At 41.8% G+C, this 57,671-nt stretch carries 56 protein-coding genes; 41 read left to right on the forward strand and 15 right to left on the reverse strand.

Going from position 1 to position 57,671, the window contains the following annotated elements; genetic code table 11:
- Window positions 1-68: 68 nt before the first annotated feature.
- The 6 genes from AB6C75_RS01680 to AB6C75_RS01705 are packed head-to-tail and all read left to right on the forward strand — an operon-like array spanning window position 69 to window position 4,890.
- Window positions 69-911: a type II secretion system F family protein gene (locus AB6C75_RS01680; protein ID WP_372106579.1), complete on the forward strand. Its 843-nt coding sequence runs from the start codon at window positions 69-71 to the stop codon at window positions 909-911.
- An 11-nt stretch (window positions 912-922) separates the two neighbouring features.
- Complete coding sequence (locus AB6C75_RS01685) at window positions 923-1,663, forward strand: tetratricopeptide repeat protein (RefSeq protein WP_372106581.1); 741 nt, start codon at window positions 923-925, stop codon at window positions 1,661-1,663.
- A complete protein-coding gene (locus AB6C75_RS01690; RefSeq protein WP_372106681.1) occupies window positions 1,647-2,129 on the forward strand; it encodes a TadE/TadG family type IV pilus assembly protein in 483 nt (160 codons plus the stop codon). The genes AB6C75_RS01685 and AB6C75_RS01690 overlap by 17 nt, the downstream gene beginning before the upstream one ends.
- Entirely contained in the window at window positions 2,119-2,676 is a 558-nt protein-coding gene (tadF, locus tag AB6C75_RS01695) for a tight adherence pilus pseudopilin TadF (protein WP_372106683.1), read from the forward strand. Before AB6C75_RS01690 ends, tadF begins: the two co-directional genes overlap by 11 nt.
- Before the next feature lie 10 nt (window positions 2,677-2,686).
- On the forward strand, window positions 2,687-4,243 hold the full coding sequence (locus AB6C75_RS01700) for a TadE/TadG family type IV pilus assembly protein (RefSeq protein ID WP_372106685.1): 1,557 nt from the start codon (window positions 2,687-2,689) through the stop codon (window positions 4,241-4,243).
- 8 nt (window positions 4,244-4,251) lie between these two features.
- Window positions 4,252-4,890, forward strand: coding sequence for an OmpA family protein (locus AB6C75_RS01705; protein ID WP_371695070.1), 639 nt, complete (start codon window positions 4,252-4,254; stop codon window positions 4,888-4,890).
- A gap of 160 nt (window positions 4,891-5,050) precedes the next feature.
- Here the strand turns inward: AB6C75_RS01705 and rsmF are convergent, their stop codons facing one another.
- The 4 genes from rsmF to AB6C75_RS01725 form a co-directional block, all read right to left on the reverse strand.
- Complete coding sequence (gene rsmF / locus AB6C75_RS01710) at window positions 5,051-6,472, reverse strand: 16S rRNA (cytosine(1407)-C(5))-methyltransferase RsmF (protein WP_372106583.1); 1,422 nt, start codon at window positions 6,470-6,472, stop codon at window positions 5,051-5,053.
- Between the two features lie 171 nt (window positions 6,473-6,643).
- Entirely contained in the window at window positions 6,644-9,301 is a 2,658-nt protein-coding gene (locus tag AB6C75_RS01715; RefSeq protein ID WP_372106585.1) for an MlaD family protein, read from the reverse strand.
- Window positions 9,288-10,589: a PqiA/YebS family transporter subunit gene (locus tag AB6C75_RS01720; RefSeq protein WP_372106587.1), complete on the reverse strand. Its 1,302-nt coding sequence runs from the start codon at window positions 10,587-10,589 to the stop codon at window positions 9,288-9,290. Before AB6C75_RS01720 ends, AB6C75_RS01715 begins: the two co-directional genes overlap by 14 nt.
- Before the next feature lie 78 nt (window positions 10,590-10,667).
- Window positions 10,668-12,464 (reverse strand): ABC transporter ATP-binding protein, encoded by a 1,797-nt coding sequence (locus AB6C75_RS01725; RefSeq protein WP_371995643.1) that lies wholly within the window; start codon window positions 12,462-12,464, stop codon window positions 10,668-10,670.
- An 89-nt stretch (window positions 12,465-12,553) separates the two neighbouring features.
- On the opposite strand from AB6C75_RS01725, the gene AB6C75_RS01730 reads away from it, so the two are divergent.
- The 14 genes from AB6C75_RS01730 to rmf all read left to right on the forward strand — a co-directional run bounded on the left by AB6C75_RS01730 (window position 12,554) and on the right by rmf (window position 34,108).
- Window positions 12,554-13,045, forward strand: coding sequence for a GAF domain-containing protein (locus AB6C75_RS01730; RefSeq protein WP_009846653.1), 492 nt, complete (start codon window positions 12,554-12,556; stop codon window positions 13,043-13,045).
- A 97-nt stretch (window positions 13,046-13,142) separates the two neighbouring features.
- Window positions 13,143-13,766, forward strand: a complete 624-nt coding sequence (proQ, locus tag AB6C75_RS01735) for an RNA chaperone ProQ (RefSeq protein ID WP_009846654.1) — start codon at window positions 13,143-13,145, stop codon at window positions 13,764-13,766.
- Window positions 13,767-13,783: 17 nt separating this feature from the next.
- The gene (prc, locus tag AB6C75_RS01740) at window positions 13,784-15,778 is read left to right on the forward strand and encodes a carboxy terminal-processing peptidase (protein ID WP_372106590.1); all 1,995 of its coding nucleotides are present in this window, start codon (window positions 13,784-13,786) and stop codon (window positions 15,776-15,778) included.
- Between the two features lie 275 nt (window positions 15,779-16,053).
- Window positions 16,054-16,692, forward strand: coding sequence for a hypothetical protein (locus AB6C75_RS01745; RefSeq protein ID WP_372106592.1), 639 nt, complete (start codon window positions 16,054-16,056; stop codon window positions 16,690-16,692).
- Between the two features lie 263 nt (window positions 16,693-16,955).
- Entirely contained in the window at window positions 16,956-19,562 is a 2,607-nt protein-coding gene (gene pepN, locus AB6C75_RS01750) for an aminopeptidase N (protein WP_372106594.1), read from the forward strand.
- Window positions 19,563-19,783: 221 nt separating this feature from the next.
- Window positions 19,784-20,002: a DUF2835 domain-containing protein gene (locus AB6C75_RS01755; RefSeq protein WP_004733645.1), complete on the forward strand. Its 219-nt coding sequence runs from the start codon at window positions 19,784-19,786 to the stop codon at window positions 20,000-20,002.
- 228 nt (window positions 20,003-20,230) lie between these two features.
- A complete protein-coding gene (locus tag AB6C75_RS01760) occupies window positions 20,231-25,072 on the forward strand; it encodes an NAD-glutamate dehydrogenase (protein ID WP_372106596.1) in 4,842 nt (1,613 codons plus the stop codon).
- 328 nt (window positions 25,073-25,400) lie between these two features.
- The gene (pyrD, locus tag AB6C75_RS01765) at window positions 25,401-26,411 is read left to right on the forward strand and encodes a quinone-dependent dihydroorotate dehydrogenase (protein WP_017099304.1); all 1,011 of its coding nucleotides are present in this window, start codon (window positions 25,401-25,403) and stop codon (window positions 26,409-26,411) included.
- A gap of 256 nt (window positions 26,412-26,667) precedes the next feature.
- Window positions 26,668-27,222, forward strand: a complete 555-nt coding sequence (locus AB6C75_RS01770) for a cell division protein ZapC (RefSeq protein ID WP_017099303.1) — start codon at window positions 26,668-26,670, stop codon at window positions 27,220-27,222.
- Between the two features lie 509 nt (window positions 27,223-27,731).
- A complete protein-coding gene (gene rlmKL, locus AB6C75_RS01775; protein WP_372106599.1) occupies window positions 27,732-29,852 on the forward strand; it encodes a bifunctional 23S rRNA (guanine(2069)-N(7))-methyltransferase RlmK/23S rRNA (guanine(2445)-N(2))-methyltransferase RlmL in 2,121 nt (706 codons plus the stop codon).
- Window positions 29,853-29,877: 25 nt separating this feature from the next.
- The gene (locus AB6C75_RS01780) at window positions 29,878-30,138 is read left to right on the forward strand and encodes a glutaredoxin family protein (protein WP_012603885.1); all 261 of its coding nucleotides are present in this window, start codon (window positions 29,878-29,880) and stop codon (window positions 30,136-30,138) included.
- Window positions 30,116-32,032, forward strand: coding sequence for an ABC transporter ATP-binding protein (locus AB6C75_RS01785; protein WP_009846664.1), 1,917 nt, complete (start codon window positions 30,116-30,118; stop codon window positions 32,030-32,032). Before AB6C75_RS01780 ends, AB6C75_RS01785 begins: the two co-directional genes overlap by 23 nt.
- A gap of 9 nt (window positions 32,033-32,041) precedes the next feature.
- Complete coding sequence (locus tag AB6C75_RS01790) at window positions 32,042-33,772, forward strand: DUF3466 family protein (RefSeq protein WP_372106601.1); 1,731 nt, start codon at window positions 32,042-32,044, stop codon at window positions 33,770-33,772.
- 162 nt (window positions 33,773-33,934) lie between these two features.
- Complete coding sequence (gene rmf, locus AB6C75_RS01795) at window positions 33,935-34,108, forward strand: ribosome modulation factor (protein ID WP_009846667.1); 174 nt, start codon at window positions 33,935-33,937, stop codon at window positions 34,106-34,108.
- Between the two features lie 310 nt (window positions 34,109-34,418).
- Here rmf and fabA read toward each other — a convergent pair whose 3' ends face one another.
- Both fabA and AB6C75_RS01805 read right to left on the reverse strand, forming a co-directional pair.
- On the reverse strand, window positions 34,419-34,934 hold the full coding sequence (fabA, locus tag AB6C75_RS01800) for a bifunctional 3-hydroxydecanoyl-ACP dehydratase/trans-2-decenoyl-ACP isomerase (RefSeq protein WP_010440782.1): 516 nt from the start codon (window positions 34,932-34,934) through the stop codon (window positions 34,419-34,421).
- 70 nt (window positions 34,935-35,004) lie between these two features.
- Complete coding sequence (locus AB6C75_RS01805; RefSeq protein WP_017099300.1) at window positions 35,005-36,657, reverse strand: Lon protease family protein; 1,653 nt, start codon at window positions 36,655-36,657, stop codon at window positions 35,005-35,007.
- Between the two features lie 189 nt (window positions 36,658-36,846).
- Between AB6C75_RS01805 and matP the strand changes: the two genes are divergently transcribed.
- The 3 genes from matP (at window position 36,847) to AB6C75_RS01820 (ending at window position 38,050) form a co-directional block, all read left to right on the forward strand.
- Window positions 36,847-37,302: a macrodomain Ter protein MatP gene (matP, locus tag AB6C75_RS01810; protein ID WP_009846670.1), complete on the forward strand. Its 456-nt coding sequence runs from the start codon at window positions 36,847-36,849 to the stop codon at window positions 37,300-37,302.
- Window positions 37,303-37,325: 23 nt separating this feature from the next.
- Entirely contained in the window at window positions 37,326-37,634 is a 309-nt protein-coding gene (locus tag AB6C75_RS01815) for a DUF3634 family protein (RefSeq protein WP_012603889.1), read from the forward strand.
- 104 nt (window positions 37,635-37,738) lie between these two features.
- Complete coding sequence (locus tag AB6C75_RS01820) at window positions 37,739-38,050, forward strand: hypothetical protein (protein ID WP_372106604.1); 312 nt, start codon at window positions 37,739-37,741, stop codon at window positions 38,048-38,050.
- A 160-nt stretch (window positions 38,051-38,210) separates the two neighbouring features.
- Here the strand turns inward: AB6C75_RS01820 and AB6C75_RS01825 are convergent, their stop codons facing one another.
- Together AB6C75_RS01825 and AB6C75_RS01830 are read right to left on the reverse strand one after the other, a co-directional pair.
- A complete protein-coding gene (locus AB6C75_RS01825) occupies window positions 38,211-38,813 on the reverse strand; it encodes a DUF2971 domain-containing protein (RefSeq protein ID WP_122047515.1) in 603 nt (200 codons plus the stop codon).
- A gap of 354 nt (window positions 38,814-39,167) precedes the next feature.
- Window positions 39,168-39,767, reverse strand: coding sequence for an outer membrane beta-barrel protein (locus AB6C75_RS01830; protein ID WP_372106607.1), 600 nt, complete (start codon window positions 39,765-39,767; stop codon window positions 39,168-39,170).
- 220 nt (window positions 39,768-39,987) lie between these two features.
- Between AB6C75_RS01830 and AB6C75_RS01835 the strand changes: the two genes are divergently transcribed.
- From AB6C75_RS01835 to AB6C75_RS01855, 5 genes are all read left to right on the forward strand, one after another.
- Complete coding sequence (locus AB6C75_RS01835) at window positions 39,988-40,347, forward strand: hypothetical protein (RefSeq protein WP_372100756.1); 360 nt, start codon at window positions 39,988-39,990, stop codon at window positions 40,345-40,347.
- Window positions 40,332-40,502 (forward strand): hypothetical protein, encoded by a 171-nt coding sequence (locus AB6C75_RS01840; protein ID WP_157936079.1) that lies wholly within the window; start codon window positions 40,332-40,334, stop codon window positions 40,500-40,502. The genes AB6C75_RS01835 and AB6C75_RS01840 overlap by 16 nt, the downstream gene beginning before the upstream one ends.
- Before the next feature lie 338 nt (window positions 40,503-40,840).
- Window positions 40,841-41,674 (forward strand): hypothetical protein, encoded by an 834-nt coding sequence (locus tag AB6C75_RS01845; protein ID WP_372100722.1) that lies wholly within the window; start codon window positions 40,841-40,843, stop codon window positions 41,672-41,674.
- Window positions 41,675-41,825: 151 nt separating this feature from the next.
- On the forward strand, window positions 41,826-43,004 hold the full coding sequence (locus tag AB6C75_RS01850; protein ID WP_372106609.1) for a DUF2971 domain-containing protein: 1,179 nt from the start codon (window positions 41,826-41,828) through the stop codon (window positions 43,002-43,004).
- Window positions 43,005-43,341: 337 nt separating this feature from the next.
- A complete protein-coding gene (locus tag AB6C75_RS01855; protein ID WP_372106611.1) occupies window positions 43,342-44,265 on the forward strand; it encodes a chromosome partitioning protein ParA in 924 nt (307 codons plus the stop codon).
- A gap of 144 nt (window positions 44,266-44,409) precedes the next feature.
- Here the strand turns inward: AB6C75_RS01855 and AB6C75_RS01860 are convergent, their stop codons facing one another.
- Both AB6C75_RS01860 and AB6C75_RS01865 read right to left on the reverse strand, forming a co-directional pair.
- Window positions 44,410-44,811 carry a phage protein gene (locus AB6C75_RS01860; RefSeq protein WP_372106613.1) on the reverse strand — a complete coding sequence of 134 codons (402 nt, stop codon included), beginning with the start codon at window positions 44,809-44,811 and terminating at the stop codon, window positions 44,410-44,412.
- An 824-nt stretch (window positions 44,812-45,635) separates the two neighbouring features.
- A complete protein-coding gene (locus tag AB6C75_RS01865; RefSeq protein ID WP_372106614.1) occupies window positions 45,636-46,025 on the reverse strand; it encodes a helix-turn-helix transcriptional regulator in 390 nt (129 codons plus the stop codon).
- A 131-nt stretch (window positions 46,026-46,156) separates the two neighbouring features.
- On the opposite strand from AB6C75_RS01865, the gene AB6C75_RS01870 reads away from it, so the two are divergent.
- From AB6C75_RS01870 to AB6C75_RS01890, 5 genes are all read left to right on the forward strand, one after another.
- Window positions 46,157-47,461 (forward strand): phage/plasmid replication protein, II/X family, encoded by a 1,305-nt coding sequence (locus AB6C75_RS01870; protein ID WP_372106616.1) that lies wholly within the window; start codon window positions 46,157-46,159, stop codon window positions 47,459-47,461.
- Window positions 47,462-47,469: 8 nt separating this feature from the next.
- A complete protein-coding gene (locus tag AB6C75_RS01875) occupies window positions 47,470-47,745 on the forward strand; it encodes a single-stranded DNA-binding protein (protein WP_048661941.1) in 276 nt (91 codons plus the stop codon).
- Window positions 47,746-47,747: 2 nt separating this feature from the next.
- Window positions 47,748-48,101 carry a hypothetical protein gene (locus tag AB6C75_RS01880; protein ID WP_372106618.1) on the forward strand — a complete coding sequence of 118 codons (354 nt, stop codon included), beginning with the start codon at window positions 47,748-47,750 and terminating at the stop codon, window positions 48,099-48,101.
- A 67-nt stretch (window positions 48,102-48,168) separates the two neighbouring features.
- Window positions 48,169-48,402, forward strand: coding sequence for an RstC protein (locus AB6C75_RS01885; RefSeq protein WP_102381542.1), 234 nt, complete (start codon window positions 48,169-48,171; stop codon window positions 48,400-48,402).
- A 242-nt stretch (window positions 48,403-48,644) separates the two neighbouring features.
- The gene (locus tag AB6C75_RS01890; RefSeq protein WP_017098282.1) at window positions 48,645-48,815 is read left to right on the forward strand and encodes a YodC family protein; all 171 of its coding nucleotides are present in this window, start codon (window positions 48,645-48,647) and stop codon (window positions 48,813-48,815) included.
- Between the two features lie 459 nt (window positions 48,816-49,274).
- Here the strand turns inward: AB6C75_RS01890 and AB6C75_RS01895 are convergent, their stop codons facing one another.
- Window positions 49,275-49,688 carry a helix-turn-helix domain-containing protein gene (locus tag AB6C75_RS01895; RefSeq protein ID WP_372106620.1) on the reverse strand — a complete coding sequence of 138 codons (414 nt, stop codon included), beginning with the start codon at window positions 49,686-49,688 and terminating at the stop codon, window positions 49,275-49,277.
- 122 nt (window positions 49,689-49,810) lie between these two features.
- Between AB6C75_RS01895 and AB6C75_RS01900 the strand changes: the two genes are divergently transcribed.
- The 4 genes from AB6C75_RS01900 to AB6C75_RS01915 all read left to right on the forward strand — a co-directional run bounded on the left by AB6C75_RS01900 (window position 49,811) and on the right by AB6C75_RS01915 (window position 51,894).
- The gene (locus AB6C75_RS01900; protein WP_372106622.1) at window positions 49,811-50,953 is read left to right on the forward strand and encodes a phage/plasmid replication protein, II/X family; all 1,143 of its coding nucleotides are present in this window, start codon (window positions 49,811-49,813) and stop codon (window positions 50,951-50,953) included.
- Between the two features lie 9 nt (window positions 50,954-50,962).
- Window positions 50,963-51,244, forward strand: a complete 282-nt coding sequence (locus tag AB6C75_RS01905; protein WP_372106624.1) for a single-stranded DNA-binding protein — start codon at window positions 50,963-50,965, stop codon at window positions 51,242-51,244.
- Window positions 51,241-51,594, forward strand: a complete 354-nt coding sequence (locus AB6C75_RS01910; protein ID WP_372106626.1) for a hypothetical protein — start codon at window positions 51,241-51,243, stop codon at window positions 51,592-51,594. The genes AB6C75_RS01905 and AB6C75_RS01910 overlap by 4 nt, the downstream gene beginning before the upstream one ends.
- A 66-nt stretch (window positions 51,595-51,660) precedes the next feature.
- Complete coding sequence (locus tag AB6C75_RS01915) at window positions 51,661-51,894, forward strand: RstC protein (protein WP_372106628.1); 234 nt, start codon at window positions 51,661-51,663, stop codon at window positions 51,892-51,894.
- An 898-nt stretch (window positions 51,895-52,792) separates the two neighbouring features.
- On the opposite strand, the gene AB6C75_RS01920 is transcribed toward AB6C75_RS01915, so the two are convergent.
- A complete protein-coding gene (locus AB6C75_RS01920) occupies window positions 52,793-53,206 on the reverse strand; it encodes a helix-turn-helix domain-containing protein (RefSeq protein WP_372106620.1) in 414 nt (137 codons plus the stop codon).
- A 122-nt stretch (window positions 53,207-53,328) separates the two neighbouring features.
- Between AB6C75_RS01920 and AB6C75_RS01925 the strand changes: the two genes are divergently transcribed.
- The 4 genes from AB6C75_RS01925 (at window position 53,329) to AB6C75_RS01940 (ending at window position 55,412) form a co-directional block, all read left to right on the forward strand.
- The gene (locus tag AB6C75_RS01925) at window positions 53,329-54,471 is read left to right on the forward strand and encodes a phage/plasmid replication protein, II/X family (RefSeq protein WP_372106622.1); all 1,143 of its coding nucleotides are present in this window, start codon (window positions 53,329-53,331) and stop codon (window positions 54,469-54,471) included.
- A 9-nt stretch (window positions 54,472-54,480) separates the two neighbouring features.
- Entirely contained in the window at window positions 54,481-54,762 is a 282-nt protein-coding gene (locus tag AB6C75_RS01930; protein WP_372106624.1) for a single-stranded DNA-binding protein, read from the forward strand.
- Window positions 54,759-55,112 (forward strand): hypothetical protein, encoded by a 354-nt coding sequence (locus tag AB6C75_RS01935; RefSeq protein WP_372106626.1) that lies wholly within the window; start codon window positions 54,759-54,761, stop codon window positions 55,110-55,112. Before AB6C75_RS01930 ends, AB6C75_RS01935 begins: the two co-directional genes overlap by 4 nt.
- Window positions 55,113-55,178: 66 nt before the next feature.
- Complete coding sequence (locus tag AB6C75_RS01940) at window positions 55,179-55,412, forward strand: RstC protein (protein WP_372106628.1); 234 nt, start codon at window positions 55,179-55,181, stop codon at window positions 55,410-55,412.
- Window positions 55,413-55,605: 193 nt separating this feature from the next.
- Here the strand turns inward: AB6C75_RS01940 and yciH are convergent, their stop codons facing one another.
- From yciH to AB6C75_RS01955, 3 genes are all read right to left on the reverse strand, one after another.
- Entirely contained in the window at window positions 55,606-55,917 is a 312-nt protein-coding gene (gene yciH, locus AB6C75_RS01945) for a stress response translation initiation inhibitor YciH (RefSeq protein WP_012600635.1), read from the reverse strand.
- A gap of 4 nt (window positions 55,918-55,921) precedes the next feature.
- Entirely contained in the window at window positions 55,922-56,293 is a 372-nt protein-coding gene (locus AB6C75_RS01950) for a DUF3319 domain-containing protein (RefSeq protein WP_029222765.1), read from the reverse strand.
- 242 nt (window positions 56,294-56,535) lie between these two features.
- Window positions 56,536-57,531 carry a D-alanine--D-alanine ligase gene (locus AB6C75_RS01955; RefSeq protein ID WP_304570727.1) on the reverse strand — a complete coding sequence of 332 codons (996 nt, stop codon included), beginning with the start codon at window positions 57,529-57,531 and terminating at the stop codon, window positions 56,536-56,538.
- Window positions 57,532-57,671: the final 140 nt, after the last annotated feature.

Genomic DNA, 57,671 nt, shown 5'->3' on the forward strand with positions numbered 1-57,671 from the left:
TACCGATGTATTGTTGAACGCGAAATGTACAGCAAAGATCAACACGCCCTAGTCAGAGGGGTACGAGCATGATGTTATTAAGTTCTCTTATTGTGTTGTGTTTCGCAATACTCTTTTTGATCATCGATTCAATTCGTAAAGATCAACGACACAAGAAGGTGGCGATCTATATTGGAGATAGCTCTGCGCGTGAGCCTTCTCGCGTTTACCGTTTGTTCGTTCGCTTTGGTAAAGAATATCGCCACGAACTAGAGCAAAAAATGATAGAGGCAGGTTACTACAACACTGAGTGGGCAAAGTTCTATTTACCTGCCAAGTTGGCGGTATTAGGGTTGGTTTCTGGATTTGTGCTATTGGGAGATATGACATCAACAAACAAACTTATCGTGGTTGTTTTGTCGTTGATTGGCGTTATTGTCGTTCCAGATACCGTGCTGCAAATGCGACGTAAAATGTTGATCAGCAGAACTTCTGCCCAACTGCCGTATTTGCTAGATATGATGTCGGTATGCGTTCAAACCGGTATGACGATCGAGGCCGCGCTAGTTTATCTGGGCAAAGAACTTGCTGAATTTGATTCAGATCTTTGTTACCAAATCAAGCGCACTTCCGATTCTGCGAAAATACACGGATTGGAAAAGGCACTCAATGACCTGAGTGAACGCATCCCGACCCCTCCTGTAAGAAGCTTTGTACTGACTATCATCCAAAACTTGCAATACGGCACATCCGTGGCTCAAGTGTTAAGTGATCTTGCTGAAGATATGCGAAAAATTCAAATTCTTACGGTTGAGGAAAAGGTAGGTAAGCTTTCAGCGAAGATGAGTGTACCTTTGATACTCCTCATTATGTTTCCGATTGTTATCTTGATTCTCGCGCCGAGTATCATGCAAATGACATTAAGCATCTAGGGTAACTACGAGTGATTGAAAAACGTGCTTTCCTCATTTTGTTAGTGCTGAGCGTACTAGCTGGTTGTCAATCGGCACCGTCACAACAAGCCTTGCAGCTTGCCGACGTCACTAGTATGGAAAAAGTGAACAACTATGACGGTCTTATTCAATATTACAAATCTAAGTTAGAACAGGGCTCGGAAGACGCAAAGGTAAAAGAGAAACTGGCTTGGGCATATTTTTATAAAGGGGATATGGAGTCGGCAGACTTCTATGTTCAACATTTACAAAAAGAGGGAGTTACAAATTCCAACTTGTATCAGTTAGAAGGACAAGTGTTCGATGCAAAAAACGACGTTAAAAGTGCTATTTCTGCCTATATAGCTTCTATCGATGCAGGAAACAAAACAGGCCAAATTCACGTTTTGCTCGGCGTGTCATACACCAAAATGGGAAAATATGATGAAGCTTACCAAGAGCTAAATCGAGCTCGTTTACGCGGTTATGACGATGTCGTTGTTAAGAACAACATTGCGATGATTCAACTGGCCAATGGTCAGTATCAACAGGCGATCGAAACGTTAGCTCCTATTTTAAAAGAAGACCCAGCAAATAAGATCGTAAAAGCAAATCTAGCGATCGCATTGTTGAAAACCCAGCAAATAGACTCGGCCAAAAAGTTACTTAAAGGCGATTTCTCAACGGAGGAAATTCAGAGCATTACCGATGAATTAACTCAACTAGGAGTTAATGATGAAGCGTCTTTATAATCAAAAAGGAGCAACGGCAATTGAATTTGTGCTGGGTGCGCTCGTTCTGTTTTTCGCAACCTTTGCGATTTTCGAGTCGAGTTACCAAATCTACGTCGTGAACATGACCGAGTATTCGCTGAGAGAAACCATCAGGAATACCAAAATATATGAAGGCAAAGGGATCAACGAGCAGTACGAGAAAAAATTCAGGTTGTTAATTGAAAACGAAGATAATTTATGGAGTTTCTTAATAGATAGCTCACGATTTTCTATCGCTGGTCAGTACTTCAAAACCTACGACGATTTTATCGCGAACAAGGGGCATTCTGACCAAATGTTAAATTTCAATTATAATTTAGCCGAAATCACCGTGACTTACCGCTACACTCCGGTGATTAAATTGATTGGCGCTGCTGACAGGAATATTTCACGAACCATGGTTTTGAATTTGGAACATGAGGGGTGGAAAGATGATGCTCCTTAAGCAACGTGTGTTTTCTATAAAAAGCCAAAAAGGCTCATACACCATTGAGTTAGTTTTCGTTCTTGTCGCTCTGTGGGGCGTTTATCTGTTTGGGGCGGACTTGAGTCATCAGTTACTCGTACGTGCCAACTTGGATCGATCCAGTTTTGCTTTGGTCAATGTCATCAAAGAGCGTACTCGTTATTTTGAAGCCGATGTGTTGGCAGGAAAAAACTTAGCCGTGACCAACAGCGAGTTATTAGAGATGACGAAAGTAGCAAGCAGAATGCTTAATACACCAGTAGACAGTGTAGCAATCAAGATAGAGTCGTTGACTAATAAAGCTAACGTCACTGAGTTTTCGTCCAGCAAATATAGAAATTTAAATTGCCAAACAGATTCGATTATTGCCCATGCAGATCTAGCGCCGATAGAGAAGGGGGTTGTGTATCCACTGTACCGAATCAGTCTTTGTGAAGAGCAAAGTTCATGGTTTAAACCCTTCTTCAATGGTGGCACAAGTACTACGGTTAAGATTGGCTCTTCGTCAATAATGCCTGGGAGATAATGAAATGAAAATGCAGCACGAACGTCATATTAATCGCCAGCATATCAGTCTCCAACGACAACAGGGTGTTGCAGCGGTTTGGATGGGCTTATTGCTTGTCCCAATTATGGGAATGACCTTTTGGGCGGTTGAAGGCACACGTTATGTACAAGAGACCAGTCGATTGAGAGACTCTGCAGAGGCTGCCGCCATAGCGGTAACCATTGAAGATCAACCGGATCTGGCTCGCGGGTTAGCGACCAAATATGTTGAAAACTATGTACGCGACATTAAATCAACTAACCTCTCCACAAAGCGAGTTCATCAGCTTGAAAACGAGGCGGCAGGGGTTCTTGAATATATCCAATACACAGTGAATGCTAGGACCACACACGACTCTTGGTTCGCAAGCAGCTTTATCCCTTCATTTAACCAGCAACAAGATTTGGCGGGGCGTTCGTTAGCTCGAAAGTACCCAGTCTACCTTGGGGATAACAACATCGATATTGTTTTTGTCTCAGATTTTTCTGGTTCGATGAATGAAAAGTGGGGCTCAAATCGTAATAAGAAAATAGACGATTTGAAAACGGCCATCGATGGAATATCAAACAAAATCCTTTGCACATCGATTAAGCGAGTGCGTATAAATGGAGAGCTGAAAAACGTTTGTGATGAGCCTGGAGAAGATACAACCGGAGACAAGCTGCTTAATCGAGTTGGTTTTGTGCCTTTTAACGTTCGAACGAGGGAGATCGTCTCGGGAAATAAAGCACGGGCGACAAGTCAGTTGAGCTACAAAGACAACTATAGAACGCACGTATCACCTTATTCCTACAACGATGTTGATTGGGATTATTGGAGTACGTATTCGGAAGATGATGTACTTGATTGTACTGATGACAAGTCAAGTTGTCCAAGACCAAAAACAGATAATCGAAAGTACGCCAAGCGTATAAAGGATGTCATTGATTTAGATAACTATCGTGTTGCCGACGTATACAAATACGTTGATTTACCGACATCAGTGTCGACTATGTTTAATGATAAATCGGGATTAAAGTCCAATTTCTATCGTGTGAGTAGAACAGATCTATTTAACGCGCATGGATCTTCAAAGTCGTCGCAGTTTTCTAACATTCGATTATCGAACAAGCTTTCAGAGTTAGACCCGATTAAATCGATGTGGGCAGCCGGAGGCACTGCGGCTTTTCAAGGCATATTGAGAGGCGCTCAGATTCTTCATGACGGTGACCCGAACAGTTCGAATCAAGAAGAACAGCAAGTCTATAACAGGAAAATTAAGATGCTGTTGATTCTAAGTGATGGGCAGGAAAGCCCTAATAACGGTATTCTCAAAGGGCTAGTCAAGAAAGGCATGTGTAACAAAGCAAGAAATGAAATACCAGGCCTATACATAGGAGTTATTGGTATCGATTTTAAAGCATCTCAACAAAGTGGTTTTCAAGACTGTGTTGTCAATCCAAAGCAAGACATCATCGATGTATCTAACCTAGATGAATTGATTAAAAAGATAGAAGAACTCATCCGTAAAGGCTCAAAAACAAGCGGAATAACTAAGTTGTACTAGAGGAAAATATGAAAAAGTTAATGATTGGTTCAATCGTCATATCGACATTGCAATTTAGCCTGATCGCCAATGCGGAAGAAGGCATCAGTGTCTATTGCGATACTGCGTTCAGTGAATATAAACATAGTGTCACGGTGAACGATGTCGTTGGTATCGCGCAGCATAGACAGGGCTTATTACAAATAGAACAGAAGTCTGATAACCGCGAACTCAAACAAGCATTAGCAGGTCAGTATAATCTAGGTCTGAATCAATCTGAATGTAGGACTTGGATCAGCAACCAAGAACGTCACGGATTGCTAGCAAGTCTTCATTTTGGTTTTGACCAACACAACTTAACGCCGATGGGGAGCAAATCATTGAGTCAGCTAGCCGCTGAGTTAAAGAGTAACGGCAGTTTAATTACGGTGGGTGGACACACTGACAGCACAGGCGCAGAAGGTTATAACCAAGCATTGGGGCTTCAAAGAGCACTGGCGACGTCAGATGGTTTAATTTCGGATGGTGTCGAGAAAAATCGCCTTGTTATTCGCTCATTTGGTGAAAGTAAACCTATAGCCTCTAATACAACTCCAGAGGGTAGAGCTAAGAATCGACGCTCGGAAATTTGGGTTTCTAAGGACGATAGTGTCGAATTAGAAAATTAAATATAGAGTGTTTAGCACTGCGAACCTATCAGTTGAGAAAACTAGATTCCGGTTATTATTTCAAGCAACAAAAAGCCCAAACAATTAACATTGTTTGGGCTTTTTGTTTGTGCGATTCTTTAAGCCGTTAAGCCGTTAAGCCGTTAAGCACGAAAGCTATTTAGAATAGGTTCTTATCGCGCACGAGTTCGCGTGGTAAACCGTTCTTCACTCGATTGCCAACCCACTTACCAAGGCCGATGATTGCACCATTGTACTTCACTAGTACTTCACCTTTGCCTGACAAGCCTTCAGGGCGAACATCGCGTCCCATGAACCATTCACGAGCATCTTCAATGCTAAGGTCTACAATGTTGGCTTCATTGCCTGTTGCGAGCGTTGTCGCGACTTGGTGCTGCCAGCGGTAACCTTTTTTATGGGTTTCAGCGATCTTGATGCCCATGCGAGAGAAACGGAACTCACCGATCATAGGTTCTAGCGCTTCCGGGAATAGCCAAACGTCTTTGTCACGAATCCAAACTTGAGTATCACTTGGTAGTTCGATATCGAGTGCGCCCAGCAGTTGTTCAGCGACTTCTTGTTGAGCTTTCTTTGACGCTTTTTCAAATGGGAATTTGCCCAGACGTTTTTTCACTTCTGGTGGTGTCACAGACGCTAGTTTACGGATGCGTGCAACGAAGAAACCTTCTGAATCATACACTTGTGGGAAAATGTGTAGAAAGCCCTCTTCTGTCGTGGTTGCTTTAGCATTGTCGAATAGTGATTCAAGAGATTCGAACACTACCGCATCACCAAAGGTCTCTTTTAGATGGTGACACACTTGTTGGTTCTCTTCCGTGCTTAACGTACAGGTTGAGTAAACCAGCACGCCGTTAGGTTTGAGAGCATGAAAAGCACTTTCGATCAGATCTTTTTGAGTGTCAGCAATATCGACTACAGATTGATACGTCCAGTTCTTCATCGCATCAGCGTCTTTGCGAATCGTACCTTCACCAGAGCAGGGCGCGTCTAGCAGCACAGCATCAAACTGTTCTGGTAACCACCCACCGAAAACTCGACCGTCAAAGTTACTGAGTGCGGCATTACGAACGCCACAACGTTCGATGTTGGCATGAAGAACTTTCACGCGGCTTGCTGCGTATTCATTGGCAACCAATACGCCGCGATTATTCATTAGCGCCGCGATTTGCGTTGTTTTAGAACCGGGTGCAGCAGCAGTGTCTAATACGACTTGGTAGTCTGCCTCACCTTGGAAAAGTGCCGACGGTGGCATCATAGAACTGGCTTCTTGGATATAGAAAAGGCCAGACATGTGTTCTGCCGTATTACCTAGTGGCGCTTCACTTTCATCAGCTGTAATCCAAAACCCCGTTTCGCACCAAGGTACAGGTTCCAGTTCCCAGCCTTTCTCTTTTGCTCGTACTAAGAAGTCCTCAACACTGATTTTCAATGTGTTGACTCGAATACTTTTACGAAGTGGTTTTTGGCATGACGCGACAAAAGAAGCCATATCTAGATGACTAGGCATGATTGATTCGATGTGCGTTAGGAATTCTTGAGGAATATATACGTTAGCGTGCAAAAGAGTGTCTCGATTTATTGCATTAATGCGGGGGAGTTTAAAGCAAAATGAGGCCGTCCTAAACCATATTTATAGCAAACAACAAAAATGCAGCCGAATGGCTGCATTTTTGATGATGAATTATTCTTTGTTAAGCGGTATTAATTTGCATGGAGCTTCTGAGGGTTCACTCTATGGGCGAGGAATTGCGGTTCTCCATGATTTCCACTCATCTTCGGCTTTAGGATAGAGATAGAAAGACTGATCTTCGTTTGCCACTGGCTGAAGCTCATTGGTCGGTGGCGTTGAGAATGTAATACCACCTCTTAACAAGCTGTCTACCGTTCCAGCTTTGATGTTTGCACCAGAGAGACCGATAGAGACATCGACGCCCGACACGTTCCAGAACACAGTGTTTGCGCGGATTAGATATGCGTAATCAGGCTCTATTTGAATGGTAGAGATGATGCGGTCAGCAAACTCGCCTAACTGAACATCAATAACACTGCCGATTTCTAGCTCACGGAATAGGATAGGTGTGCCTTCAGATATCGAGCCTCGCGTTTCGCTTTGTAGCTGGAATATCTTGCCTTCAGGCTGTACTGGCCCCTTGCTAAGCTTAAATTTCGTATTTCTTTCACCATTGCCCGGGTCTACGTTGATGTGCTTAGAGAGCAGTGCAGAGACGTTTTTGATGCCATTAAGGCCGATTTCAGGTTCTGCTAACCAGAAGTGACTCTTCGCAACGGCAATCTTGTCTACGTACTCAGGTAAAATACGCGCAGTAATTTCAATACCGCCTTTATTGAAGTTAGGAATCACCAAGGTAACCTCACCGACGGTGACGCCTTGATATTTGATCGCCATGCCTTTGCTGACTTCTTGATCGCCTGAAGAGGTAATCGTAATCGCACGACCAAATTTTCGCGCAGATTTCGAATCTTTATAAAGTTTCCACACATCACCGAGTTTGTTGTCTATTCCCGGAAGAGAGTCAAAAGCAATACCGCCTTGAATAAGCGTTTTAACGGGGGCTGCTTTAATACTGATACCCGATAGCGACGCATCAATCTCAACGCCTGAGCGGTTCCAGAAAACAGTATGTTCATTGAGTAAGTGTGTGTAACGATTTTCGATCGTGACTTTGATTCTCACGCCACCATCGACAAGCTGAAAATCAGAAATGCTACCCACTTGTAGGTTGCGGTAGAGTAGTGGGCTTCCTTTAGAAATTGAAGGTAGCTCGCTCGCAAACAACGAAAGCGTCTTTGAGCCAGACTGATTAAACTTGGCGATTTCTGCTAACGATTTGCTTTGGAAAAGCTGATAGTCAGTTCGTGCTTTCGACTGACCTTCGCTAACAAAGCTAATTGAGCCAGTAAGAAGTTGTTTTGCTGGTGGGACCGTAACACTCAAGCCTGATTCGGTTAGCTCTGCAGTTGCACTGCCTGTCACAAAGAAACGGTTATGGCTTTTGATTAGGTGAGCATATTCGTTATCGATAAGTGCATCCATAAACACTTCGTACTTATCAGAGCCAGTACCCACACCATCGACTAAACCTACTTGGATGATAGATCCAACAGCAATGCCTTTGTAGAGTAGCTGTGTACCGACATCTAACCCGAATGAATTGTTCGACGTTAAGCGAATCGCAACGGATTTTTCTTGTTCCTGACTGAACTCATTTTTGCGAATCGCAGTAAATCGACGCGCTTTTTCACCTTCGCCTGGAACCAAGGTTAGAAAGTTGCCCGTGACTAAGTTGGCAATGTTTTTCATGCCAGTAAGTGATAGTTCAGCCTCTTCTAAAACGAATTGACTGCCGCTATTTAAAAAGTCACTGAATGCCGGTTGGATTGCAGCCGATGCAACGACGTTTTCACGCCCTTCGCTTAAAGATAGGTCAGTGATTTGACCGATTTCGATGCCTCGATACATGATCGGAGCGCCCGTTGCACTGATCTTGTTGTCGTCGGGTACGGCTATCTTGATCGAGATACCACGACCGGCTGTTTTCAAATCTGGGTAAAGTTTGAATTTGGTGTTCATCTCGACAGGCTGACCTTCTCCCGGAGAGTCGACCGCAATTGAACCGCCAAGCAGAGCACTGAGGCTTTCTAAGCGTACGTCGACACCAGAAAATCCGATACTGGCACCTAAGCCACTGACATTCCAAAAACGGCTTTGGTCGGTAATGATATGGCTGTATTCATCTTTAATCGCCGCTTGAATCGTCACGGATTTTGCGTTGTCATGTAGCTGGTAGTTGTAAACTTCACCAATTGGAATTTTACGATAAACGATTTGAGAGCCAACAGATACCCCCCCCAGGTCTTTGGTCGTCAATGAAATATTCAGGCCTTCCGAAGCCAATAAGTCAGGAGGGGATGATTCTAAGGCTTGGAAAACGGTTTCTGGTTCTTGCTTGGTTTCGCTAGGATGGATAGCGATATAGTTACCTGAAACAAGCGCATCTAACCCTGAGATACCAGATAAACTTGCCGTTGGTTTTACGAGCCAGAAACGCGTGCCTTTTGAGAGTAGCTTTTTCGCTTCTGGGTAGATGTCAGCATCGACATAGATGCTCGATAAATCTTTGGACAAGGTAATGTCGCGCACCATACCCACCTCTAAGCCTTGGTAGCGAATTGTCGTTCGACCTGCGACTAAACCTGCGGCATCTGAGAAATATATCTGCACACGTTGTCCTGCATCGTGTATCGATTTCATGACCAACCAACCCGCTAATGCGACGGTTAGTATCGGCAGGATCCACAAAGGGGAAATACCTTTGTTTTTCCTGACTTCTGGTGAATATGACGTTTGTGATTGGTTATCGTTGTTCATTCACTGACTCATCTTTAGAGGTGTAGTTATCCCAAATTAGCCTAGGATCTAAGCTTTCCGCCGCCAGCATCGTGAGAACAACCACGACGCCAAAAGCGACTGCACCATAACCTGGTGTAAAGTTTAAAATTTGTCCACGGTCGACCAAGGTCATCATGATCGAAATAACGAACAGATCCATTACCGACCACTTTCCCACCCATTTCACAATGAAATAGATGGTCATACGTTGTCTATGGTAAACCGCACGCTTCATTTTGATACAAATTAAGATATACGTTAGACCAAGTATTTTCGCGACAGGCACGACGATACTGGCAATAAAAATGATTGCTGCGATGCCATACATGTCGCTATTAATTAGCGAAGCGACACCGGAGATGATGGTGTCTTCTAGTCTTTGCCCGTTTGTTATCACGATAGAAATTGGAATGACGTTGGCCGGCACGATAGCCACTGAGGCGGCAAAAAGTAGAGCCCATGTCTTTTGTACAGAGTAGGGTTTGCGATGATATAAGTCATGGTGACAACGCACGCAAGTGTGCCCATCAGGCTGAGACAGGTGACAGTTATGACAGTGTACGTTCTTACTTTGATCGAAAGAGTAGTCAGACTCTTTAGCCCAAGCTTCCCAGTAGCGGCGCACACTGATTCGGCTTACCAGTAACACACTGAAAAGTTGCAGTAGAATCAGACCAACTAAACCAGGGCCGACGAAAATATCTGAGTAATCTTGTAATTTGAAGCACGAGATTGCCACGCTCACCAGAAACACATCCAACATCATCCAGTGCTTAAGTGTCTGAATGATAGCTAATGCATAACGAAATGGTGTGAAAATCTTAAAGCGCAATGATAAATGGGTGATGAGTACCGAGGTACAAACAAGTAACGGGGCGATCGAACTGCAGAATAAGATCAACAAGCAAAGTAGAGGGAAGCCTTCACCCATTAAAGTAAATACGCCAGATGGTAACGTCGCAGGTATCATGACACCAATCAGGCGAATACTGATGAATTCAAAAAAGTGTGAGGGGATGAACAGCAATAAGCAGGTAATAGCGATTGCAAGGTTTCCAGACAGGCTAGGGGTGCCACCTCTATAAAGCTGAGTACCGCATCTTGGGCAGTAAGCGGATTTCCCCAAAGGTATGTCCATTTTATCAACGGGAAGTTCGCAGCCCTGACAAAGACGTACAGAGCTGCTATCGCACTGGTGCTGAGTCGATAACTGCTGCTTAGTTGATAAAGGGTTGGTTAAGGATGGAGAGGTCACGCGACCTCCCAAATTGAAACACTAATCAGGCTTTTAACCTGATTTAAATGCCTAGAACAACACTGATTTAAGTCTCTAGAACAATAAACATCAGGCGTGCGATTGCACACTGCCATAGAGTGTTTGATATAATCCTTGTTGTTCAACCAATTCACCATGTGTTCCTGTCTGTGTAACTTGCCCATCTTCTAAAACATAGATTAGATCGGCCTGTTTCACCGCTGATAATCGATGAGCCACTATCAAAGTTGTGCGATCTTTCAAAAACTCGCTCAGCGCTTTATGCAGTGCTGACTCTGTTGCTGTATCGAGTGCTGATGTCGCTTCATCTAGAATAACAAACTTAGGATTGCTCAGCACCATTCGGGCTATCGCTAAGCGTTGTCGTTGCCCGCCAGACAGTCGAACGCCATTCCTACCAATTTGTGTATCTAAGCCATTACTCAGTTGCTTGATGACATCTTGCATTTGAGAGACTTCAAGTGCACGCCACAACGACATTTCATCGTATTCAGCACCAAGCGTCAGATTATGCCTTAATGTATCGTTAAAAAGTATAGGTTGTTGTAAAACAACGGCAATTTGACTGCGTATTACATCGAAGCTGATGTCGTCGGTGGTTTCGCCGTTATAACGAATGCATCCAGAATCCGCTTGATAAACACCAATCAGTAACTGGATTAACGTAGATTTACCACCACCACTCGCACCCACCAAAGCGACTTTCTTACCTGCAGGAATGTGCAGCGATAGCCTATTTAAAACAGTGTTTTCTAATGTGTAAGAGAATGTAACGTCTTCAATGTCGACTGTCACTTCTTGATCTTCATTAAATGGGTTCACTTTACTGACAGGGCGCTTCTCTTCTTCTAACTGAAGAAGGTCGTTGATGCGCTGAAGTGCTGCTTTTGCGCTATACCAAGAGAATTGAATCCCTAGCAGCTCTTGAACCGGGCCTAACATGAACCACAAGTAACCAAATACCGCGAAAATCTGACCAATCGTTAAGTCGCTGAATAACACCATTAGCATCGCGACGGCACGGAAAAGCTCGAAACCTAATAAGAACAGCAGAAACGAAACACGGCCTGCAGCTTCTGATTGCCAAGCGTATTTGTCTGCATCGACTCTCACTTGGTTTGCTTGAACCTTAAGTTCATCGAGAAAGATACGTTCCTTGTTTGCCGCACGCAGTTGGTAAATACCGTCTAAGGTTTCCACTAAACGGTTTTGAAAGCGCTCGAAAGATTGGTTCTCATACTTTTTAAGGTGTTTAACTCTGCTACCTAGTTTACGGGAGAAATAAATCACAACAGGATTGACCAGTAAAATGAACAGTCCTAAACGCCACTCTAACCATAGCAACACGATAGCGGTACCGAAAACGGTTAAGAAGCTAATTATGAACTTAGATAGAGTCGAACCAATGAACTTATCTATTGTCTCTATGTCTGTTATCAGGTGAGCATTAATACCGCCACTGCCTTTGGTCTCGTATTGTCTAATACTAATGCGGCCAAGCTTATCTATCATCTTACTGCGCATTTGATAGGTAATTGTTTTTGAGACAAGCGTGAATTGACGCCCTTGTAGAATGTTCAACGCTTGGCTAACAGTACGCATGATTATGACTAACAGCAAAGTCAGTGCAATATAGCCAGTTGGTGTCTGCAACGATGTTGGAAGTAGATGGTTCATCATCTCTAAGCCAGAAGCCGGCTTATCAAGTAATACTTCATCAACCATTAATGGCATGAGCAACGGGATAGGGACACTAATGAGAGTTGCAAGTATGGCAATAATGTTAGCAAACAGTAATTTGGACTTGTGTTTTTTTACTTGAGTTATTAACCAAGAACGGCTAATAGTGTCTTCTGAATTGGTCATTGTAATGAGAATAAGTCCTATTTAGTTTGATGGCCGCATTTTACTGCGTTCTCTTGATAATGGAAGTCTCAATTTAATTGGAAGTTAATATGAAAATAGAACATTACCAACGCTTAACCAAACAAGCCGTTGCATTAATTGAATCAGAACCCGATCTAACTGCTAATCTAGCTAATATCAGCTCATTATTATTCATGGAGTTGGATGAATTAAATTGGGCAGGCTTCTATTTAATGAAGCAGGACCAATCTAAGGAAAAAGACGAACTTGTGCTTGGCCCATTCCAAGGTCAACCAGCTTGTGTTCGAATTCCGGTAGGGCGTGGTGTGTGTGGAACTGCGGTCGCGACGAATACAGTTCAGCGCATTCATGATGTTCATGAATTCGAAGGACACATCGCTTGTGACGCTGCAAGTAACTCAGAAATCGTTATACCATTTTCGATTGACGGGAAAATTGCGGGCGTTCTTGATATCGATAGCCCAAATGTTGGTCGTTTTTCTCAAATTGACGAGGACGGATTAACATTTTTCATGGCAGAAGTGGAAAAGCTGCTTAATTCGCACGCGAACAAGGCATAAATTATTCTCTTACTGTGGTTTTTCCCAAGCATCTCTCTATAATACGTAAAAATATTTTCTTAATGCTCGCGGAAAACCGCAAAAACCAGGAACCCACATGGAAAACACTGAAAAGTTAAAAAACAGCAAAGAAGTTATCGCATATGTTGCTGAATGTTTCCCTAAATGCTTTACTCTAGAAGGTGAAGCGAAACCACTTAAAATTGGTATTTTTCAAGATCTTGCTGAACGTCTAAATGAAGACGAAAAAGTAAGTAAGACTCAGCTTCGTGCAGCGTTAAGACAGTACACATCATCATGGCGTTACCTGCACGGCGTAAAAGCTGGCGCAGAACGTGTTGACCTAGACGGCAACGTATGTGGCACACTAGAAGAAGAGCACGTTGAGCACGCTAAAGCGACACTTGCAGAAAGCAAAGCGAAAGTTCAGGCTCGTCGTAAAGAACAAGCACAGAAAGCTCGTGACGAAGGCAAAGCGAAAGCTAAAGCGAAGAAAGCTCAACAGCCTCGTCGTCAAGCGCCTAAAGCACCGAAAGTAGAAAAGCCTGTAGAAACACGCGCTTTGAACGCCGATGAATTTATCACTGGTAAAGAAGTAAATGTGAACATGGGTACAGGAAACATGGCTGCGACCATTGTTGAAATCAATAAGGAAGATGTGCGTGTTCAGTTAGCAAACGGCCTACAAATGGTTGTTAAAGCGGAGCACTTGCGCGCTTAAAGGAGATACTCCTACGCATGAAATGCCGTTCAAAATTGACACTGATTGCTGCTAGCTTTTTGCTAGCAGCTTCAGCTCAGGCTCTTGAAGCCAAATTAAATCAGGACGATTTACCTCTACTCGCTCCTGAGGTTCAACACGAAACTGCTAGTAAACGTGTTACTTCTCGATTTACTCGTTCCCACTATAAACACTTCAATCTCAACGATGATTTCTCCCAAGCTATCTTTAATCGTTATTTAGAGATGTTGGATTATAACCGTAATATCTTCACTCAAGCTGATATTGATTCTTTCGCTACTTCATCTAAAAAAATTGATGATCAACTGAAAGCCGGTAATAACCAAATAGCCTTCGATGTTTATAATTTGTCCATGCAGAAGCGTTTTGAACGTTTCCAATATGCGCTGTCTTTACTAGATACTGAGATTAAGTTTGATACTGATGAAAGTATTGAGCTCAATCGTAGCGAAGCGGAATGGCCAAAAGATATCGCTGAAGTAAATGAGCTTTGGAGGAAGCGCGTTAAATACGACGCGTTGAATCTAAAACTTACAGGTAAAGAGTGGCCAGAGATTCAAGAAGTTTTGGAAAAGCGTTACAACAATGCGATGAAGCGTATTACGCAATCGCACAACGAAGATGCTTTCCAGATCTACATGAACGCATTCGCGCGAGAAGTTGACCCTCATACCAGTTACCTTTCTCCAAGAAATGCAGAGCAATTCCAGTCTGAGATGAATCTATCTCTAGAAGGCATTGGTGCTGTACTTCAAATGACAGACGACTACACCGTTATCCGATCTCTCGTTGCTGGAGGCCCTGCGTCCAATAGCAAACAATTGAGCGATGGTGATCGTATTGTTGGTGTTGGTCAAGATGGCGAAGATATTGTTGATGTTATCGGCTGGCGTTTAGACGATGTAGTGCAATTAATTAAAGGACCTAAAGGGACTAAAGTTAAGCTACAGATCTTGCCAGATGGTAAAGATGCAAAAAGTCACGTTGTCACAATTGTACGCGATAAGATTCGCTTAGAAGACCGCGCTGTTAAATCAGAAGTTATCGAGAAAGATGGCAAGAAGATTGGCGTACTCGAAGTACCAAGCTTCTATGTTGGCCTTTCTAAAGATACTGATAAACTGATCACCGAACTTAAAGAGCAAGGTGTCGAAGGTATCATTGTTGATCTGCGAAACAACGGTGGTGGTGCACTAACGGAAGCAACCGAACTCTCTGGTTTGTTTATCAAAGAGGGGCCCGTTGTTCAAGTTCGTGATAGCTACGGTCGTGTAAAAGTGAACAGTGATACTGATGGCGAAATTAGTTACCAAGGTCCATTAACGGTATTGGTGAATCGCTACAGTGCTTCAGCATCTGAAATCTTTGCAGCAGCGATGCAAGATTATGGTCGTGCAATCATCCTTGGTGAAAACTCTTTCGGTAAAGGAACGGTGCAACAACACCGCTCTTTGAATCATATTTATGATTTGTTCGATAAAGAGTTAGGCTACGTTCAATACACCATCCAGAAATTCTACCGAATCAATGGCGGAAGTACGCAAAACAAAGGTGTAGTGCCTGATATTGCTTACCCAACGGCAATTGATCCAGCAGATACTGGTGAAAGTGTTGAAGATAATGCTCTGCCTTGGGATAGCATAGATAAAGCTAACTATTCAGTGTTACAGCGTAACGATGAGCAAGTTGCTGCTTTAACCGCTCAACACCAAGCTCGTATTGCGACAGACATGGAGTTTGGCTTTATCGCGCAAGATATTGAAAAATATAAGGCTGATAAAGATGATAACGACCTTTCTTTGAACGAAAAAGTACGTCAACAAGAGAGTGATGATGGGGATGTGCTTCGTCTAGAGCGTATCAATCAACGTCAAAAAGCGGCTAAGTTAGAGGTATTTAAAACGTTGGATGATATCCCTAAAGACTACGAAGCCCCGGATGCTTATCTTGATGAATCTGTTGCTATCATGCTGGATATGATCAAGAAATAGAGCAAATACCTGTTAAAAGGTGATTGTTTAAAGATGCACAATTTAAAAAGCGAGCCTAGGCTCGCTTTTTTTGTGTCTATGATTTGACAGGAATACCTGATTGTAACCGTTGAGACTGTCGCAAAGAACACTCAATGTTCAGGGTTATTTAGCTCTGTTTTGTGTCGAATAATGACATTTAAGTTACTTTGCACTTAAAATTTAGTGACTTGGATCAAATTTTTTCGCTTTCTATTCATTACGTGCCTAAGCTTAAAGAAAACGAGGGGGCGCGTATGAAATGGATTCTACTATTTTTATCTTGTTTAAGTTTTGTTGCTTTTGGGAGTGAGGTCGCTTCAAGCGAGCAGCAATCAAAAAGTGACAGCAATCTATCTCATTTTGACCTTCCTTTACTGCTTGGTGATTGGTATTTGATGAACCCAGATCCTGAACAAGGTACTGAAAATTTTAGAGCAATCAAGCTGACTCTCGACTCAAATTACTCTTTCTCTATTGATATTCAGAAGAAAGACTACAGTGTCGACCATTGGGAAGGTTTGTATAACGCTAATGAAGACACGATTATTTTGGGATTAAATACTTCTGAGCCTCAGGTTTACGCTTACAGCAGTAATCATAATATGTTGAATCTTAACGGTGTTATGTTCACCAAAGCCTTGCCCAACGCCCTGGCAGGAATATGGTCAAGTGCCGAACTGTCCGGAAGTGATTTGCGTGCCAGTAACATTCAAAAAATGGATTTAGTGCTTCAGCCTGACTTTATATTTATGTTTAGAGTATCAGATGAAGAAGGTGGTGAAGTTATTCGTCGCGGAGTGTATTACACCGAAGGTGACCAGTTAGTGTTGCTTTATGAGAACGGTGAACACGGCACTCGTTACACATTAAACAGTGATGTGTTGACGCTTTAAGGTGAAGAAGGAGACATGTTTGCGGTGCTTAATCGTATTCGATAAGTACGAGTTTTAGCCCTAAAATTGAACTCGTTGATAATATGGTTTGTTGCTTGTTTATTAGGCGTTCCTATCTGATTTGATTGATAAAATAGCAAAACATGGAGGCATTTTCCTACAATGCCTCCTTTTTTCAATATTCCCCTTGTTTTATTGGCGCTCAACCTTTAGATATATACAGTTAAAAAATAATTACGTATAACGATCAAAAGGAACCCGTCATGGCACATACACCTCAAGCCAAGTATCGTAAAGATTATCAATCACCATCTCACACTATTTCTGAAATCGATCTTACTTTCGATTTGTACGATTCAGCATCCATCATTACCGCTGTTTCTAGTGTTAAGCAGGAGAAAGAAAGCTCGACATTAGTACTTGATGGTGAAGGCTTGAAGTTGGTGTCTGTTTTGGTAGAAGGTACGGAGTGGACGCAGTATGAGCAGTCTGAAACTCTACTTACTCTGAATGATCTACCGAAAGATTTTACATTAGCGATCGTGACGGAAGTTGACCCTGAAGGGAACAGCGCACTTGAAGGCCTGTACAAATCGGGTGGTGCGTTCTGTACCCAATGTGAAGCTGAAGGTTTCCGCCGCATTACTTACTATATGGATCGCCCAGATGTGTTGGCGAAATTCACGACAACAGTCATCGCAGACAAAGCTGAAAACCCATTCTTATTAAGTAATGGTAACCGTGTAGATGAAGGCGAAGCTGAAAACGGTCGTCACTGGGTGAAATGGCAAGACCCACATCCAAAACCAGCGTACTTGTTTGCTTTAGTTGCAGGTGACTTCGATGTACTTCGTGACGCATACACCACACAATCAGGTCGTAATGTTGACCTAGAAATATTTGTCGACAAAGGCAATCTAGACCGCGCAAACCACGCGATGGTTTCTTTGATTAACTCAATGAAGTGGGACGAAGAGCGTTTCAATCTTGAGTATGACTTAGACATCTACATGATCGTAGCCGTTGATTTCTTCAATATGGGTGCGATGGAAAACAAAGGCCTGAACGTATTTAACTCTAAGTTCGTTTTAGCGAACGACCAAACAGCAACAGATACCGACTACCTAGGTATCGAAGCAGTAATCGGTCACGAATACTTCCATAACTGGACCGGTAACCGAGTTACTTGTCGCGATTGGTTCCAGTTAAGCTTGAAAGAAGGTCTAACGGTGTTCCGTGATCAGGAGTTCTCATCTGATCTTGGTTCTCGCGCAGTAAACCGTATCAACAATGTACGTATTATTCGCGGCCCACAATTCGCTGAAGATGCGAGCCCAATGTCTCACCCAATTCGTCCAGAAAAAGTGATAGAAATGAATAACTTCTACACATTAACGGTATACGAAAAGGGCAGCGAAGTGATCCGAATGATCCACACATTGTTGGGTGAGGAAGGTTTCCAAAAAGGCATGAAGCTGTACTTTGAACGTCACGATGGCACGGCGGCAACATGTGAAGACTTCGTAGCGGCAATGGAAGATGCATCGGGCGTTGATCTGTCTCAGTTCCGTTTATGGTATAGCCAATCAGGTACGCCAACACTTTCTGTTGAAAGCCATTACGACGCAGAGAAAAAAGAGTACACGTTAACGACTCGCCAAGTAACAGCGCCAACTCATGAGCAAACTGAAAAGCAAGCTCTGCATATCCCTTTAGATATCGAGCTATACACAGCGTCGGGTGAAGTGATTGAGTTACAATGTAACGGTCAGCCTATTCATAATGTATTAGATGTGAAAGAGGCGGAACAAACGTTCGTGTTTGAGAATGTAAACGAGCAACCAGTTCCATCTCTGCTGCGTGAGTTTTCTGCGCCAGTGAAACTTGAATACAACTATTCAGACGAAGAGCTGATCTTCCTGATGGTGAATGCTCGTAATGAATTCTCTCGTTGGGATGCAGGGCAAATGCTGCTAGCGAAGTACATCCGCAGCAATGTAGATAACGTTCAACAAGGTCAAAAGTTTGCACTTTCTTCAGAAGTGGTTGATGCATTCCGTGGTGTATTGCTCAGCGATTCGTTAGAACCTGCGTTTATTGCAGAAATGCTTTCTCTACCAAGCCATAACGAAGTGTCGGGTTGGTACGAGCGTGTCGACATCGATGCGGTTGCGTCAGTACTTCATTCAATGAAAGTTACGTTAGCAAAAGAGCTTGAAGATGAACTTGCTGCGGTTTACCACAGCAATGCATTAGCAGAATACACGATTGACCATGATTCAATTGGTAAGCGTACGTTGCGTAAAGTTTGTTTAAGTTACTTAGCGCATACTGAAAAGGGTAATGACTTGGTTGTTGCTATGTACCAACAAGCAAACAACATGACAGATACAATGGCTGCTATGGGCGCGGCGAACAGTGCGCAACTACCATGTCGTGAAACTTTAATGGCAGATTACAGTGACAAGTGGAAATACGATGGTCTTGTCATGGACAAGTGGTTTGCTCTTCAAGGAACAAACCCAAGTTCAAACGCACTTGAAGTGATCAAGGCGTCTATGTCACACCAAGCGTTCAGTTTGAAAAACCCGAACCGTACTCGTAACTTGGTCGGTTCTTTCTTAAACATGAACCCGGTTCAGTTCCACGACAAGTCAGGTCAGGGCTACGAGTTTGCAGGCGAAATCTTGCGTGAGCTGAACAGCAGCAACCCGCAAGTTGCATCACGTCTGATTGATCCTTTGCTTAAGTTCCGTAAATACGATGAAGAGCGCCAAGCTTTGATCAAGAAAGAACTTGAGACGTTGAAGAACATGGATAACCTAGCGAAAGATTTGTTTGAGAAAGTGACGAAAGCACTCGAGGCTTAAGTTCGCGGTCATTCACGTAAACTTATTTTCTAATAAGCGGCTTGCTAGAACCTGTTTATTAATAACGAAAAGTCATCAGTGGTAGAGAATCTCTGCCGCTGATTTTTTTGTTTCTGGTTCATCGAGTTTTCGATAAGCTAGAGCAGTTTCAAGCTCAGTTCACATTCAGACATCGTTAAGTGCCAAAAAATACTGGCACTGTATATTTGAACAGGTATTGTATGAATCGCTATATTTTCCAACTTAACATCTCATATCAGCAGTTTTTGGCCAGCTATTCTGGTGCAGCAAGTAAAGTTCAAGTGATAACAACCACTGGATTGCGCCTACAGCTACCTGCAACTCGGTTCAGACCTTTTCTTACACAAATAGGGGTTAGAGGGCAGTTTAGACTGACAACTGACCAAAAAAATAAGTTTATTAAGTTGGAAGCTCTGTAAACCTTGGCGTGCCTAGTGAGTTAAAAGGAATCTTAATCACATAATCAAACATTTCACCTCTTACCATCTCCAAAACAATTAACTATTTCTCAATAATGCTTTTACAATAAATGAATGCATTACCTTTGCTTAACTCGTCAGTAGAAAAGAGCTCAACGGCTCAATTCAAACACCAGCTTAAGTAAGCCCCCTAATAATAAAATATAATTCTAATTGTGGAGTGTGACTATGACCGCACGTGAAACTGTGGTTCCAGTTTTACTTGAAAAAGTGTACAAACTGATTCAAGACAAACTTGACCTTGCTCATCGACCTCTCGTAACTCAACTTGCTCAACACTTGTTTAGTAACGTTTCTCACGACGACCTAACTCAGAGAAACGAATCCGATTTATACGGTGCTGTAGTTAGCTTATGGCATCACATCAATGAAAAGAAAGCCGACGAAATCTCTGTCCGTGTTTTTAACCCGACAGTAAGTCGCCAAGGCTGGCAATCGACTCACACTATCGTTGAGATAGTGGTACCAGATAGCCCATTCCTCGTTGATTCTGTAAAAATGGCATTAACTCGCCTCGATCTCTCTTCTCACCTTATGCTTCACAACCCAACACAAATCTCCCGTTCTGAGAAGGGAAGTGTGGTTGGTGTCAGCAACAATGAAGGTGCATTCCAATCGCTTTTCCATATTGAGGTTGACCGTCTTAGCAGCAAAGCTGAAATGACAGCGCTTAAAACAGAGCTGTTGGATATCTTTACCGATACAGGTCTTGTGGTTAATGACTGGCTACAAATGGTAGAAAGACTTGAAGAAGTCACAAATCAAGTTGAACAGCAAAAAGAGACGATTCCAGTCGATGGTCAGCGTTTTGATGAAACGCTTGCGTTCCTTCGTTGGTTAGGTGAGCACAACTTTACGTTTATGGGCTACAAGGAATACGACCTTGTTTCTGTGAATGGCGACACTGAACTACAACCTACCAAGGAGCAAGGCCTTGGTTTGTTCGCAAATTCAGATCGTGTACGTAACGTTAAGCTGTCTGAGTTTTCTGACTCGGCACGCTTAGAAGCGAAAAAACCGTATGTATTGATCGTAACCAAGGGCAACACGGCTTCACGCATTCACCGTCCAGCTTACAATGATTACATCGGCATTAAGAAGTTTGATAAAAACGGCAAGGTCATTGGTGAGCACCGCTTTACGGGTCTTTACACTTCTGCTGTTTATAACCAAACCGTTGAAAGCATTCCTCTAGTTCGCGAGAAAGTAGAGCGTATCTTAGATGCAAGTGGTTACCGTCAGGGTTCATACTCTTACAAAGCACTGCACAATATTCTAGAAAACTATCCGCGTGATGAACTGCTTCAAGCTCGAGAAGAAGAGCTACTTGAAGTGGGTACGGGCGTTGTACAAATGCAAGATCGCGATCTTCTGCGCTTGTTCGTTCGCAAAGACCCGTTTGGCCGTTTCTTCAGCTGTATGGTTTACGTAACAAAAGATCGTTACAACACCGAGCTTCGTCGTCAAACCCAGCGCATCTTGAAGCAATACTTCGGTTGCGAAGAAGAAGTCGAATTCACGACATACTTCTCTGAAAGCCCACTGGCAAGAACGCACTATATTGTTCGTGTTGATAACAACAACATGGATGTGGACGTGAAAACAATTGAGCAAAATTTAATGGAAGTATCGTCTACGTGGGATGACCGCCTGTCTGAATCAATCGTTGCTAACTTCGGTGAGAGCAAAGGTCTTCCATTATCGAAAGAGTACATGCGTGCATTCCCACGTTCGTACAAAGAAGACATGATGCCTGGTTCTGCTGTTGCAGATATCGAGCGTCTAGAAGCACTAAGTGAAGACAACAAACTTGGCATGCTTTTCTACCGTCCTCAAGAAGAGGCGGCAGACTCTAAAGCTGTTCGTTTGAAATTGTTCTACCACAGTGATGAGCCGATTCACCTGTCTGATGTTATGCCAATGCTTGAAAACTTTGGCCTGCGCGTTATTGGTGAATCACCTTATGAAGTGCGCAAGACCAATGGGGTGACTTATTGGATCCTTGATTTCTCGATGCTGCATAAGAGTGACAAGACGATTGATCTTCGTGAAGCTCGCGATCTATTCCAACAAGCCTTTGCTGCGATTTGGGCGGGTGAGTTAGACAGCGATGGTTTCAACCGCTTGGTATTGGGTGCGGGTCTTTCTGGCCGTGAAATCTCAATCTTACGTGCATATGCTCGTTACATGCGCCAAGTTGGTTTCCCATTCAGTCAACAATACATCGAAGACACATTGTCTCATTACCCAGATCTAGCGAAAGGGTTAGTGAGCTTATTCGGCAAGCGTTTTGATCCTAAATTGAAGGGCAGCGCGAAAGGCCAACAAGATCTTATCAAGAAGATCACTGAACAGTTGGATCATGTAGAAAGCTTGGATGATGATCGTATCATTCGTCGCTACATGGAAATGATCACAGCAACGCTTCGTACTAACTACTATCAGTTAGACGACAACAAACAGTCTAAACCTTGGTTGGCTCTGAAAATGAGACCAAGCGAGATTCCAGATATCCCAGCGCCGGTTCCTGCGTTTGAGATCTTCGTTTACGCACCAGACATTGAAGGTGTGCATCTACGTGGCGGTAAAGTCGCTCGTGGTGGTTTACGTTGGTCAGACCGTCAAGAGGATTTCCGTACTGAGATTCTAGGCCTAGTTAAAGCACAACAAGTTAAGAACACAGTAATTGTACCGGTTGGTGCAAAAGGTGGTTTTGTTTGTAAGCGTCAGCACATGATGTCTGGCCGAGACGAGATCTTCGCTGAAGGTCAACGTTGTTACAAGCGCTTCATCCGTGCGCTACTAGACGTATCAGACAACATCATTGAAGGCGAGGTTATCCCACCGAAGAGTGTTGTTCGTCACGATGAAGATGATCCGTACTTGGTTGTTGCTGCCGATAAAGGTACAGCAACGTTCTCAGATCTAGCAAACTCAGTATCTGATGAATACAATTTCTGGTTAGGCGATGCCTTTGCCTCTGGTGGTTCTAACGGTTACGACCATAAAGCGATGGGTATCACGGCGAAAGGTGGCTGGGAATCTGTCAAACGTCACTTCCGTGAAATGGGCATCAACTGTCAAACAACGGACTTTACCGCTATCGGTGTAGGTGATATGGCGGGCGATGTATTTGGTAACGGCATGCTGTTGTCTAAGCATATTCGTATGCAAGCTGCGTTTAACCACATGCATATTTTCATCGACCCGAATCCTGAATCAGCATCAAGCTGGGTAGAGCGTGAGCGCTTGTTTAATCTACCTCGCTCAAGCTGGGAAGATTACAATAAAGACCTTATCTCTCAAGGTGGTGGCATCTTCTCTCGTCGAGCGAAGTCTATCTCTCTGACGCCTGAAATTCAGAAAATGCTAGGTACTAAGAAAGCATCAATGGCACCGAATGATTTGATCAAAGCGATCTTGTCTATGCAGGTTGATCTTCTTTGGAATGGCGGTATCGGTACTTACGTTAAGTCTTCAAACGAGACTCATACTGATGTTGGTGACCGTGCAAATGACGTGCTTCGTATTGATGGCCGTGACCTGAAAGCTAAGGTTGTTGGTGAAGGCGGTAACTTGGGTATGACTCAATTGGGTCGTATTGAATACGCGCTTACGGGTGGCCGCGTTAATACTGACTTCGTTGATAACGTTGGCGGTGTTGACTGTTCAGATAATGAAGTAAACATTAAGATCTTCTTGAATGGTTTGGTGTCTAATGGTGATCTAACCGTTAAGCAACGTAACCAAGTGCTTGAATCGATGGAAGATGAAGTGGGCGAAATCGTATTAGACGACGCATATTGCCAAGCTGAGTCTATTTCGGTTACTGAGCATCAAGGTGTTGGCTTAGTCAAAGAGCAAATCCGCTTTATTCATACAATGGAAAAAGCAGGGTACTTGGATCGTGGTTTGGAATACATCCCAGATGACGAAACATTGCTTGAGCGTGAAAAGCAGGGGCAAGGCCTAACAAGACCAGAGCTTTCTGTCCTTGTCGCTTACGGAAAAATGGTGCTTAAAGAAGATCTTGTTAGTGATGATATCGCTAATGATGAATTCCATGCTCAACAACTTATGCAATACTTCCCAACAGCGTTACGTCGTAACTATTCTCAACACATGGATAATCATCCACTACGTTCTGAAATCATTGCGACGGCACTGGCTAACCAAATGGTTAACGAGATGGGTTGTAACTTCGTTACTCGTCTGCAAGAAGAGACGGGCGCAAATATCGTTGATATTGCCAATGCTTACGCGGCATCACGTGAAATCTACGGTCTTGGTAAAGTTCTGAAGAGCATCCGTGAACTGGACAATGTTTCAAGTTCTGAAGCTCAATACGAATTGATCTACCATGTTCGCCGTACACTTCGTCGTTTGGCTCGTTGGTTGCTAAGAAACCGTACCGGTAAACAGTCAGTGAAAGCACTGATTGAACTTTACCAAGGTGATGTTCTTACTATCACAGAGAAACTGGATGAAAACCTAGTGGCTTCTGAAGTAGAAGAGCATAACGCAATGGCACAGTTATGGATTGACCAAGGCGTAAACGCTGAGTTGGCTAATTCAGTTGCGCGTTTGTCTAGCTTGTACTCAGCACTGGATATATCCACAGTAGCTCGTGAGACGGGTAAAACAGTACAACAAGCGTCTAAGCTTTACTTCAACCTTGGCGACCGTTTGTCTCTGCACTGGTTCTTGAAGCAAATCAATGGTCAAGCTGTAGATAACAACTGGCAAGCGCTGGCACGTGCAGCATTCAGAGAAGATCTGGATTGGCAGCAACGTCAGCTAACTGGCCAAGTGCTTAACTGCGGTTGTGCTTCAGACATCGATGTGATTAAAGCGCTTGATGATTGGATGGAAAGTAACTCTGTTTCTCTACATCGTTGGGAAAGTATCCTCAATGAATTCAAAGTGGGTTCGGTTCATGAGTTTGCCAAGTTCTCAGTAGCACTGCGTGAATTGATGTTATTGAATCTAAACTGCATGTCGACAGATTAGTGATTAGATAAAACGAAAGACACAAGGGCAGGCCATAAGGTCTGCCTTTTTCGTTTCTATAAAGTGGCATCAATCGATCTGACGATTTTTGACGGACCCACTTCGTGAACACCTTGCTTGTTGTTAAAAGAGTGGGTGGCTGTAATATGGTAGAGACTAGAAATGAGTAAACTGACTACAGAAACGATAACGTTTGCTTAATAAAGAACCTCATTCGCTAACAAACTCGATTATCTTACCCTTACAGACAGTAATAGATTGAATAGTTGAGTAAATAAGTAAATAATATCGCCCCGTTTACACGGGGCTTTTTTCTATCGGAGGCACAATGCTCTACCGTCTAGCCAGAACTGGCTTTTTCCAACTTGATGCCGAAAAGGCACATGATCTTGCAATTCAAAATTTCAAACGCTTCACAGGCACTCCTATTGATCTTTTGTATCGCCAACAATTACCTAATCGACCTGTAGAATGCATGGGTCTTACTTTTAAAAACCCAGTTGGCCTAGCGGCTGGCCTAGATAAAAACGGCGAATGTATTGATGCATTTGGCGCAATGGGTTTTGGTTTCGTTGAAGTAGGAACGGTAACTCCTCGTCCACAAGCCGGTAATGACAAACCACGTCTGTTCCGTCTTGTTGAAGCTGAAGGTATCATCAACCGCATGGGGTTCAATAACCTAGGCGTCGACAATCTTATTGAGAACGTCAAGAAGTCGAACTACGACGGCATCTTAGGTATCAACATCGGTAAGAACAAAGACACACCAATTGAAAAGGGCGCTGAAGATTACTTGATCTGTATGGAGAAGGTATATCAATACGCTGGTTACATTGCTGTGAACATCTCTTCACCAAATACTCCAGGACTTCGTTCTCTACAATACGGCGAAGCTCTAGACGATCTATTGTCTGAACTTAAAACGAAACAATCTGAACTAGAAGAGAAGCATGGTAAATATGTTCCTCTTGCTCTTAAGATTGCTCCGGATCTAAGTGATGACGAAATTAGCCAAATTTGTGAATCATTGATCAAAAATAAGATCGATGGTGTGATCGCAACAAATACAACATTGGATCGTTCAATCGTTGAAGGCATGAAACATTGCGATGAAGCTGGTGGCCTAAGTGGACGTCCAGTTCAATCTCGCAGTACGGAAGTGGTTCGTAAACTTCACGAAGAGTTGGGTGACCAATTACCGATCATCGGGGTAGGTGGCGTTGACTCTTACGTTGCTGCGAAAGAGAAAATGATGGCAGGCGCGAAGCTTGTACAAGTTTACTCTGGTTTCATCTACAAAGGCCCAGGTCTTGTAGGCGACATCGTTAAAAATTTATAGTCCCGAAAACCAGATCTTTTATAAACCCAGAGCTTTTATAAACAGAGTTATCAAAAAGATTTGGTTATTTTAGGAAAGCTATAATTTGGCATCGTCTTACTAAAAGAGACACTGTAACTCACTGAGTTGTAGACAGAAGCGATAAGAAAGAGGAATTCATTTCCTCTTTTTTTTTGCCTATTGCTCAGTAAAATTACTGTAATTGAAGGTAATTTTGCGTTTTACCTAATGGAATGGTTCAACAGTGTGAGACGAAATGATGCTTAAACCTAGCGATACATGGAGTTGGTATTACGATGAGCAGCAATGTTCATTAATGCTAAACCTCGGAGAGGATATGATTTTCAAAACGAATCTGGTCCGCAATAAGCTGGTGGACTGCGCGTTTAGAGATAATGAATTCACCGTTGATGACGCATCTTCATACCAAACCTTCAAAGAACAAATTTCTGGCTTAGAACTGTCTGAGCCTCGTCAAGCTGAACTCGCACTATATTGTGTGGCAGCAAAGCGCTTCCACAAGCCTGTACAGCCTAAAAGCTGGTTCTTCGATTCACAAGGCGCTGGCCACGAATCTCCTCAAGAAGGGGATATCGTACAAATGAATAACGAGCATAGCCTAGGTTACTTCATTGTATTGGAAGTGGGAGAGTGTGCGAGCCTATGTGCATTTGTCGACTTAGAAGAGTTTCTGCTCACACCTTCAAAAGGGTTAAGCTTTGGAGACTCGATTAAGGTGATGCACGATAGGATGGTAGACGCGAACTCTATTCTTCATTTTCACCATACACATATTGCAATGGTCGGTTAATTCCCCAGTTTAGTTCATCATTTCTAACACACATTGCAACGCATAAACCTATCAAACCTTCCTTAGAATCGGCTCAATAGCCGATTTTTTTGTGCCTAAAAAACCTCATCCAGATAAATACATCACCGCTTAACTATTTAATTAGTGAACTTGTGACTGTTTTTTCATCTTAATTTCTGCCTATTTTCATCGCCAGAAGTGTAAATTACCTCCCTTTATTCCCTGTTTTTGTGCTTTTGTAGCTAACTTTCAGTCTCAAATTAGGTCTGGTATATACCAATTTCAAGGTGAATATAAATTCACACCACCGCATTGGTCGATGTTTGGTCATAAATTGTGCTGATTCGATAAGTCTTATGTTCTAAGGGGATGTGGGTAAGCGATCGCTTCATGACTGTGTGTTTGCTAGCCAGTTAGTCGAAAGATTCAATGAAAAGACAAGTTTAGTGTGATGCTCTAATAACAAATTCAGGTATAATCGAGCTAATTTTTATCAATAAAAGAACACTATGAATCAATATCTAGCGGTTACCTCAAACGGCCTTGAGAATTTATTAGTTGAAGAACTAACCCAACTAGGGATTACAAATGCAAAACCTGTTCAAGCAGGTGTTAAATTCAAAGCGACCAATGAGCAAATTTATCGTTGTTGTTTATGGAGTCGTTTGGCTTCTAGATTTGTACGTGTCCTTTCTGAATTCACTTGTATGGACGACATGGATTTGTACCTATCAACCACCGCGGTTAACTGGGTAAATCAATTCCATAGCTCTAAGCGTTTTGTTGTTGACTTTAACGGTACAAACAACGAAATCCGTAATAGCCAATACGGTGCGATGAAAGTAAAAGATGCCGTTGTTGATAGCTTTGAGAAAAAGTCTTTGCCTCGTCCGTCTATAAGCAAAGAAAATCCAGATATTCGTATTCACGTTCGTCTACATCGTGATAAAGCGATTCTTGGTGTTGATATGGTAGGTAGCGGTCTTCACCAACGTGGTTATCGTCCAGAATCAGGCCGCGCACCATTGCGTGAAACCCTTGCTGCAGCGATTCTTCTTCGTAGTGGCTGGGACGCAACTAAGCCTTTCCTAGACCCAATGTGTGGTTCAGGTACGTTAGTGATTGAAGCGGCAATGATGGCTGCGAACATGGCTCCAGGTGTTAAACGCCAGAAGTGGTGTTTTGAATCACTAGAAGATTTTGAACCAGAACTGTGGGCTGAAGTGAAAGCTGAAGCGAACGTTCAAGGTCGTCGTGGCGTTAAGAAAGTAGAGTGTAAGTTCTATGGCTACGACAATGACGAGCGCATGATCAAAACAGCGCGTGACAATGCTCGTCGTGCTGGTGTTGAAGAGCTGATTGAATTCGAAGTAGGCGATGCTGCAAAGCTTAAGCGTCCTACAGAGTTTGCTGATGGTGTGATTGTTTCTAACCCACCGTATGGTGAGCGTCTTGGCACAGAGCCGGGTTTGATTGCACTTTACACGGCATTCGGTGCACAACTTAAAGCGGAATTTGGCGGTTGTAACGCGTCTATCTTCTCTAGTTCTGACGAACTGCTTAGCTGCTTACGTATGCGTGCAGACAAACAGTTCAAATTGAACAATGGTGCGTTACCGTGTCACCAAAAGAACTACTCAATTTCAGATCGTCCGATGTCAGAGCGTCCAATGGGTGAACAAGAGCAACTTATTGCCCCAGACTTCGCAAACCGTCTTAAAAAGAACATCGGTAAAATTGGCAAGTGGGCTAAGAAAGAGCAATTAGATTGTTACCGTATCTACGATGCGGACTTACCAGAATACAATGTAGCGATTGACGTATACCCAGGTCACCTAGTGATTCAAGAATACGCAGCACCTAAAGATGTACCGGAAGAGAAAGCAAAACGTCGCTTAACCGATATCATCCGTGCTTCTATTCAAGTCACTGGCGTTGAAGCAAACAACGTGGTTCTTAAGGTTCGTCAGAAGCAGAAAGGCCGATCTCAATATCAAAAAATGGCTCAAGACTCCTCTAACCTAGAAGTGAACGAATACGGCGTTAAGCTGATTGTTAATCTTCATGACTACTTAGATACGGGCTTGTTCTTAGATCATAAGATCACTCGTCGTCGTATCGGCGAAATGGCTGCAGGTAAAGATTTCCTTAACTTATTTGCTTACACAGGCAGTGCCTCTGTTCATGCTGCTGTGGGTGGCGCACGCTCTACAACAACCGTTGATATGTCTAATACCTACCTTGAGTGGGCAAAACAGAACATGGAGCTTAATGGCCGTGTTGGTCGTCAACATCAGTTTGTTCAAGCTGACTGCTTACAGTGGTTGGTTAAAGAGCAGGGTTCTTACGATTTGATCTTTATTGATCCCCCAACGTTCTCAAACTCTAAGCGTATGGATCAATCTTTTGATGTTCAGCGTGATCACATTCAATTGATGGAAAACCTTAAGCGTCTTCTTCGTGAAGAAGGCACGATTGTGTTCTCTAACAACAAGCGTCACTTCAAAATGGATGTAGAAGGCCTAGAAGAGTTAGGTCTCAAAGCTCAGAACATCTCAGCTAAAACGCTTCCATTGGACTTCTCTCGCAACAAGCACATTCATAACTGCTGGTTGATTACGCATAAGTAATTAAGAGATTGTATAAGGATATAGCGTGCTGACTCTCTACAGTACAGAAGGGTGCCATCTATGTGAGATGGCATTCAAACTCACGGAACAGTTAAACATTAGCCATCACGTCAACGTTGTCGACATTGCATTTGATGATGAGCTCTTTTCCCGTTACGGGGTCACTATTCCGGTGCTCAAATTTGAAAGCTCTGACTTTTCTCAAAGCTCAGAGCTTAACTGGCCATTTGGCTTGTTAGAACTTAATGATTGGTTAAAAAAGAATGGCATTACTTACAATTCATAACGGGCAATTAGCGTTTGGCGATCACCCGTTATTAGATCGTGCGGACTTTGCACTGCAAGAAAACGAACGTGTGTGTTTAGTAGGGCGCAATGGCGCGGGTAAGTCTACGTTGATGAAAATCCTGTCAGGGAACATCATCATGGACGACGGCAAGATGCAAATCACACAAGATGTGGTTGTGTCTCGCCTTGAGCAAGATCCACCGCGTAATGAAGAAGGCACCGTTTATGATTACGTTGCTGGTGGCCTAGCGGAAATCGGCGAACAGCTGAAGATCTATCATGATCTTTTGGATCTCATTGGTACTGACCCTAGCGAAAAGAACTTAAATCGTCTTACTCGTGTACAAGAGCAGTTGGATCATGCCAACGCATGGCGTTTCGAAGATCGCGTAAGTAACGTAATGGCGGCGCTTAAACTCACTGCTGAAACAAAACTGACCGATTTGTCTGGTGGTTGGCAACGTAAAGCGGCGCTTGCTCGTGCGCTTGTATGTGACCCAGACGTGCTTCTACTCGACGAACCGACTAACCACCTAGATGTTGCGACAATTGAATGGTTAGAAGGCTTCCTGAAAGACTTCCGTGGTTCAATCATCTTTATCTCGCATGACCGTGCTTTCATCAAATCAATGGCAACTCGCATTGTCGATCTTGATCGCGGCAAGCTGAGCTCGTTCCCTGGCGATTACGAAAACTACTTGCTAGAGAAAGAAGAAGCGTTACGTGTCGAAGAGATGCAGAACGCTGAATTCGATAAAAAGCTTGCTCAAGAAGAAGTGTGGATTCGTCAGGGCATTAAAGCTCGTCGAACGCGTAACGAAGGCCGTGTACGTGCACTTAAGAAGTTGCGTGAAGAGCGCATCAATCGTCGTGAAGTGCAGGGTAAAGCGGTTATTCAGATCGATGATGGCCAACGTTCAGGCAAGATTGTATTCGAAGCAGAGAATCTTAACTTTGGCTTTGAAGGCAAAGAGATTGTTAAAGATTTCAGCTTCAACATTATGCGTGGTGATCGTATTGCTCTGATCGGCCCTAATGGCTGTGGTAAGAGTACCGTACTTAAACTGCTTCTTGATCAGCTGAAGCCTGATTCTGGCCGTCTGCATTGTGGTACTAAACTTGAAGTGGCTTACTTCGACCAATATCGCGAAATTCTAGACCCTGAGAAGTCAGTAATTGACAATCTGGCGGATGGTAAGCAAGAAGTGACAGTAGGCGGCCGTGAGCGCCATGCACTGAGCTACCTACAAGATTTCTTGTTCTCTCCTAAACGTGCTCGCACTCCTGTGAAGGCACTGTCTGGTGGTGAGAAAAACCGTCTGTTATTAGCTCGTATTTTCCTTAAGTCGAATAACTTATTGATTCTCGATGAGCCAACCAACGATCTAGATATCGAAACTTTGGAACTTTTAGAAGATTTGCTTGCCAACTATCAGGGTACGCTTCTTTTAGTGAGCCACGATCGACAGTTTGTTGATAACACGGTTATGACAAGTTGGATATTTGAAGGCAACGGCGTTGTTGAAGAATTTGTTGGTGGTTACCACGATGCTCAGCAACAAAGAAAGCAGGCTATAGAGTACCGACAGGTTGAAAAGCCATCAAAGCCAGAGAAAGTAGTTGAGGAAACTCCCAAAACTGCGCCAGTTAAGGCTAAAGCTAAGAAGTTATCGTATAAGCTACAACGAGAACTAGAAGCGCTACCTTTGCGTTTGGAAGAATTGGAAACTCAAATTGAAACTCTTCAGGAAGAAGTCAACGATCCTAGCTTCTTTTCAAAATCTGTAGAGCAGACACAACCAGTATTAGATAAGCTATCTGCAGCAGAGCAGGAGCTTGAAGTTGCTTTTGAGCGCTGGGAAGAGCTCGAGGCACTACAACAGGAAAGTTAAGAAGTAATCATGACTTGTAATAAATTTAAATTAACAACAGTTGCAGCCTTAGTTTTGGCTGCAACTAACGCGAATGCTGCACTGTACAAGGTAGTTGAAGTCGCGACTCCTAGCTCAATTGTCGGAGCTTCTGAAACGTTTGGTGTCGCGATTCAACCAGCGGCGGTTACCGGAACTGAAAGTTGTTTTACCAACGCTATTATCGGTGGTGTCGCATGTGATAGCTTTAAGCTAGCAGGTGAAACTCGTAATTCGCTTGAAGCCATTAGTTACCGTGAAGAAGTTCCTTTTGCTATGGATGCTGTCTTCCAATATTTACAAGAGTTCGATGACTTCAAAAACTATTGTAACCGTGAACTAAGATATTCCACATGTGAAAGCTGGGCGAAAACTCGCTGGGAAGATACTTGGTTTAAGGAAAGAAACAACCTGAGTTATGTAAATGCAAAGGCATTTATAGAAGGCGGGGCAATACTCGATACTCGCAATACAGTGATCAACTCTCTAGATAAAGATGCCAACCCACTCGGTGTTAAGTCTGAGGGAACCATCCGAAACAATGCAATATTTACAACGACAGCCAAGCCTGCAGGATCTTCTGAGACTCGAGCATGGAAAGCTATCACGGCGAGCAATGGTACTGTTTACAATGTAGGTAGTGTTTCTACTAGTGAAACCATTACGGAGACGTCAACGCCGGATCCTGTATTTAGTTCAAAAGCTGCTATTTGGGATGGTACGAATACCAAGCAAATCGATTGGACTCGTGGTGGAACTGCTAGACAAGGCGATTACTATGCTCAAGGTAGCATGCGTTCAATTGCCGAATCGGATACTAAGTTTTATGGCGTAGGCTACAATACTGTTGATGGTAGTGGTGATCTGCAAGATATGAATGCATCTGTATTCATCAGTAAATCTCTGGACTTAGCTGACAGCGCGAATACTTGGACGACCAAATCAATTGAGGGGGCTAAGGTCAACTCTAACTCGTCTAATGATTACAAATACAGTAACTCTGTAGCGACCGATATCAACAAAAACTTGTTTGTTATTGGTAACTCTAAGCGTAATGGTCGAGTGCCTGAAAATGGTAGCGCAGGCAGTAAGATGTTCGTTGTTACTGATGCTTCAGTTGCGACTCCAACAGCGACATACCTAACGGGTGGTATCTTCTTTGCTGGTTCGAGTGGTGAAGCTAGAGCCGTTAACAACTTCAATGAAATTGTTGGTCAAGTTGACGCAGAAACAACGCGTGAAGTTGATGGCAGTGAGCGTAGACACCGTGGCTTTATTTATCCATATCAAGCAACGGGTACTGACCCGTCAAGAATTGATCTGTTTCAGAACAAAGCTTGGTTTCTAGATGATCTAACTAACGATGGCAACGTTTCTGGAGAGAACAACAAGTTCCGAATCATTGATGCTTCAGGTATCAACGATGCGGGTGTTATCTCTGCAACAGCTATAAAATGTATGATCGATACAAATGGAGACGGTAGAGGTAACGATGAACGAGCCTACGATACAACGTCTCACAACTCATACTGTGCTGGTGCTGCGTCTAATGCAGTAGAAGAGGTTGTTGCGGTTAAATTGATTCCTATCGAAGGTAAAGGTAAGAGTGATATCCAAGCTCGTAGTACTGATACAGCAAAGGTCGATCGTAAAGGCGGTAGCTTAGGTTGGTTCGCTTTGACTGTACTCGGCTTATTAGGGTTCCGTAGAAAATTTAAATAATTTCATCTCTTGAGCCCGAGTTCACAATTCTGAATTCGGGCTTTTTTTTCGCCTTGAGAAAAGTGAAAAACTGGTCGATTCTTAAAGTTGGAGTCACAAAAACTCCGCAAAGTTGTAATCATTGTATGTTAGTAAATAGAACACCCGTATGAGGACTGCACTATGAAGAGACAAAAGCGTGATCGACTAGAGCGAGCACAATCTCAAGGCTACAAAGCTGGTATAAACGGTAGGTCACAAGAAGCTTGCCCATATAGCCAAATGGATTCTCGGTCTTATTGGTTAGGTGGTTGGCGTGACGCCAAAGGTGATAAGCAATCAGGTCTCTATAAATAGATAGGGCGGAACATATTCAAAGATCAAGGCTCCATTGCTGGGTACAGCAGTTGGAGCCTTGTTAGTTTCTGAGTGGGCACATAAGTTAGATAAAATAAATGTAATACCGCAGAGAGCTAACACTTTAAGCTGATACTTATAGTGGAGTACACAGTTGCTGGTGGACTAATACAGTACAGTTTCGGGATAAGAAAGTTTGTTTAACCAGTACACCCTGGCGCACTATAACTAAATCTATTGGAGTGAAAATAAAGCAGCCAATGGCTGCTTTATTAAAATCTAACTGCGTTATTCTAATTAAACAGTTGGATTAGAATGCTGACGTATCTTGGAAAAGGCCAACTTTCAAATCTTTAGCAACATAAATCTCTTTGCCATCAACAAGTACGCGACCATCTGCAAGGCCCATAACTAGGCGACGGTTAACAACACGCTTCATGTGGATTTCGTAAGTCACTTTTTTCGCAGTAGGTAGGATTTGACCAGTGAATTTCACTTCGCCTACACCTAAAGCACGGCCTTTACCTTTGCCGCCAACCCAACCAAGGTAGAAGCCAACAAGCTGCCACATTGCATCAAGTCCTAGACAACCAGGCATTACTGGGTCACCAGGGAAGTGACAGTCGAAGAACCATAGGTCAGGAGTAATATCCAGTTCAGCAAGAATCAAACCTTTACCGAAATCACCTTCAGTCTCAGACATTTTAGTGATGCGATCCATCATCAACATGTTCGGTGCTGGTAGTTGAGGACCTTCAGGCCATAGTTCGCCTTGGCTTGATGCTAGAAGATCTTCGCGAGTGTAAGAATCACGTTTGTTTTGCATTATCAATTACTCCAATTTTTGATAGGTGCATATTAGTGAACAGGTGTACGCTAAACAAGTCCGATCAGTACTAGACAAACCAGTTTTTAATACGTCCAACAATTCCAATAGGGTGCTCATGTCTTTCAAAGTTTTCAATACGTTCCGCAATTTTGCTCAGAACGCTTTCTTGTTCATCGTCTCTAAATGGTTTGTTCATAATAAGAGGAATAGCTTCATCTACATTAGAGACAGACCAAATATGGAATTCTTTGTTTTTGATGCTTTCAATTAGGTCTGGCTTCAGAGCAAGATGTCTTAAGTTAGATCTTGGAAGGATCACACCTTGTTCGCCAGTTAACCCGTTGTGTTTACACACATGATAGAAGCCTTCGATTTTCTCGTTTAGCCCACCAACTGCTTGTACACGACCGAATTGGTCGACAGCACCGGTTACCGCTATTTGTTGATTGATAGGGTATTCCGACAAAGCACTGACCAGAGAGCAAAGCTCAGCAAGAGAAGCACTATCGCCATCAACTTCGCAGTATGATTGCTCAAACACAACAGAAGCCGCATAGGGCAACGGATCTTCAAGGTTCAACGCGCTGCTTACAAATGCTTGCATGATCATCATACCTTTGGCGTGAAGGTTACCACCGAGTTCCGCTTTGCGTTCAACGTCGGCAATATCACCATCACCAAAGTGGATAACACATGAAATTCGGGCTGGTTCACCATACGATACTGGGTGTCCTGGTACATCGATAACCGTCAGACCATTAACTTGTCCAACTTGTTCACCCTCGGTTTCGATAATAACTTGGCCATCTCGAATATCATCAAGAGCACGTTCAGGTAAGTACGATTCGCGGTTGTATTTGTGTTGTTGTGCTTGCTGAATATGGTGACCATCAATCTCACCATGGTCGGCTTCAATCAAAGCTTCGTTCAATAACGCATTGTGCCAAATCGGGCACAACGGTATATAGCTTTGGTCTTCAGTTTCTCTTGCTCCAGCAGTAAGAATGCCTGTCACCGCCTGTTGCGTGATGTTTGGCAGTTCATAACGTTGTTGGAGCCATTTAAGGTAACCAAGATATTGAGTCAACGTCTCTTCTGTTAGCTTTATGTCTTGTTCAATTTCACTGAATAGGCAGAAACCGGTTTGAATATCACTGTCTAGGTAATCAAGATCGCCGAGTTGAGCTCGGTCTCCAACCACAATCAACTTAATATTGTAGGTAAGCGGTAAAGATGGAGATTGGTTTAAGTGTTCAGGGTTGCTACTGATGGGCTCTACGGCCTCACCAAGAAGTGCAGATTTAAGCAGTAACCAGCTTCCCGGGTTTGCTAGAATCAAGTTGGCTGAAACAATCAGATAACCATTGTTCGCTCTAGCCAGTAAGCCAGGCTTTGTCGCAACGACTTGGCCGTCTTTTGATTGAACTTGGTCAAACAGAGAGACAGCATTTAAAGACTCAGTTTTTATTACTGGTAACGTGTGATCATCTAGAGCAGTTACTAAAGATTCAACAATCATTTGACGATAGATCGAATTGTCCGGAGCGTTGACAAGTAAAACACGCGAAAGATTGGACAAGCGGACAAAGCGGGTTAGCGCATCGTTGAATCTATGTTGAATGTCTGAAAATGGGAAAGGCGAGATGTCAGGGAATTGCTCTAATTGAGCGCTATATTCGTCGTACTGAGGCGTAACATGTCGCCAATCTACTAGAGTCATTTAAGTTTCTGATTATGATAATGAGGTAGGGAGTATATAGAAAAACCGATCTCGCTTGTAGCTCTATGTTGTAGTTACTAATCACTAAGCTAATATAAGTATGATCTTGGTCTATTCTTTCAAGACAACAATTGTTAAATAGCCTATTTTGGGTTACGCTGTCACTAGGATTAACTCTCGAGATTAGACATGAAATATCAGCAACTTGAAAACTTGGAATGTGGTTGGAAATGGAACTATCTGGTCAAAAAATGGAAAGAAGGCGAGTCGATCACCTGCCATATTGATTCAAGTGAAGCTGACGTTGCTGTACAAGCCTTATTGAAGCTTGAACACCAACCAACAGGTGTTCTTGAGTGGATATCTGACAACATGTCTCCTGAGCTCGATAACAAGCTCAAGCAAGCGATTCGAGCTAAGCGAAAGCGTCACTTTAATGCTGAACAAGTTCACACTAAGAAAAAATCAATCGACCTTGATTATCGTGTATGGGAAAAGCTATCCCAGCGTGCGAACGAGCTAGGTTGTACGCTATCAGATGCCATCGAGTATTTGGTAAGCGAAGCATCTCGTAGTGAACAGGCCAGCAAGACAGTAACCAATCTTAAAGAAGATTTAAGCAAGCTCCTTTCTGACGATAAATAATCATCAACAGTAGTGGTGACATTATGATGTATGTAATCTTAATCGGTGCAGCGTTGGTTTTTTGGTTAGTCGCGGTTGATAGGCCGGTATTGAAAATCAAATTTAACGATGGGGCGATCGAACAAGTTAAAGGTCATCTTCCACCCAGCTTTAAGCACAACCTTCAAGAGATTGGCCACAACAACACTTTTAAAGGTGAATTAAAAGTGTACGCAAAGCGTTCTGGTTATAATCTCAAGTTCACAAAGGATGTACCTAAGAACGTGCAACAACGTATTCGTAATGTATTCCCACATAACGGCTTCAAATCTAAAGGTTCAAAGAAGGCGTAATTGTCGAGAATTACGTCTTATCTTGTCAATCTCCATACTAAGTTAGTTCTTCGCTTGCCTTAACCATCGTCATACTGTTCTCAGTTCCAATAAAGGAGAACAGTATGAGATATCTAATCCTTTTGTTGTTTTTTTCATCCCCAGTCGTATTTCCCGACGATGCATTGGTTAATCCGGTAGCCAAAAAAATCAAAGCCACGGTCATGAAAGGACTAAAAAAGAGCAATGTTGAAATCGATGGTTATTGTGACCTGATGATTGAAATGAAGCACTCCAAAGGTTACACAAAAATCAAGAGAGTGAGAACGTCCGGCGATAGTAAAGCTTGTAGACAGGCGAAACAGCACTTACCAAACAAGAAAAAGTTCAAATACAGTTTTCCAGAAAAGTACATCCGACTTCATATCACAAACTGACCATTATAATGCACTATAACTAAATGATATTAATATGATTGCTTAAAATGCCAATGAAAACGAGTGAATTATGGTGAACTGAGTTAGATGCCAGTTTGTTGCACTGTCACTTGATATAAACAATATGTCTCGTAGGGCGTTCTATTTTACTGATATCTATTTAACCGAAGGTGCCAAATGTACATGAATCTTGTTTAGCGACAGCGTGTTTAACGGGAATGCCGAGGTGTTGGCAAGTCATTAGTACCTTTAGTTTTCTATCGGCTGGAGCATGTTCTGAGAGAATCACAGAGCTTATACACTCTTTATTCAGATACAGCTTGTTGCCAATAATCTCTTCATTGGGCAGTACCCAGCGATATTCTTTTTCGTAACGCCAGTTTGAATGTTTGATTCCAAGTACGCTCGCGGCTAATTTCGATGCTTTTAAGTCAACTAGCGAAGGAGAACTAAGCATGCTTGGGTTGTCAGCATACTGAACTTCAAAGCAATTGAGATCTGCCTCACCGTGATAACAGTTAAGATCATACTCAATACACATACCTTTAAAGTTATCACCATACTGAGACCAAAGTATGGGATGGTCATTCGATTGAGAGAAGCACATAACCTTGAAGTCGTTCTGAAGTTCTTGGTTGAACAGGTGATGAGATTCAAAAGGGTTATTAAAGGTCTTAGCGGAATCAAACCACAACGAACACTCGGATATCGATTGTATGTTTCTATCGTGAAGAGATCTGAACTTATAAAGTTTAGGCAACATACTAAACACCTGGTTTACAAATTTATCTGATGTTAACACTATAATTCATAATGTAAGCGTGAATGCATAGTGTTTGCTTGCTTAGTCACCAAGTTTAATCATATAACTGATTGATAGATCAAAATTTAAACACGAAATAGCAGCCTGTTTGAGTGATTTATCTTGCAATAGCGCTGGTTTTTTTAATAAGTTGCAACGTAACTTTATATTGGTGGAAGAATAGGTCTATATTTGGAGGCAATGTAAAGGAAGTTAAGTGAACCAATAGTGGCAAATCCGACCTCAAAGAGATCGGACTATTTGCAATGTTAGGCTAGTTGACCGCAATAAATTGGTCTAGCCATTGAAGGAACTTTAGAAATGGTATCGTGCACCAATGTATGCTGTTTTGGATGAAACATCGATGGACTCTATTTCAATATGTGCAGAGCGGTAACCGATATGAACGTCGATGTTATCGGTAATTATTGCGCCAAATTCTCCACCGATTTGGTAAGCGGCCTCAGATTCAGAAGCTGAGAGCCCAAAGGCTTTGATTTCCGTATCAATAGATCCAACGCCTGCTAACAGGGAGACATACAAATCCAAGACGTCGCCTTTAACGATGAATTTGGGTTTAACATTCACGAAGAAGGCTTGGCCTTCCATATCCATCATTTGAGCAAAGTTAACTTTGCCAATTTTTCGGTACTCCGCTTCTAATCCCAGCTTTACTACATCGTGTGTATTGAATTCATAACCGCCAACGAAGTTATAACTCAAGTCAGCTAGATCAGAAGAATCTTCAATTTTGCTACCGCGGTATTCTAATTCGGTTTCATTATAAAACCCGATATCTACACCTGCATAAAAATGACCTAGCTCTTTAGCTGCTGTGTCATTTTCATTAGCAAGCGCGTATGAACTCATGCCAAAAGCGGTGAATAGTGATAGGGCAACCATACCGATTTTCATATTAAGCCTTTTATATAATAAGTTATTGATTCCTTGAATACCTTACCAAATGTAGAGCTTTTAAACTAATAATGGTTTTGTGTAACCATCTGATTTTATGAACTTATTATCGATATAAACATCAATACGAAGCAACATGATTTGATTTTCGCCATATTGCTTTATGTTTAAGCAATCAATATGCCTTTAGCCGAATACAACAAGGTGGCGGGTAGGGAAACTGCTCAATCAAAACAAAGCTGAGGCGTTAAAGCGTAAAGATGAACTCGAAAATGAGAAGCATCAGGCGAGGGTGCGTCGATTGCAAAATGGCGAAGAGCAGGCCAGTAGCCTTGATGACATCAGCATTCGAGATAGGGGATTTAAGGATGAATTTATCCTGTTAGTCGTCTTCGTACCACTCATCTTGTCTTTCATTCCCAATTACGCGCCATATGTTGAACAAGGCTTCAATGCACTACAGAACATCCCTAACCCTTATTGGTTTGTCGTAGGTGCTGTTGTGGTCGATACGCTAGGCATGCGTGCCATGGTGCGATACCTACTTGAATACTACGCATCTCGATGGAAAACGAAGTGATGGCGTACCTCGATGCGTTAATCATTGCACTTATTACCGGTGGAGTCTCAAGCCTTGGCACGATTGCGGCTTTGAAAACCGACATCAACTGGATAAAGCGAGTGCAGCAAGACCAAGAGCAACGGATACGAAAACTGGAGGATCCCAATGGCTAAGAAAGGTTATAAGTGCAAAGGCCGCAAGCAAAATGGCCAGTTAATGAAAGGCTACACACTTAGAAATGGGCGAGTGGTCAAGGCTAACACGACCCGAAAGCGTTACAAGAATCGCCGATAAATCAATACTAAGAGCTACTTTTTATCAAAGTGGCTCTTTTTTTATCAGCTCTATAAGAGCCTTTAACGTTAGCGTCAAGTTTCATAATAAATGACTTAAATCACTGTTATGAATGGGGTTAATGGGTATAATTCGCAACCATAAATCAAATTAAACAGACAAACCTTGTATTCAAATGCAAAATAGCTGTGAGTGTAGGCGAATTTGGTAAAAATCAATGAAATTAAAAAAATTATTACAACACGATTTTATACAGGCTTTCGAAAGCTTATTAGTTACTCCTTTTGAAAAAGAGCTATTTGTGGCGAGCCTGAGGAATTACTGTTCTCACGGAAATCCCTTACGATTCCATAACTTTGCTTTTTCCATGCGCGAACTCGTTTTACAAATTATTGCAAGACGTGCTCCTATCGAACAAGTTAAGGAAACGAATTGGTACGAAAAAGAGCATGATAGGCTTGATGTTACTCGAAGACAGCAACTAAAATTTTGTGCCCAAGGCTATTTGTCTGATGGCTTTTTTACAGAAGTTGATTTGGAAGATCTAAATTCCAATATCAAGTTTTATCTAAAGAAATTCAACTTCTTCAATAAATACACGCACATTACAGAAAAGCACCTAAAGCCCAACCCTAAACAGTTTTATACAGATATGAAGTTTATTATTGAGTTTTCTCAAGAAGTTGTGGAGAAACTTGAATTATGGGATGACATAGTCGTATCTGCGGTTGAAAATCGTTGTCATGAACAAATTTTCCAGTCAGTCATTGATAACTTCCCCGATGACTTAATGATTTTGGCAAATAATGTAATCATTGAAGAAATTCACCCAGAATCACTAGATATAATCACGGTTAGTGACGAACACATTGAGATTAGTGTGGATGGGACAGTTTATGTTAGTCAAGAGTATGGAAAAGGTGACGACTTTACTGAAATGGCAAATAATTATCCATTTACCATCTCTTTAGAAGTATCGGTAGATGATCCCAATAATGTCACCGTTGATCCCAGTAGCATCGAAGTTGATACGTCAAGCTGGTTCGAGTAACGCTAAGTAGCAAAGCATTTAAGGTTGATTCCCAATGCTTGGTATCTTTCATTCCATCGTTGGTTTTAGTGCTTATGGTGGTGTGGTTCAGTTTGATAGCGGTTAATGCTGCGTCAGCTTTTTCGAATGTACGTAAGTTGGATGTTTACAAATGTACTTTTACAAATATCAGAATGTTAGCCCTTTATCTTTAATGATGTTAAAGCGTGGCGAAGTCTATTTCGCCTCTGCAAGTGAGTTGAATGATAGGCATGAGTGTCGAGCTCGATATTTATTTAATGCCCCAAAAGAGGTTTGGGAGCGATTTGTAGATTATGTGTTGTGTAAAGTTTGCTATGAGTCTCCTATATTTCGCTCTGATCAGAATACGTACAAGTTAATTAAGTTAGCTGCACCTATTTTTGAAGCTGGTTTTAGTCGAATAAAGAAAAGAAACCTGACTATATATGATACAGCTTTGCTTTTTAATTATGGGTTCGATGCTGTACTCGGCGAAGAATTTAGCTCCGAAAAAAAGAAGATACTTAAACAATGTACTGAAAGTTACTTGCTTGCGCTAAGTGAGAGCGAACTTCTGGAAAACAAACACATTTGTTCATTCTCCAAAAATGCGATAAACCCTACAATGTGGGGGCACTATGGAGCGGCTGAAACTGGTTTTGTTGTTATATATGAGAGCTCTGATGGTTTTGTTGATGTTGAATCGACATTGTCCAATTTATCTGGTCATAGAGAAAAAGAAGAAGGGTGGTATGAGGTAGGCCAGTATGCGAGTGAAAGTTTGAAGTTAAAAGACGTTAATTACTGTAAACAACCTTGTAAAGTTAATGCTTTTGAAAGGCTCATACATAAATTTCGTTACAGCGAAAGAGAAGCTCATTACGATGTACCTGAAAACTTCTTGAGTATGATTGACCGTATGGAGGAGAACAAAGTTGGTTTAGTTAAGTATACTGACTGGAAGTATGAGCAAGAGGTTCGTCTACTATTTCCTACTTACGAAGAGCTACCTTCAGAACATCGTTGCTTGAAGGTAAATAGTCGCCACATAAAAGGGGTGATACTTGGTCCTAAGATTTCAGATAGCTCAAAAGTAAGAGTTTTAATGGCTTGTGCTCATTTATTGGAGCTTGCTGAAGGTAAGTTAAATTTAGCTGTTTTTCAGGCGTTAGACTCGCATGATAGCTATTCTTACCAAGTCTTTCCTATGGGCATGGTTTCAAAATTCATTTCTTCAAAACATCTTCCGTTAACTGAGGTAGAACGTTTAAGCCCTGATCAAAAACTATACCTGGATAAGTTGGGTAAAAGTGTTGTAAAACAAAGCTGACGAACGCTTAGAGTGATTCCAACCGCGAGTTAGTTTCGCTTAGCTCACCACTATGAGACTCTCTTGTCACACCTTGAGATGTCCTAACGTATGAAGCTAGTGGGGGGATTAGAGCTCTTGCTTATGACTCGTTGTTAATCGAAGGGAAAAATTATGTAGTACCGTACGTGTACAGTATTGACGAAGACTTTGTTCCTATTGGTTGTCCTAAATGCGTATAAGCAGAATAAACTGCTTCGGAGTGATTCGGCCGCGTGGAGTTTTTATTATGAGTTGGCTTAAGTTTAAGGTTTTACGGCAGTTCGAGCCTCAAATCTAATTGGCAATAGAGGTAATAATGAGCATAAGTGAAATTAAAGAATTATTTCAAATATTTAGTAGTCTAGGTCTAGGAGTAATTATTGGGGCTGGGTTTGTATTTTTGATACTAAAATCATTCCTACCTTCTTATCTTTCCTCTAAGGCTACCAATTTAGCGACTAAAGAAGATATCGGCGCGATAACCCGTGAAGTGGAATTAGTCAGGTCTGGCTATGCTGGGGTATTGGAGGAGTTAAAAAATAACCACCAATTGAAATTAGCATCTATCGAAAGAGAGAAACTTCTCAAGAAAGAAGTTTATCTTGAGAGCGTAGAAGCTTTAAGTAGGTGTCAGAACATATTGGCATCTATGAGTGACCTAAATGTTTCGGATCAGACTATTTCAAGTATATTTTCTAGCAGTTCAGCACTGATATCAAAAATTAACTTAGTCGGTTCAGAAGCTACAGTAAAAAATCTTACTAACTTTATGGGTGAAGTAGCAGCTGCTTACATGACTTTATTGACAGAACGTGCAGCTTTATCTAGCCGAAAAGCTCATATCGAGTTGTTAGAAACTTTTCGTCAGAAACATAATAACGAAATTGAACGTTGTTTGACTATTATGAAGAACATGAATCTTGAAGGTATATCAGATCAAGGGGCTTGGGACAGACTCAATCGCTCGTTTAACAACGAATCCGTATCTAGAGACAAGGTATCATCTGAAATTGATGCAAATTGGGCCGTTCAAAACGAAAGTCACGCAGTATTCAGCCAACTCTGTATGTCAGAATTTTTTAGGGTCAACGACTTAACTCCGCATCTGTTATTGTCTATTCGCTCTGAATTAGATTTAGAATTTGATGAAAGTGAATATCTTACTATTCACATTGAAAGCACTAAGAAAGCTAAATTAGTCTTCGAAAGGTTCATGAACAATTTACGTGAAGTTGCCTAACTTGGTTGAGTTTTGAACTTTTAAACAAGCTTTTTCAGTTTTGTTGACTCAAAGTAAAGTTGTGAATTAATAAACAGGTGAGGTAGTAAGTCTAAATCCTGGAGAGCGAGTAGCATTTAGTACGATTGGGTGATGTACCTAGTATTATTTGAATTTGGCCGGCACCCAAGGCTTCGCGGGCATACGACGACCGCCACGAAATGGCAATGGATGCTCCTTAGGTGGGTAGAACTTTGGGGAATCAATTCGACCGTGGCGTTCGACGAGCTGGCGATGTTCGTCGCGCCAATACGCAAAACTGAGCAATTCTTTCGGATTAAACTCGCGTCGTTCAGGCGTGATCAAGGTGGCACGGTCAAGGTGAACCCTAAATCCATTCCAACGATGGTCTAAAGGCAAATAACCGCGAGCGTGGATGTTCATCAATTTTTCGGCCATCAGGTTCACAGGGACTTCACCTGAGAGCCATCGCTGGACCGTGATCGTGATCGGTTGAACGTGGAAAAAGGCCGCGGCGTCGTGGATATCATCAAAGTGATGATGCACGAGATCCGCAAAGTGTGTTTGTAGTAGAAAGTCTCTGGAAACGGCGACACGTCAGCGTAAAAATCAGAGACACGAAAACAAAGTATAGCCAACAATATTGGACTCAATATGCATAAACGTGCAGCTAAAATCCATAAAACCAACGACATTAAGGGCTTAATCCGGCACCGTGTGCAAAATCTGCAAGGGCTAAGGTGCTGAAACTCATCAGATTTCAATCTCCTTAGGTGCGTATTATGGGTCTAAATTATGTTGAGTGGTTCGCTGTGCTTAACTGAATAAGAACGTGGGTGAGTAACATGCTCAATGAGGAGGTCAGCTTGTCTGGCCTTTTTGATGCCCGTTAGGAAAATCGTTGTTAGAAGTTAACCCGTAACATAATTTGCACAATGCGCATTAGTAATCAAAACCCAAAATTGATTCATCGAATCTTATTTTTGATTCGTAATTTAGCCCCGCAGGGATAAGGGCACTCGATACAGTTCTTGGGCATAACTTCCCCAAATGCCCGAAAAGCAGCGAAGCGTTACTCCCTCAAAAGAAGATCATAAAACCTTCCTTTCATTTTGCCAGAATAGCTTTTTGGTACAGAGCACTCCCAATTTTCGTTTCTATCGGTTACTCGACGTTTGACGACGAACAAGGACGGCGAAGACTGAGCAAGGACGGTGAGAAGGAGAAAAGGAGAAAAAGCCACCGAACACCGAGGCAAGCGTAGCGCGGGGTCGGGGCTTTCCTTTTCGAATATCCACATGTGATGTAAATCACGTTAGTTGGGGTAGACTTCCTTTAATAGTCTACCCTTGTGCCATATTTGCACATTCTCAGTACATCTTTTTGTTTATGAACTCTTCGTCGGCCATTTGAGAGTAATATTGCGCATCAGTCTTAGGCTCTAAACTTTCAAAGAAAGCCTCATGGTCATTTAATTTTTCCCATAGCTTCAATACCTGCATTTCAGGGGACGGCCTCATATCATTTAACCTAAGTATGAAATGCTCAAGGTCATATCTAGTGTTTAGCTTTCCTCGACACACCTCTTCGACTGATATCCCTAAAATTGACGCCAATTGAACGACTTGACTCGCTTTTGGCTCGGTTAAGTCGTTTTCCCATTTCATGTATGTTTGTTTTGTTATTTTTAATTTTTCCGCCATGTCATTTTGGGATAGATTTGTTTTAGATCTAGCTACTTTTAGTGTCTCTCCAATCAAGATAAAGCCCCTTTGGTAAAGTTTTATTTTATTCTACACCTATATTTTTAATCTTACAGGTTGAGCAGGATAAATCTTTTATGTATGGTATATAAAAATGTACCTACAATTGTCTTGACAGGTTTTCTTGTATGCTCGATTTGCTCCGCTTAATGGTTCCATTTAAATCTGAATATTGCTTTCATCTGGAATGTCGAGCTTCGGGCAGGTCTGCATATTATCAAGAGTTGAATGTGGCTAAAGTTGCTGCTGATACTGGATTTATTGGTTCTGGTGCAATTGAGAGAGACGAGTTTGGCAATATCAATAGTGTGTTTAGTGAATTTATCCCATTTCAGCAAGTACCATCGAGCTATACGGGTATTGCTCTCAAGTTTCATAATGGTTCAGTAAATATTCCTCCTCATATCGAGTTAAAAGCTAGTCCTGCCAAAATTATTCAGGGTCATAACGTTTTCGGCTCTAATTGCATTTTACTGGCTTACTCGGAGTTTTATTCTTCTCTTACTTTATCGAATCCTGAACTTGCTTTGATGGTTGATTGGGATCTTGCTCAGGTACTGCAACTTGACTGTACTTTTTCCGCTCAAGTTGAAACTGAACAGCAATGCAAACAAGCTATTAATCACTTTAGAAATGTCTCTCATGGTCAGGTTCGAACTTCTCGATACGATTACGAAACAACTTGTAAGCACAACACCAATTCGTCCTATTGGGGAGGTAAGATTTATTCTAAATATCATGAGTTTATTAAGCAGTACAATGAATATTCTGATAAAGCTCAGAAAGGCGATAAACACGCTCAATTCGTATTTGATGCCATGTCTGACCCTAGAATACTCCACTATTCAAAGTATTTAGTTCGCTTTGAATCCGAAATTAAGAAACGAAAATTACAGCAATTAGACATACCTACAAATATCCACGACTTAATTAAATATCAACATCAGCTAAAAGAAGAAACAGGTAAAGAGTTAATCGAAGAACTCTGGAAAGAAACATATGGAAAGCTGATAGACAACACATTCAAAGGTCAAGCTATGAATATTTATGATGATGAGAGAGTACAGGGACAGCTCAGAGAATTTTATAAGAAGTTCACCCCAACAGGAAAAGTTAGTTTCGCTAAAGCGGATAGGGCATTCTCATTTTACCGCCGCTTAATCAATGAAGGCTTTAAAGAGGTTCAGCGTTCTTTTAGTGCTCGTAGGAGTTTTTATAACAACCTGAATATGTTACTCGATGCTGGATTTACTAAGGCTCAACTTCAAAACCTGTCTGGTAATGGCATGAATAAAGTTGTTCCTTTATGCGAAATCATCAGCATAGATTTTTCAAAACAAGTTCCTGATTGGTATGTCGAACCTGATTTTGGTCCTATGACTAGACAGCTTTTAGAGTTAGATACCAGTGTTACTCAACTAAGAACAGCATAAGGCTAAACATGATTAAAATTGAGATTTTCAAAGAAGATGAACGTGTAGAACAGCGCACATCAAGAGCAAAAGATGATAAACCATCACGTACTTTTTATGAGCAAGATGCCTATGCTTATCTAGTTGGGAAATTTCCTTCACTCATTAAAATTTCAATGGAAAAGGATCAAACACCATACGCAGCTGGGTTATATACACTTCATAGCTCTAGCTATGCTATTAACAATTTTGGAGCGCTAGAATTAAAGCGCTTTGGTCAATTAATTACTCCGATTGAGGCTTAACTTTGAGCATAATTAAACCTGAAGAACTAAAGAAAGTTGCAGGCTTACCTGATAGTGCCAAATTTCATGGTTGGCTCATTCACAACCCAGAGCAAGATGATTTTCTTCTTCAATACAAAGAGACTGATGCCTTATTGAACAAGATTTGGACTGGTTTACCTGATCAAGCTATGAATTTTAATTTATATTCAGAGGCTTTATGCACCATAGAATTTCTTGAATTGAAGAACAGAGCAATCATTGTTGTGGCTTTTGATTTGGGGAACCAGGTTATTGTTATAGCACCAGATGATTTTAAAGGCCGTATGTCTTTACCATCTTCAAATCCATTTAGAACCGATTCTACTAAACACTAAAAATAAAGCCCGTAACTGGTGACACAGCTACGGGCTTTGAACACAACCAACTGAAACGGAGTTGATTATGACCGCTAAAGAATACACGTTATGCGATGCAGAAGATAAATTAAATAACATTGCCCATCTGTCAATGTTCTTGCAATCTGGAGCATGTCCATCTGAAATGTCAGTTAATCTTTATGACCACATGCATGATGAGATAGAAACTCTACAAGCTATGTTAGGTTACATGAAAGTTTATCCGCAGATTAAAGCCCAAGAGCAGCAAGACAGCCCCCAGAAAGAACTTACGTCTTAGTGCGTATTATGGGTCTAAATTATGTTGAGTGGTTCGCTGTGCTTAACTGAATAAGAACGTGGGTGAGTAACATGCTCAATGAGGAGGTCAGCTTGTCTGGCCTTTTTGATGCTCGTTAGGAAAATCGTTGTTAGAGGTTAACCCGTAACATAATTTGCACAATGCGCATTGTAACCAGAACGCCTTGATTTTTATCTATTTCCCCCCATATAAAGTAATGAGATTAATTAAAGGAGAATGTTATGTTTCAAGTAGGTAATCAAGTTCAGCTTGCGAGTGGCGGCCCAATAATGACGGTGTCTGCAATAATCGATGGTACTACTACTGAATGCCAATGGTTTGATGGTAATCAGACTCACCATGTACAAAACTTTATTACTTTAACCCTAGTGGCTTATAGCAACGATTGGTAAAGTGATGCCCCGCAGGGATAAGGGCACTCTTCATACTTCTGGAGAGTGCTTTTTTTATTGCCCGAAAAGCAGCGAAGCGTTACTCCCTCCAAAGAAGAACACAAAACCTTCCTTTCATTTTGCCAGAATAGCTTTTTGGTACAGAGCACTCCCAATTTTCGTTTCTATCGATTACTCGACGCTTGACGACGAACAAGGACGGCGAAGACTGAGCAAGGACGGTGAGAAGGAGAAAAGGAGAAGAAAGCCACCGAACACCGAGGCAAGCGTAGCGCGGGGTCGGGGCTTTCCTTTTCAAATGTCCACTATCTTTAATAGTGGACTCTTGTCCAAATATTGGAATTACACTCAAAAAAAATGACCTCAAAAGGTCATTCTCAAAATCTCAATCGGTCACCCGAAGGGTTGGGGTTCCTGTAACACCCCAACTAACTGCGGACATCCGCATAAACACCGACTTTATGTATTCTCATCTTCGATAGATTTTTTATCCATTTCTTCTGTTCTTCCATCAAAAATAGATATTCCAAAAATGGTGTTATGTTCGACCATATCTTGCATGCTTTTAGCTATGCAGTATTTATCTATGATTGCTAACAAGATGTTTTTATCCTTCTCTGGTAGCTTTTGCATTCTCTCTAAGGCAATTGCAAGCAAGGTATCCAAACTTGTTTGTGACACATCACTCAGCAAGGCGTTTGGAGTGCATTCCAAGGCTTTGCTGATCGCATATATAGTACTTAATTTTGGGTCAGTATCATTTCTTTCGATTTTTGAAATCTGCCCCAATCGAATACCGCAATTTTTTGCTAACTCACCTTGAGTCCATCCTTTATCACGTCGCAAACGCTTTAAATTGTCACCTATAGACATAAATTTACCCGCCAGTTGATCTTGTAGGATTAATTATAACCCTATATATTACCCCTACCGACACAATTAATCCTGCAGGGTTAATTAAATTCATCATGTAAGAGTATTGACAGGGTTTTCATTTGTTCTTTATCGACCAACTATTCATGCAACAAGATCACCATGAGGGGAACCTTCCTCTTGTGGGCCGTCATGTTATCGAAAGGGTTGAATTAGAAACGGGTGAAAACCTTCCACCGACGGTTAATCAGAAAATTTTAGAAGGCTCATACAGTACAAAATTAACTATTCGATGTAATGGCACTCGGGTTCGAGTTGAAGGAAATCCGTCGCGCTGGCAGCGTATGGATAACCTATTTGGTTTGCAGACACTTGATGAATGTGTGGCGATTTATAACCATATTTTAGCCTCATATGACTTGCCTCCGTTTACAAAAAATACCCGTTTTGCTCATCGTCAATCTGCTGATGGTAAATCGTCTTCATTGATTGGTAATGGTGCTGAAATCACATCGATAGATTGGACTCGAAACTTAGCCGTAGGGAAGGGGAAAGAGCGTTCTTTTATTCGAGGTCTTTCTTCTATGCAAATTGGTCGAGGACGAAAACCTAAGCTTTATCCTGATGGCAACACTTGTAACTGGGGGGAAGGGTCGACTTGGATAATGGACAAACTCTATGCAAAGGCGATTGACTTACAGAGACATTTATTAAAAGACCAACGAAAAAAAGAAGGGGTATCACAAGAAGCACTAGATTACGTGAACAAGCTTATTGATTATTGCGAGTCACTCGGCGTTGTTCGAGAAGAGCACAGTTTGAGACAGGCATTATTAAAACGACACGACTTACAATTTTACGGCATCACAACAGAACAAGATTTTTACAATCACTTACAAGACATTGAGAATGCTATGAAAACAACACAAATATCATACGACGAACATCAATCCTTTGCAGACCAACTTTTATCACTAGGCGTAGTTAAGAGCCGACAAGCAGCCAACGCAACGCAAAGTTACGCCATTATGTGGCAACACGGAACAAATTTAAGAAGTGTTTTAAAAGACCGTCAATTTTACGAGCACAAAGCGAGACTTAAAGCGATTGGTATCGATATCGGTCAACAATTCGATGTTAGCCGGATGTGTCCAACACTTAAACGTTCTGAGGTTATCGAGGTTCAGCCACTTAAAATTCCGCCTTGGTACAAGATGCCAGTTGTAGCCGAAACCAATATTTTACCTTTCAAAGCTTACGCATAGGAAAACACCATGTTAAAAATCGAAGTATTCAAAGAAGACGTAAGAGTCACACCCAGAACTATGCCAGGGAAAGACGGCAAGCCACCACGTACTATCTACGAACAAGATGCTTATGCGCATTTACAAGGTCGCTTTCCAACGCTCACCAAGGTTCAACTGGAAGAAGGTCAACCACCTTATGAAGCCGGATTTTATACCTTTCATAGTTCTTCCTATATCGTTAATAATTTTGGTACTGTGGAACTAAAGAAGTACGGAAAAATCATCACACCTTTGGAGTTTGAGTTATGAGCGTAATTAAACCTGAAGAATTGAAGAAGGCGGCTGGTTTACCGGATAGCGCTAATTTTCATGGTTGGCTTGTTCATAATCCGGAGAACGATGATTTTCTTCTCAAGTTTAAAGAGAGTAATTCTTTAATAAAAAAATTATGGTGCCGATTGCCAGACCAAGCCATGCGTTTTAATAGATTTTCTCGCGCCTTAAAGGCTATTGAGCGACTAGAACTACAGAATCAGGCGATTATCGTTGCGGCTTTAGACTTGGGAGCTCAAGTCATAGTTTTAGCGCCAAATGATTTTGAAGAGCGAATGTCTTTACCATCTTCAAATCCATTTAGAGCAGACTCAATTAAGCACTAATAACAAAGCCCGTAACTGGTGAGACAGCTACGGGCTTTTACACAACCAACTATATCGGAGTTGATTATGACCGTTAAAGAATACACGCTATCAGACTTAGAATCTAAGCTTAATGAAATCTCTAATATTTCAATCTTCCTTGGTACTGGAGATTGTCCCAAAGAGATAGCTTACAGTTTGCATGATCATATGAATGACCAGATTGAAGAGTTACAGGGAATGGTCAGCTTTATGCGAATCTACCCACAGATTAAAGCCCAAGAGCAGCTAGGCAGCCCCCAGAAAGAACTTACGTCTTAGTGCGTATTATGGGGCTAAATTATGTTGAGTGGTTTGCTGAAAGCCTGAGTGAGAGCAAACGTGGGCGAGGGATATGCTCAATTAGAAAGGTCAGCTTGCTGGCCTTTTTTAATGCTCATCGTGAGAATCGTTTCACGATTGAAGCCCGTAATATAATTTGCATAATACGAGATGAATAGAGCAGACCAGTATCATTTATAATATTGACTCTAGGGCTGCTCTATGTATAATGAACACATAACCTTTTGCTAACTATATGTTATAAGACCTGCTGTAACAGGCCTTATAGGTTAAACGAACAGAGGCTGAATCTGTTCGAACAAAAACATAGCAAGCTCTACAAAGAACATAAAGATATCTAATTTATTCATTTTATTCATTTTTCCTTAATTAGTGAATTGAGAATAAGAATAACCACCAGTGCAATGGTTGTTATTCCACGTGTGAAATCTTCAAGCTTGATTTCATACTGTATTGTTAAGCTATAAACACCTCCTATTAACACACTAGATTACTTTTATTCTTGGTGTGTTTTTTGCCATCTGAAATTAATGATAACACGTTTCGATGTTGATGTAAACAACTTTATGATTTGTCAATGTTTTTTTCTTGTTTTTTAAAACAACATCAGTATTTAGACTCGATTTACTCTGCTATAAGCTTGCTTGTAGAGTGTAAATGAGTAGACAAGCGTAGCGCGTCAGAGAAAAAGCTTAACTTAATAGTTAGGCTTTTTTATTGCTTGTTGCTTGGTATATAAGGGAACTATCCAACCCCCCAATCATGATGAGAGAGAGGCAGGTTTTGGGAGGCAAGCGTAGCGCGCAAAACTGGCTCTCTCAGGTTCGGGTTCCTGTAACACCCCAACTAACTGCGGACATCCGCATAAACACCGACTTTATGTATTCTCATCTTCGATAGATTTTTTATCCATTTCTTCTGTTCTTCCATCAAAAATAGATATTCCAAAAATGGTGTTATGTTCGACCATATCTTGCATGCTTTTAGCTATGCAGTATTTATCTATGATTGCTAACAAGATGTTTTTATCCTTCTCTGGTAGCTTTTGCATTCTCTCTAAGGCAATTGCAAGCAAGGTATCCAAACTTGTTTGTGACACATCACTCAGCAAGGCGTTTGGAGTGCATTCCAAGGCTTTGCTGATCGCATATATAGTACTTAATTTTGGGTCAGTATCATTTCTTTCGATTTTTGAAATCTGCCCCAATCGAATACCGCAATTTTTTGCTAACTCACCTTGAGTCCATCCTTTATCACGTCGCAAACGCTTTAAATTGTCACCTATAGACATAAATTTACCCGCCAGTTGATCTTGTAGGATTAATTATAACCCTATATATTACCCCTACCGACACAATTAATCCTGCAGGGTTAATTAAATTCATCATGTAAGAGTATTGACAGGGTTTTCATTTGTTCTTTATCGACCAACTATTCATGCAACAAGATCACCATGAGGGGAACCTTCCTCTTGTGGGCCGTCATGTTATCGAAAGGGTTGAATTAGAAACGGGTGAAAACCTTCCACCGACGGTTAATCAGAAAATTTTAGAAGGCTCATACAGTACAAAATTAACTATTCGATGTAATGGCACTCGGGTTCGAGTTGAAGGAAATCCGTCGCGCTGGCAGCGTATGGATAACCTATTTGGTTTGCAGACACTTGATGAATGTGTGGCGATTTATAACCATATTTTAGCCTCATATGACTTGCCTCCGTTTACAAAAAATACCCGTTTTGCTCATCGTCAATCTGCTGATGGTAAATCGTCTTCATTGATTGGTAATGGTGCTGAAATCACATCGATAGATTGGACTCGAAACTTAGCCGTAGGGAAGGGGAAAGAGCGTTCTTTTATTCGAGGTCTTTCTTCTATGCAAATTGGTCGAGGACGAAAACCTAAGCTTTATCCTGATGGCAACACTTGTAACTGGGGGGAAGGGTCGACTTGGATAATGGACAAACTCTATGCAAAGGCGATTGACTTACAGAGACATTTATTAAAAGACCAACGAAAAAAAGAAGGGGTATCACAAGAAGCACTAGATTACGTGAACAAGCTTATTGATTATTGCGAGTCACTCGGCGTTGTTCGAGAAGAGCACAGTTTGAGACAGGCATTATTAAAACGACACGACTTACAATTTTACGGCATCACAACAGAACAAGATTTTTACAATCACTTACAAGACATTGAGAATGCTATGAAAACAACACAAATATCATACGACGAACATCAATCCTTTGCAGACCAACTTTTATCACTAGGCGTAGTTAAGAGCCGACAAGCAGCCAACGCAACGCAAAGTTACGCCATTATGTGGCAACACGGAACAAATTTAAGAAGTGTTTTAAAAGACCGTCAATTTTACGAGCACAAAGCGAGACTTAAAGCGATTGGTATCGATATCGGTCAACAATTCGATGTTAGCCGGATGTGTCCAACACTTAAACGTTCTGAGGTTATCGAGGTTCAGCCACTTAAAATTCCGCCTTGGTACAAGATGCCAGTTGTAGCCGAAACCAATATTTTACCTTTCAAAGCTTACGCATAGGAAAACACCATGTTAAAAATCGAAGTATTCAAAGAAGACGTAAGAGTCACACCCAGAACTATGCCAGGGAAAGACGGCAAGCCACCACGTACTATCTACGAACAAGATGCTTATGCGCATTTACAAGGTCGCTTTCCAACGCTCACCAAGGTTCAACTGGAAGAAGGTCAACCACCTTATGAAGCCGGATTTTATACCTTTCATAGTTCTTCCTATATCGTTAATAATTTTGGTACTGTGGAACTAAAGAAGTACGGAAAAATCATCACACCTTTGGAGTTTGAGTTATGAGCGTAATTAAACCTGAAGAATTGAAGAAGGCGGCTGGTTTACCGGATAGCGCTAATTTTCATGGTTGGCTTGTTCATAATCCGGAGAACGATGATTTTCTTCTCAAGTTTAAAGAGAGTAATTCTTTAATAAAAAAATTATGGTGCCGATTGCCAGACCAAGCCATGCGTTTTAATAGATTTTCTCGCGCCTTAAAGGCTATTGAGCGACTAGAACTACAGAATCAGGCGATTATCGTTGCGGCTTTAGACTTGGGAGCTCAAGTCATAGTTTTAGCGCCAAATGATTTTGAAGAGCGAATGTCTTTACCATCTTCAAATCCATTTAGAGCAGACTCAATTAAGCACTAATAACAAAGCCCGTAACTGGTGAGACAGCTACGGGCTTTTACACAACCAACTATATCGGAGTTGATTATGACCGTTAAAGAATACACGCTATCAGACTTAGAATCTAAGCTTAATGAAATCTCTAATATTTCAATCTTCCTTGGTACTGGAGATTGTCCCAAAGAGATAGCTTACAGTTTGCATGATCATATGAATGACCAGATTGAAGAGTTACAGGGAATGGTCAGCTTTATGCGAATCTACCCACAGATTAAAGCCCAAGAGCAGCTAGGCAGCCCCCAGAAAGAACTTACGTCTTAGTGCGTATTATGTACGTTATGTTAAATTGATTTCGGTGTTTATAAGGCAGGTATCTTTATGCGATGCCCTGCCTTATTTCGTATCTGTACTCTCTGAATTCTACTGCGTATTTAACCATAGAGGCTATTTACCATAAAATACCTAATAACCAGTGATAATAATCTTCGATTTTACCCCCGGCATTAGTTAGAGCTTAACCGCCAGCAAATTTAACTTTGTAGCCTTTCTTTTCAAGATGCGCTTTGAGCTTGTCACGAGCGTCGCCTTGAATCTCGATGTTGCCATCTTTTACTGAGCCGCCACAACCACATACTTTTTTGAGTTCCGCAGCCATGAGTTTTAATGGTGCGTCATCTAGGTCTAAGCCTGTTACGATAGAAACGCCTTTACCTTTACGGCCTTTTGTTTCTTTTTGGATTCGAACAATACCATCGCCTTTAGGGCGCTGGATTTTCTCTTCTTCAGGTTTAATACGACCTGTTTCAGTTGAATATACTAGGCTCATAATTTTACTTCTTTTGCTGTGCTGCTTTTTGTTTTGCGAGTAAGAAAGCCTCTATATGACGCTGGATTGCAATCTTGCCACCTTTAATTAGGCGCCCGTTAAACATGCAATACCAAGCGTTAGGCTCACCGCTATCATTTTTAATTTGGTAACCATGGAAGTTTTCAGCTAAGCCACCACCAGACGCTCTCGACTTGTTTAACGCTGTGAATTCTTTCGGGTCAATAAGGGTCGCAGTATCAATCCACCAATCAATACTCTTTTTCACAGCAGGTAAATTACCTTGAATAATGTTGTTTTTTAGCTTGGCACGCCAAACGGTGTTGTTTGCATCCGCTGATTGTAGAGGAACGCCTCGGTAAACTGAATTTGCCATATCCATTGATCATCGTTTTGTTTTCATTACGTTAATCATAAGTATACTTCTAATGATATCAAGCATAATATGGCAAAAACACCTGTTGATAGTCAGATTGTTAATAAACTGCTTAGTCAATCAACTGACTTTGCAAACCAAAAACTTCCGACTTAAAAACAAATAGCGCCTTGGCAGGTAAGCTCAAGGCGCTATTTGTTATCTAATGAGTTATATAAAACGGCTAAGATATTTTGGGTGAACTAAGAAATGCTTGTTCTCACGCAGTTCTCTAAGAACTGGCTGAATTTGTGGCCGTCATGTTCAACCATTTTTGGGAACATGGAAATTGGCGTCATACCTGGGAAGGTATTCACTTCGTTCAGGTAGATCTCATTGTCTTGTGTTAAGAAGAAATCGATACGAGACAAGTGACGAAGCTTCATCTGCGTGAATACCTTGCGGGCGCTATCTGCAATCAATTCACGCTGTTCATCGGTTAAGTTAGTTGCTTCAACTTCAGTAATTGAGTGGCTGTCTGCACTGTACTTCTCTTCGTAAGAGTAAAATGCGCCATTAGGTGCAATCACCTCGCCTGGCTTGCTTATCTGTAGCTCGCCATCGATTTCATAAGCGGCAACTTCTAGTTCTCTTGGCACCACGGATTTCTCAATAAGCACTTGATCAGAGAAGGTAAATGCTTTGTTGATTGCTTCACTTAATTCTTCTACTTGATTGACTTGGTAACAGCCAACGGAAGATCCCTGACGAGCCGCTTTGACGAACACTTTCCCCCAACTTTCAAAGGCTTGTGTCGCCTGTGCATGAGCTTGTTCAGTGTTGTCGGATAAGAACAGATAAGGCGTATTTGGGATACCCAGAGCGTCGTACCAAAGTTTTGATGTGATTTTATTGAAGCTGTTGTTGCTTGCTTCAGAACCACAACCTAGGTACGGAATCTTAGCCATTTCAAACAGTGATTGAATGTCACCTGTTTCGCCCGGGAAACCATGAATACAAGGAACAATGAAATCGACTTTAGATTCTAAGTTGTCGCCACGTAAGGTTTGATCGTTAATATCAAGATAAACCAACTCACCCGAATCAAGACACCAGCCTTCGTTTTTAATTTCAACTCTCACAACGTTAAAATCTGCAACGCTATTAAGTTGTTCAAAAAGGTAATTGGCTGAAACGATTGACACTTCATGCTCTGAAGATCCACCGCCGCAAAGTAGAAGGATGTTTGTGGTGTTCATGGGTAAATTCGGTCCTTGAAACTAGGAATACTGACTTCAATGATAAACAAAAGTCGAAATAGGTACAGTGTTTTGAATGCTAAAATTGTCATCTAAGGAGTGAGCGATTAACTATTAAACAAAACTAACCGTCATAAAAC

Origin of the sequence: Vibrio sp. 10N.237.312.B06 (assembly GCF_041464685.1) — a bacterium.
Lineage (GTDB): Bacteria > Pseudomonadota > Gammaproteobacteria > Enterobacterales > Vibrionaceae > Vibrio > Vibrio tasmaniensis_A.

Excerpts from the sequence above, each read along its gene's own strand:
- AB6C75_RS01680 (WP_372106579.1), top strand. The coding sequence starts at position 69 with ATGATGTTATTAAGTTCTCTTATTGTGTTGTGTTTCGCAATACTCTTT.
- AB6C75_RS01690 (WP_372106681.1), top strand. The coding sequence starts at position 1,647 with ATGAAGCGTCTTTATAATCAAAAAGGAGCAACGGCAATTGAATTTGTG.
- tadF (WP_372106683.1), top strand. The coding sequence starts at position 2,119 with ATGCTCCTTAAGCAACGTGTGTTTTCTATAAAAAGCCAAAAAGGCTCA.
- AB6C75_RS01700 (WP_372106685.1), top strand. The coding sequence starts at position 2,687 with ATGCAGCACGAACGTCATATTAATCGCCAGCATATCAGTCTCCAACGA.
- AB6C75_RS01705 (WP_371695070.1), top strand. The coding sequence starts at position 4,252 with ATGAAAAAGTTAATGATTGGTTCAATCGTCATATCGACATTGCAATTT.
- AB6C75_RS01715 (WP_372106585.1), bottom strand. The coding sequence starts at position 9,301 with ATGAACAACGATAACCAATCACAAACGTCATATTCACCAGAAGTCAGG.
- AB6C75_RS01725 (WP_371995643.1), bottom strand. The coding sequence starts at position 12,464 with ATGACCAATTCAGAAGACACTATTAGCCGTTCTTGGTTAATAACTCAA.
- AB6C75_RS01730 (WP_009846653.1), top strand. The coding sequence starts at position 12,554 with ATGAAAATAGAACATTACCAACGCTTAACCAAACAAGCCGTTGCATTA.
- proQ (WP_009846654.1), top strand. The coding sequence starts at position 13,143 with ATGGAAAACACTGAAAAGTTAAAAAACAGCAAAGAAGTTATCGCATAT.
- prc (WP_372106590.1), top strand. The coding sequence starts at position 13,784 with ATGAAATGCCGTTCAAAATTGACACTGATTGCTGCTAGCTTTTTGCTA.
- AB6C75_RS01745 (WP_372106592.1), top strand. The coding sequence starts at position 16,054 with ATGAAATGGATTCTACTATTTTTATCTTGTTTAAGTTTTGTTGCTTTT.
- pepN (WP_372106594.1), top strand. The coding sequence starts at position 16,956 with ATGGCACATACACCTCAAGCCAAGTATCGTAAAGATTATCAATCACCA.
- AB6C75_RS01755 (WP_004733645.1), top strand. The coding sequence starts at position 19,784 with ATGAATCGCTATATTTTCCAACTTAACATCTCATATCAGCAGTTTTTG.
- AB6C75_RS01760 (WP_372106596.1), top strand. The coding sequence starts at position 20,231 with ATGACCGCACGTGAAACTGTGGTTCCAGTTTTACTTGAAAAAGTGTAC.
- pyrD (WP_017099304.1), top strand. The coding sequence starts at position 25,401 with ATGCTCTACCGTCTAGCCAGAACTGGCTTTTTCCAACTTGATGCCGAA.
- AB6C75_RS01770 (WP_017099303.1), top strand. The coding sequence starts at position 26,668 with ATGATGCTTAAACCTAGCGATACATGGAGTTGGTATTACGATGAGCAG.
- rlmKL (WP_372106599.1), top strand. The coding sequence starts at position 27,732 with ATGAATCAATATCTAGCGGTTACCTCAAACGGCCTTGAGAATTTATTA.
- AB6C75_RS01785 (WP_009846664.1), top strand. The coding sequence starts at position 30,116 with ATGGCATTACTTACAATTCATAACGGGCAATTAGCGTTTGGCGATCAC.
- AB6C75_RS01790 (WP_372106601.1), top strand. The coding sequence starts at position 32,042 with ATGACTTGTAATAAATTTAAATTAACAACAGTTGCAGCCTTAGTTTTG.
- rmf (WP_009846667.1), top strand. The coding sequence starts at position 33,935 with ATGAAGAGACAAAAGCGTGATCGACTAGAGCGAGCACAATCTCAAGGC.
- fabA (WP_010440782.1), bottom strand. The coding sequence starts at position 34,934 with ATGCAAAACAAACGTGATTCTTACACTCGCGAAGATCTTCTAGCATCA.
- AB6C75_RS01805 (WP_017099300.1), bottom strand. The coding sequence starts at position 36,657 with ATGACTCTAGTAGATTGGCGACATGTTACGCCTCAGTACGACGAATAT.
- matP (WP_009846670.1), top strand. The coding sequence starts at position 36,847 with ATGAAATATCAGCAACTTGAAAACTTGGAATGTGGTTGGAAATGGAAC.
- AB6C75_RS01815 (WP_012603889.1), top strand. The coding sequence starts at position 37,326 with ATGATGTATGTAATCTTAATCGGTGCAGCGTTGGTTTTTTGGTTAGTC.
- AB6C75_RS01820 (WP_372106604.1), top strand. The coding sequence starts at position 37,739 with ATGAGATATCTAATCCTTTTGTTGTTTTTTTCATCCCCAGTCGTATTT.
- AB6C75_RS01825 (WP_122047515.1), bottom strand. The coding sequence starts at position 38,813 with ATGTTGCCTAAACTTTATAAGTTCAGATCTCTTCACGATAGAAACATA.
- AB6C75_RS01830 (WP_372106607.1), bottom strand. The coding sequence starts at position 39,767 with ATGAAAATCGGTATGGTTGCCCTATCACTATTCACCGCTTTTGGCATG.
- AB6C75_RS01840 (WP_157936079.1), top strand. The coding sequence starts at position 40,332 with ATGGAAAACGAAGTGATGGCGTACCTCGATGCGTTAATCATTGCACTT.
- AB6C75_RS01845 (WP_372100722.1), top strand. The coding sequence starts at position 40,841 with ATGAAATTAAAAAAATTATTACAACACGATTTTATACAGGCTTTCGAA.
- AB6C75_RS01850 (WP_372106609.1), top strand. The coding sequence starts at position 41,826 with ATGTACTTTTACAAATATCAGAATGTTAGCCCTTTATCTTTAATGATG.
- AB6C75_RS01855 (WP_372106611.1), top strand. The coding sequence starts at position 43,342 with ATGAGCATAAGTGAAATTAAAGAATTATTTCAAATATTTAGTAGTCTA.
- AB6C75_RS01870 (WP_372106616.1), top strand. The coding sequence starts at position 46,157 with ATGCTCGATTTGCTCCGCTTAATGGTTCCATTTAAATCTGAATATTGC.
- AB6C75_RS01875 (WP_048661941.1), top strand. The coding sequence starts at position 47,470 with ATGATTAAAATTGAGATTTTCAAAGAAGATGAACGTGTAGAACAGCGC.
- AB6C75_RS01885 (WP_102381542.1), top strand. The coding sequence starts at position 48,169 with ATGACCGCTAAAGAATACACGTTATGCGATGCAGAAGATAAATTAAAT.
- AB6C75_RS01890 (WP_017098282.1), top strand. The coding sequence starts at position 48,645 with ATGTTTCAAGTAGGTAATCAAGTTCAGCTTGCGAGTGGCGGCCCAATA.
- AB6C75_RS01895 (WP_372106620.1), bottom strand. The coding sequence starts at position 49,688 with ATGTCTATAGGTGACAATTTAAAGCGTTTGCGACGTGATAAAGGATGG.
- AB6C75_RS01905 (WP_372106624.1), top strand. The coding sequence starts at position 50,963 with ATGTTAAAAATCGAAGTATTCAAAGAAGACGTAAGAGTCACACCCAGA.
- AB6C75_RS01910 (WP_372106626.1), top strand. The coding sequence starts at position 51,241 with ATGAGCGTAATTAAACCTGAAGAATTGAAGAAGGCGGCTGGTTTACCG.
- AB6C75_RS01915 (WP_372106628.1), top strand. The coding sequence starts at position 51,661 with ATGACCGTTAAAGAATACACGCTATCAGACTTAGAATCTAAGCTTAAT.
- AB6C75_RS01920 (WP_372106620.1), bottom strand. The coding sequence starts at position 53,206 with ATGTCTATAGGTGACAATTTAAAGCGTTTGCGACGTGATAAAGGATGG.
- AB6C75_RS01930 (WP_372106624.1), top strand. The coding sequence starts at position 54,481 with ATGTTAAAAATCGAAGTATTCAAAGAAGACGTAAGAGTCACACCCAGA.
- AB6C75_RS01935 (WP_372106626.1), top strand. The coding sequence starts at position 54,759 with ATGAGCGTAATTAAACCTGAAGAATTGAAGAAGGCGGCTGGTTTACCG.
- AB6C75_RS01940 (WP_372106628.1), top strand. The coding sequence starts at position 55,179 with ATGACCGTTAAAGAATACACGCTATCAGACTTAGAATCTAAGCTTAAT.
- yciH (WP_012600635.1), bottom strand. The coding sequence starts at position 55,917 with ATGAGCCTAGTATATTCAACTGAAACAGGTCGTATTAAACCTGAAGAA.
- AB6C75_RS01950 (WP_029222765.1), bottom strand. The coding sequence starts at position 56,293 with ATGGCAAATTCAGTTTACCGAGGCGTTCCTCTACAATCAGCGGATGCA.
- AB6C75_RS01955 (WP_304570727.1), bottom strand. The coding sequence starts at position 57,531 with ATGAACACCACAAACATCCTTCTACTTTGCGGCGGTGGATCTTCAGAG.